Source organism: Flavobacterium sp. UGB4466 (assembly GCF_903469665.1).
Taxonomy (GTDB): Bacteria; Bacteroidota; Bacteroidia; order Flavobacteriales; family Flavobacteriaceae; genus Flavobacterium; species Flavobacterium lipolyticum.
In genome coordinates this window covers 1-57,671 of record NZ_CAGKLC010000006.1, presented here as the reverse complement: position 1 = coordinate 57,671, position 57,671 = coordinate 1, and the positions used below count along the sequence as shown (strand labels likewise).

Sequence of the window (57,671 nt, the reverse complement as noted above, 5' to 3'; positions counted from 1 at the left end):
TTATAAGTATGAGACATTATTAATTCCTTTGTCGGAGCCAATGTATTATAAAAATAATGATTATTTGACCGTTGGAGTTGCTGTTCAAAAATCTAATCCCATTTATAATTTAAACTATTATGTCATCGTAATGAAAAAAGTAAATAATAGATGGACCGTTATTGAAAAAGGACAACCCTATCAGTATTATTAACCTAAGACATTAGATTATTGTCATGTGTAATTTGTTTACTTATGTTTCGGAAATATGAGGATTATTTAAAATATAAATTGTTAGTGCTTCTCTGTAACTAATACTAAACAAGACAGATTTTATTCTGTCCTTTACCATTGGTCAAAAGAGAACTGCCATTAGTCAAATGATTTTTCGTGATTGGTTTAGAACGCGGTAATTCGCAGAAAATTAATCCAATCATGAACAAAACAATCTTTTATCTATCGCAGCTTTTCCTTTTTTTATTGACTAGTATTGCTGCACAATCACAATCAAAAATAGCAGGAGAACTTAAAGTTGATTATGTTCCGTTCTCCAACTATGTCCGTCCAATGGACAGTACTAAAACTAGTGCTGAAAGTAATTTCAGAAGGGCACAAATTGCTTTTGAAATACCTCTTTCTCTGGAAATGGACCAATACCACCGTCCAAAACTCTGGTCTCTTTTTGCAAACGGAAGTTATGCCAAAATGGAAAACAAGAATTACGAAATTCAGTCGCTTCCGGTAGAATTTCAGGGTGGCTTTCCTAATGAAATGCTGAATGCGCAAATCGGAGTCAAACATTTACGTTCTATCTCACCAACCTGGTCGTTAATGATAATGGCTTCTGTGGGGGTTTACACGGATATGGTCGAGATCAATAAAGATGATGTATTGTTTCAGGGTGGTGTGTTTTTCATCAAGCATTTCAATCCCAATATGGCATTCGGTATGGGACCTGTACTCACCAACAGTTTTGGTGTTCCGATGGTACTTCCGGGAATTTATTTCAACTGGGAGTCCAGAGGTGCGTGGCATTTTAAAATCACGTTTCCTGAAGGTCTTCAATTCGGGTATCGAATCTCAGAAAACTTTGACTTAAAAGCGGTGGTCGAGTTAAGCGGAATGACGGCAGAAACAAAAGTGAACAACAAAACATCACTATTAGGTTATCAGCAAATTATTGCCGGTATACAGCCTGAAATTAAGCTTGGCAAACACTGGACACTGCAACCGACAGCAGGATCGACACTTTTACGCAGTTTCTCCAGTACTAATAGAAAAATTAAGGATATTTTCAAGGAGAAAGACATGGCCAATCCAAGATTTACGACTACATTTTACGGAGCGGTAGCCCTAAAATGGCAATTCTAGGGTCATCGGCTTAATAAGTTTTTATAGACTACCTCTTTCAGTAATGCTTCGCGGCGTGTTCTTGAAATGGGTAGTTCTTGTCCTTTTATGAACAATCGTCCACCGGAAACGGAATCAATATGGGTAATATTGACAAGGAAAGATTTATGAATTCTAAAGAAAATTTCAGTAGGAAGTGTTTCTTCCAAAGAAATCATCGTTTGATGAATCACCAGAACCTTATCTTTAAAATGGAGCTTTGCATAGTTCTGCATTCCCTCGATATAGAGAATATCAAGCCAGGAAATCTTCTGAAATCCTTCTTCCTGACGCACATACAAATAGGGATCTAATTGATGCTGCTTTGGAGCATCCAGCATCTGATGCCATTGTTTTGCTTTTAAAGCAGCCTGATAAAAACGCTGAAACGTAATGGGTTTTAATAAATAATCCACCACCTGCAAACGATACCCTTCAAGCGCATATTCAGAATATGCTGTCGTAAAAATAACCAAAGGTGGATTGTCCAGCGATTCCAAAAATTCCAGCCCCGTGAGATACGGCATATTAATATCCAGAAACAACAAATCGACCTCTTTTTCCTGAATGTACGAAGTGGCTTCTAATGCTGACGCACAGGTACCTGCGACTTCAAGAAAATCGATTTTAGAAACAAAATCTACGATTCCGTTTCTTGCAATAGGTTCGTCGTCGATAACAAGGCATTTCATTTTCATATTTTGTTTTTTTTACTTTTTTATTTTTTCCCGCAGATCTTACAGATTTTTTCTTCTTTATTTTTTACTGTTCTTCATTATATCCCAATAGCTAAAATGATTGCTGATCTTTGATTTCCGGGAGGTAAAATTCAGGAAAACAGATCCCATTCCACCCTTGCCAATACCCAATCAAAAATCTGCAATCATTAATCTTCAATTTAAAATCTTCAATTTAAAATCTTTCATGACATTGGCTATCGGAAACGGCAAAATCTTTTACTTCAAATCTAAAACCACAATTACCGTAAAATCAGAATCGGTTTTAATGATGTTTAACTGGTGTTTTTCAGGATATTGAATTGTCAGTCTTTTTTTGACATTTTCAAGTCCGAGCCCTTGATTCTTTGAAGGGGTTTTGTATTGTTCCGTATAGGAATTCTCGATCTTAAAATGCAGCTGTTTCACCGTTTGTTTACATCCCAAATGCACATATCCTTTTTGCCCCGGAAGCCTTGAAACGTGCTTGAATGCATTTTCTATTAAAGGGACTAAAAGCAATGGTGCAATCTGAAGCTGGGCATCCTCAATACTCCATTTACATTTTACTTTTAATTCATTGCCCCATCTCGTTTCTTCGACTCCAATTAAATCTTTCAGGTATTTTACTTCGAGATGCAGCGGCACATATTCTTTGTTGCATTCGTACAATTGATACCTCAAAATATCCGAAAACCGAATCAGTAAATCCGAAGCCAGTTTTACGTCACTCTGCATCAAAATGTGAATGTGATTGAGCACATTAAACATAAGATGCGGATTAATCTGCTCCTGAAGAATCTTGATTTGTGCCTCAAGATGAACCTGTTGCAGCTGAGCATGATTTCTTTCGATTATATTATGTTCCTGATAAAACCGAAGTCCGCAGGCAGTACCGCAAATCAAAATAGCTGCAGGGGTACTGCCAAAGAATCGTGCAAATAAAAACTGAATCATCGTCATGTTTGCTTCGTCGGGATACAATCGTGCGCGGGTATGCGAATTTGAAAAGATGGCATCGATAACGGCCAGGCAAAATGAAAGTATCAAAACTACCATGACACTTTGCACTGCAAATAGTGCCATTCTTCTTTTGCGTAATGCAACAGGCAATACAATATCGCTAAGAAAATGTGCCAAAAGACTTGAACACAGTAAAACAAAAAAAGCCTGAGAAGCTGCCGCTCGAACGCCGTAAGCCTCTATCAGCTGTGACCAGATCGTTATTCCGAGTAAGCACCAGAAAAAAACTAAAAATATTCGGTGTCTGTTTTTATTTATTACAACCATTCTAAAAGAATAAAAAATTGATGAGAAACTTCGCGTTCAAAAATAACCCTATATTTTTCAAACAAACAGCAAAGAACCCAAAAAGATTCTTTGCTGCTGACAAGGCCAAACCAAAAAAGCCTGTTTAAAATATAAAATAACCAACCCCAATGTTAAACGAATTTGGCTTCGAACTAAACTCCTTACTTAGGTTATTTAACCCTCCCTGATACGTAACATCCAGAGTAAATTTCGAAATTTCGATTCCTGCTCCAACCTGATAGCCTATATTGGATTTGTTAAATTTCCCATAGGCAGTTTTCAATTGACTCACCGAGGAAATATTTTCATCCAGCACATAAGAGTAAACTCCTCCCCCAAAAACTCTTACGTTGAGCATCGATTGATCAATTATTTTGTAACCAATTACCAACGGCATTTCGAGGCTTCTCCATTTTAGATTTTTAGAAGGCAAAGAAGCTGTTTTTTCAATTTTAGAAGACTTCTCACTGTAGAGAATTTCATTTTGAATGAAGAAACGTTTGAAATCAAATCGGGCCATAGCACCGCCAAAAAAGCCCGCTGCATACTTTGAATCCGAACCTTTAGAAACGGGAAGTTCGGAATAATTTGATCCTGCTTTTATTCCAACATGAATAGGAAGCGGAGATTGTGCATTTGATTGAAAAGAGATTAATGTAAAAATAACTCCCAACCCTAATAATTTGTACGTGTTCATGATAATAATGTTTATTAATTTGATGCAAAGGAGCACAAACCTGAAACGCTATTAAAATTAGTTTGATGAACGGCAGCTGGGTTTTGACTAACGGAGTTATTAATCGACTTTTCCTAAAAACAACAAACCCGACAGGTTTCAAAAACCAGTCGGGTTTAGATGATATACCCCACTATTTACTTCAGGTACTTTTTATCTGTCAAAGTTCTCATGAAGGCAATGAGCTGTTTTTTCTCCAACTCTGATAAGTTTAACTTGTCTTCGGGTAAAGTTTGATTCGGAACATCGAATCCTAAACCTAATCCGCCTCCTTCATTATAAAAGTCAATCACTTCTTCAAGAGTATTGTAAACTCCATTGTGCATGTAGGGAGCGGTAAGTGTAATGTTTCGGATCGTTGGCGTTTTAAACGAATGTTTATGAATGGCCGCCTGCGTGATAACAAACTTTCCTAAATCTCCGTCCAGCTTTTTGCTTTTATTGGGAACGCCTAATATTTCACTCTCCGATCGGTCGAAATTAGGAGGAACAGTTCCGTTGGTTAATGGAATAAAATGGCAGGTCGCACATTTGGCTTTCCCTGCAAACAAATTAAAACCTGCTTTTTCATCCGGCGTGAAATTCTCTTTGTTTTGCATATACCCATCAAACTTTGAATCGTACTGACTCAATGACCGAATATAAGAAGCCAAAGCATTCTTGATCTCAAATTCATTGATGGTCCCTTTCGGAAATGCTTTTTTGAAATCTCTTACATAATTTGGATTCTTCTGAAGTACTAAAGCTGATTTCTCCAGAGAACCGTGCATTTCATTTTCATTTTTAATCACAGCAATGGCCTGATCTTCGAGATAACTTACTCTGGAATCATCAAAAAATACGCGCTGAAAAGCAATATGATTCAATGTTGGCGTGTTGCGCTGCAGCATCGATTTTCCATCTAATGTAACGGCTCTTTCCAAACCATCGGTAAAAGCTTTATCGGCATGATGACACGAAGCACAGGAGCGGGAGTTGTTACCCGACAGAACCGGATCATTGAATAGCTTTTTTCCTAACGCAATTTTCTCCGGCGTTGTTTGATAATCAGGGAAACCTGAAAACGCCTCGGGATCAAATGCTCCGGAATCGAATAACGTTTGTGCCGTTGTTTTTAATCCTCTTTGCTCTTTCATGAGCGGAATACCCAATTCTGATCTGGTTTTAAACAGCCCTTTGTTTAACGGATTGGCAATTTCTTTGATAAAATATGCCCGGTCAAAAGCATTAAAATTGGTATTTGTTTTTAAATAGTGCTGTCCTTTCTTCAATATTGCAAGCACCTGATTCGAATTTGAAACGGGCTTATCTTCGACATACACTTTGTAATATTTCTCGATGGTTTCTAAAGCTGCCACAGCTTCAGGAAGTGAATTCAATACCACAGGCGAATCGAATCCGGTTATTCCTAAAGTAACAATTCGATATACTTCCAATCGCATGGCGTCAAAAACATGCGCGTCCGTCAATTGATTGGATTTGGAAACTTTTTCTAGACGAGCCAAATTAGCCGACAAGATACCCAGCTCCTGAAGCAATTCTTTTTTATGCTGTTTGTCATATTTAGGAAAAACCAACTCTTCAATAACCTGAAATCCTTCGGGTGGAACGGTCACTTTGTCATTTTCTTCAAACTCAGGTATTGCAGGACCGTTTATTGCTTTGGAAACTGCAGGCGAATAATACTCGCTTATCATTTCGACCTTTTTGTAGCTCTGATGTGCTTCCAGAAATTGTCTCTGAATTTGTACTTCGGTAGAATCTGACTGCACGGAATATTTAAGTTTAGCAACCTTCTCAATCAGTAAAGTAATATCAGACTGAAACAATTCATTTACTTCCTGATGTTTGTCTTTTTTCTGACAGGCTACCAATACCAGCAGGAAAAACAAACCGTATATTTTTTTCATGTGTATTAAAAATTAAAAGGGAAATATTCAGAAAAACAGAAACCACTACCTCAAATTGAGATAGTGGATGACTGTTTTATAATGCTTTAAAAATTTATCTCGCTAAACCTTTAATCACTACGATTTGACTTGCTTGTTGCTCGTTCGGACGATTTGTTCCTCCGTCAACTCCTTTATATTTTTCACCAGTCCAGGTATGAGGCTGGATGCTTAACATGAAAGTATCCGGAATGCCCAACTGATCTGATACATCGATCATAGCACCGTATTCCCAATCTCCGAATTTTGATAGTTTACCTACGTTGTATTTGGCAGCATCAGCCTGAGTACGACGGTGATCTAATTCCAATACCACTTTCAATTCTTTTGTAGCGATATTATATTGATAGATGTAAGCATCGTGCGTTTCATCACCGTATCCGTTTGCATCTTCCTGAACGTAAACATAGTTACTGGTTACACAGATATTATCCGGGTTTTGGAATTTCCCAGCTTTTCCACTGCGGTTGTCACCGTCCAAAACCACTTCTAAAGTTCCTTTTAACGGATCGGCAGCATCAAGATTTAATCTGTAAACTCTACCGTATTTTGTTCTTGAAGCATCGGCATTTGTTCCTGTGATATCTTGTCCGGTAACGTTAAAGTACAATTCACGATCGGCATTGTTACCTCCTTTGCGGTAATCTAAATCTTCAACACGACCAAATTTGATTGCTTTTAAAGTATTTACAGATGCATTGATCTGAGCTCCAGTTAAAGTCGTATGGTTGTCAATTTTCACGAAAGAAACAGGATACGTTTGATCCACAGTCATGTCTTTTTCTCTTTGATTGCTGTCATTTCTTTTTAACATGTACAAAGATCCTCCGCTTAAATCACCAACTGTGTTGGATACATACATAAAAACCTGGCCTCCGTAAGTTCCTGAGTCATCATCACCAATTACTACAACTGTTTTTCCTTTGTAAGCAGTAGAGCGCAATGGTAAAGCATTTTCGGCACTTAAACGTCCAAATCCTGCCAATTCTTTAGAAACCGAAGCTCCTCCGGCACTAGCGTACGGATCTAAAGCATGTGTACGGGATTCTTCTCCGGACTCTCCACAAGTTAAATAAAGCGGTCCAAAACCGTGTTCGGCCTGCGTAGCCATAGTAGCTCCGCACAATCTCCAGGTTCCTCCACTAGAGTTTAATAAATATTCTCCCTTTGTTGGTTTGAATGTTTTATCTAAAGTAATTCTTGAAACCGCAAAATTGTCTTCGTTGTTTACTAAGAAAGTAAAAGTTCCGTCCGTATTTTTCAATAGACCAGAACCATCAGCAGAACCTCCAAAAACAAATTTAGGACTGTCTGCAAAAACATCATCTGAACTAAAAAGAGAGTAAATTTTCAAACTTTCAAATCCTGTCTGAGCTTTTATTAAACTTGGTGTTACAGATTGATCCTTCAGTACAACACTTGTTGTTTCTGCTTCGTCTTTAGAATCGTTATTACAAGATGTAAGCAACGAACCTAACATAATTAGGGGTAAAATAATTCTTTTCATGTAGTTAAAAATTGGTTTCTATTTTTTTACAAAGAAACCCACTGCTCTTTAACTTAAAATGATTTAGATATTATCAAAAAAACAATAGTTCATTGAAAAAATGCTAAAATCCCAAAAAAACGTTAACATTAAATTAGTACTACAAAACACTCATAAAGTTGCAGTAACATTAGCGCCAAAAAAAGAGCCTTATTTTAAGACTCGTTTTCTAATTGCTCTTTATATATTTTAATATTAGCCTTTATACTCTCCGGTAACTCAGGCTCTTTAATGTCAGTATGCTTTTGCATTTCTTCCCAAATGGTTTTAGCCACAATGTAACGGGCCATTTCCTTATCATCGGCCGGAATTACATACCACGGAGCATTTTTTGTCGAAGTTTCATTTATAGCCTCTTCATAATAATCCTGATACTCTTCCCAATGTGCACGTTCTTTCAAATCCGCAACCGAGAATTTCCAGTTGTGCTTTTCTTCTTCCAATCTTCTTAACAAACGTTTGCGCTGTTCCTCTTTACTCAAATGCAGGAAGAACTTCAGTACAATTGTTCCATTTTGCGTAATATGCTTTTCAAAATTATTGATTTGCTCCATTCTGTCTTTCCAAAAATCCTTCGGAATATCTTCTACCTTTTCAATTCCGGGTAAATTTTCATTCAATACATACTCAGGGTGCACGCGGGTAACCAAAATATTTTCATAATGGGTACGATTAAAAATCGCATATTTCCCTTTTTCGGGTAAAACCACATAATGTCTCCACAAATAATCGTGTTCCAACTCTGCCGAGGTAGGCGTTTTAAAACTATGTACCACTACTCCACGCGGATTAAACTCTTTAAATACTTCCCGAATCAGACTGTCTTTTCCGGAAGTATCCATTCCCTGCAGACAAATCAAAACGCCATATCTGTTGTGAGCATACATGGCATCTTGCTGTTTACTCAATTTAGCCTGAACTTTATCGAGTTTAGCTTCTTTTTCCTCACTGTCTGCATCAAGGTCGAGCAAAGTAGGAATCTTTGATAATTTTATTTTATCTGTGATTTTAAAATCATTCGGATCTATTGATTTCATGTTGATGAGTTTTTTCGTAATAGTAAATATACTATTTTTACAAAGCATATCCCTGCTGTACCTTGTAATACTTTTTTATTGTTATCAGGGCTAGCTATTGGTTTTTGAAATAAAATTTATTGTACAAACTAAAAGTTGAATCTTTAATGAAAAACATTTTTTTATTTCTTTTTCTTTTTACTTTAAATCAAGTTTTTTCTCAGGATGACAACTATACAAACTCCGAAAAAATCATAGTTGATGTGTTTGGAAAATGCTTTAAAGATTTAAACCAAATTAAAGGAACCAGAGATGTTATTCCTGTAAACAAAAATGTAAAATTTTGCTCTATGTACCAATGTGTTTCGAGAATTGGATACACAGAAAAAGCAAAAGATATTGAGAAAGCAATTATAAAAAGAGCCATTAAAATTGCTACTCGACTTTACAATGAAGGAACTCCAGTATATTTAACATGTGGAGCAAACAGCTCTAATCAAGCAGATTGGTACAATCAAAATTTAACTGATGACAATAATCTAGTTTATATAAGTATTGCAGAATGTGTTGTTTCGCATTCTTTAATAACAATTCAAAAAGCTGTAAATCAAGAAACAATGAAGTTAATTAAGAATTATAAATCAAGAAAATAAACGGAAGTTTTCAAAACAACATTCATGGAAAAATTCACCTTAGAAATATTATTTCAAATCATCGGAATCGGATCAGCATCTGGATTATTTTTTACTGACAATTCACTTTACCTTGTTGGAGATAACAGCGGTTTTCTATACGAATACAACATGCAGAATCAGCAATTGAACGAACACCCTTTAATTGACAATCCGACGAAAAATATCGCCAAAAATCTTAAACCTGATTTTGAGTCTTTAACCAACCATAACGATACGCTTTATGTTTTTGGTTCCGGTTCTACCGAAAACCGAAACAAAATGATTGCATTCGATCTTAAAAAGAAAACTATACTGCAAAAAAATAATCTGGTTGATTTATACGCATTAATGCAAAGTTTTGGCGAAATAAAACCGGAAGATTTTAATCTGGAAGGTTCTATTTTTGATGGCGAGAACTGGTACCTGTTCAATCGCGGTAACGGAATCTCAAACAAAAACACCATTTTTACCATTCATGCTAAAAGTCTGGGAGAAGAATTTGCTCTGGTTGCAACCAATTATAAGCTTCCAAAAATAAAAGGGATTCGCTCCAGTTTTACCGATGCTGTTTTGGTAGAAGATAAAATCTATTTCCTTTCTACAGTAGAAAACACTAAATCAACTTATGATGATGGTGAAATTTTGGGAAGCTTCATAGGAAGAATAGACCTTAAAACCATGAAAATCGATTTTACTCAAAAAATAACGGCAACCAATAAATTCGAAGGTCTGACTTTCTATAAAAAATCAAATGATAAAATCGAGTTTTTGCTTTGCGAGGATAATGATACAGAGGTTCTCGAAACGAAAATTTATAAATTGAGTTTGCCTGTTAAGTAGAAATTTACGGAACTTACTGAATATCTGTGTTATAATAATTGCGAATAAATTCATACAGAAATAATCCTTATTTTTGTCATTTCGACCGAAGGGAGAAATCACACCAGGAACCCGACACAGAATGTCACCAATCTTTATCGATCAGCGCGTGTGATTCCTCGTTCCTCGGAATGACAAGTTTGTGAATAGTTGTGGTACTTTATAAGTTCTGCAATGTCCTTCAACAGGATGCAAATTAAAAAAATAAATGCCTTTTTTGAACTTTTTTTCATTGCTCTCCCAACCTTTTTATCTTCTAAGCCCTCTTTAGTATAAAGACAACAATTGTGATAAACGAAACTCTCATATCCAACTGCAAAAAAATGAACCGTGATGCTCAGCGTCAGGTTTATGAGCATATGGCTCCAAAACTGTATCGCGTTTGCAAGCGATACCTTAAGAAGGAAGAAGAAATTGAAGAAGCTATGGCTGACGCTTTCTATACCATATTTACTAAGCTGGATCAACTTAAGGAACTTTTAGCTTTTGAAGCATGGGCAAGAAAAATTACCGTCAACCATTGTTTGGCAACCATCAAGAAAAACACCAATTTCAATATGTATCTTGATGATGTCAAATTGCTTTCACAGCCTTTTACGGAAGAGGTCAACGCATTGGAAGAAGAAGATTTGCTGAATTTACTAAATCATATTCCGGACGGTTGTAAAACGGTTTTTAATCTTTTTGTTATCGAAGGTTTCGGGCATAAAGAAATAGCCGCTATGCTAAACATTTCTGAGGGCACATCGAAATCACAATTGAATGCCGCTAAAACCAAACTAAAGGAATTAGTAAATAAATTGTATTACCAAAAAGCAAAATAGTCATGGACAATCAAGATAAAATATTCGATAAATTTAAAGAGGCCGCACACCACTCGGAATCTAAAGATTTTCCAGGAATGGAAAAAGTCTGGTCACGCCTTGAAGATAAACTGGACAAAAAGGAAGACAAAAAAACCATTTCGTTATGGAAAAAAATTGCGGTCGCAGCTTCTCTTTTATTACTCCTTTCTTTGGGAGCACAATTTCTAAAGTCTGACAAAACAGTTCCTGCTCTGACTCCTAAAGTTGTAGTGAACGAAGAAGAAAAAGCAACACAGCCCATTTTAGAGAAAAAAGAGGCAATTGTTTCTTCAGATTCACCAATAATACCTAAAGCAGAAGCTGTAAAAATCCTGGATCAGCAAATCAAACAACAGCAAAAAGTAGCAGTACAGGAAATACAGTATGCAGCCAACAATGCTATTGTTACACAAGCCAGTCCTGCTCCCGTTGCAGATCAAATAATTCCTCCGGTAGCTGCGTCATCTGGATATTTTAAAGAAGAAGAGGCAGAAAACAACGCTGCCAAAGATAAAGCCATTCAAAACTATGGTTATGCCGGAGCAGCGCGAAGAGAATCAGCCAAAATGGCTTATGCCGAAAAACCTGTACAAATGGCTAAAAAAAGTGCTCCGCTAATTGTTTTAAACGGAAATGCCATGTCGCACAATGACGATACAAAAAGAGACAAAATGATGCAGGCAGAGCTTCCAAATTTACAGCCCGAAAATGTAGATTCTCTTGTGGTATTGGATGCGCCATTGTACATCATTGACGGCATATACTATTCCGAAAGCGAATTATTTGGCAATAATCCAACCAGTCCGTATGCCCCTTTAAACAAACAGGAAATCAAGACCATCACTGTTCTTCAGGACCTCGAAGCCACTTCTAAATATGGCGATAAAGGGAAAAAAGGTGTCGTAATCATTACTACCCGAAAAGGAAAACCCGCAGCAAAAAACTAACGGTAAAAGCTCAAATTTAATTTCAAAAAATCATTCCTAAGCCTAAGGCCTAGACTACGATCAACCCGATTATTCATCTAAAAATTACTACCATGAAAAACGTAAAACTTCTTTCATTAGCCCTATCTATGCTTATATGTTTCGTAGCATCAGCACAGGAGAAAATCATTACAGGAACCGTTACCGACAACGCCAGTATACCGCTTCCGGGAGTAACTATAGTGATTAAAAATACCAAAAACACAACACAAACCGATTTTGATGGTCGTTATTCCATCAAAGCTCAAAAAGGCGACATTTTGATATTCAGCTATATCGGATTCAACTCTCAAACTCAAACTGTGGATGACAAAAATGTGATTAATGTTAAACTGAGTATTGATCAGGAATCGCTTAAAGAAGTAGTAGTCGTAGGCTATGGATCTTCAAACGCCGACTACGAAAGCTCTAATTACAGTCGTCGTGACAAGAAAATGGCTGCTAAGACTATTACCTCAACGCTTCAGGGAAGAGTTGCCGGATTATCAATCGCATCTAATTATGTTCAGCCTGCACCCAATCAAAACATAATTATAAGAGGGACTGCAGCTATTTCTTCTAAAAATGAACCTTTGTATATAATCGATGGTGTTCCTGTGAAATCTGATCAATTCTCAAAAATCAATCCAAATGATGTGGAAGAAGTAAAAGTTATAAAAGATGCAGCTGCTACTTCACTTTATGGAAGCAAAGCCTCAAACGGAGTTGTTATTGTTGCTACAAAGAACGGCATTTACAAAAACCTTACGGAGAAAGAATTAAATGCCAAACTGAAAAAAATAACTGTTCCGCAACCGGTAGAACCTAATGAGGAAGATTACAATACTTTTGTCGAAAATGCCTTCGAGAGTCCAAAAACAGCACCTCTTTCCACATTTTCTATCGATGTTGACAATGCTTCGTATACCAATGTGAGACGTTTTATCAATAACGGACAAGCGGTTCCAAAAGATGCCGTTCGTGTAGAAGAAATGGTTAACTTCTTTAAATACAATTATCCACAGCCAAAAGATCAAAATCCGTTTTCAATTAACACTGAACTAAGTGATTCTCCATGGAATGCCAAAAACAAAGTGCTTAAAATTGGTTTACAGGGAAAAAACATTCCAACCGAAAATTTGCCTACGTCTAATTTAGTTTTCTTAATTGATGTTTCAGGATCGATGGGCGACATGAATAAATTGCCTTTGCTAAAACAATCATTAAAAATACTGGTAAATGAGTTACGCCCGAAAGACAAAGTTGCTATCGTCGTTTATGCCGGTGCAGCAGGACTGGTCTTACCTCCTACCTCAGGTGACGAAAAGAAAACCATTATTGATGCTCTTGAAAAATTAAATGCAGGAGGAAGTACTGCGGGAGGAGCCGGAATTGAACTGGCGTATAAAATTGCTGCAGAAAACTTTATCAAAAACGGAAACAACAGAGTGATTCTGGCTACTGATGGTGATTTTAATGTCGGAAATACTTCTAATGCCGACATGGAAAAGCTAATTGAAAACAAAAGAAAAACGGGCGTTTTCCTGACCTGCCTGGGGTACGGAATGGGGAATTACAAAGACAGTAAGATGGAAACTTTAGCCGATAAAGGAAATGGAAATTATGCTTATATCGACAACATTCAGGAGGCTAATCGCTTTTTAGGAAAAGAATTTAAAGGTTCCATGTTTGCAATTGCTAAAGATGTAAAAATTCAGATAGAATTTAATCCGAAACAAGTTCAGGCTTATCGTTTAATCGGTTATGAAAACAGAAAACTGCGTCCGGAAGATTTTAAAAATGATGCTATTGATGCGGGAGAACTTGGAAGCAACCATACCGTTACGGCTCTTTATGAAATTGTTCCCGCTGGAGTAAAAAGCGATTATTTGGCACAGCAGCCTGATGCTTTGAAATATACCAAAGTAGAAGAAGCCGGAACAAATTACAGCAATGAACTTGCTACCATAAAATTCCGTTATAAAAAACCGGACGGTGATAAAAGTATTGAACTTGTACAGGTAATCGAAAACAAATCGGTTGCATTGGAAAAAGCCTCAGATGATTTTAAATTCAGCAGTTCAGTGGCCTGGTTCGGTCTGAAACTAAGAGATTCTAAACTAATATCGGATAAATCTCCGGATGCTATTCTGAAATTAGCCAAACAGGGACTTTCAAGTGATACCGAAGGATATAAAGCAGAATTTATCCGTTTAATTGAGGCTGCAAAATTCGATTAAATTTTATGATGAAAAATGTAAAACTTGCTTCATCAGCTTTTTCTATATTTCTCTGTCTCGTAACACATGCACAGGAGAAAGATGTATCTCATACAAAACCTGTAAATGCCGATAGTCAGATCATACTATGTGCCCCATCAAAAAATTCTCTTATCAATCCACCTTTGGTAATTCTTGATGGAGTTATAATCAATTTTAAAGATTTTCCTAAAGTGAGCCCGAATACTATCAAAGAGATGAAAGTTTTAAAGGAAACTGAAGCAACTTCAGTCTACGGAAATAAAGGAATAAATGGTGCTATAATTATCACAACAAAGAAAAATAACTGAAATTTGATAACACAGATTTCATTTTTAACAGCGGTTTATTAACAAAATTATTTTTACATTTGATCTCCTTTTGAAACCCTTTCAGAAGGAGATCAATCATATTATTACTAATCATTTTCACACATTATTTAATGAACCCTATTTTAAATCAGAATTTATTTCTAGTAAAAGAGCATGTTGGCATGTTTAAAGCATCAAACAACTATGACATTTATAATCCGGAAAGCAATCAGATCATCTTAAACTGTAGAGAAAATAATCTGGGATTCTTCACTAAAATGTTGCGTTTCACCGATTACAAAAGAATGACACCTTTTAATGTTGAAATCGCAGCTGCTTCTGGTGAAAAACTAATTTCGGTAAAAAGAGGTATTGCCGTTTTCAGATCGAATGTTGAAGTTTTTGACGATAAAGAGAGACTGATCGGAACCTTTAAACAAAAGTTCTTTTCTTTTGGCGGCAGATTTGAAATTTTAGATAAAAACGAAAAACCGGTTGCTACACTTCAGGGAAAATGGACAGGATGGGATTTCAAATTTACCCACGAAAACAAGCAGTTGGCTCAGGTAAGTAAAAAATGGGCAGGAATGGGGAAAGAACTCTTCACCAGTGCCGATAATTATGTTCTTCAAATTGAAGAAACTGTAGCACAGGACAGTCCGCAAAGGCAGTTAATTCTGGCAGCTGTAATGTGTATCGACATGGTTTTGAAAGAATAGAAAAAGTTGTTAAACTTAGATTAAGAAAACATCTAAAGCATCATTTTAGGAAGCAAAAGCCTTATTTTTGTGGTACTCAAATGATGCTTTCGCATTTCTAATATGACAATCATGACAGACTTAAAAAATAAAAATGCCCTAATTACAGGAGCCGGAAAAGGAATAGGAAAAGCAATCGCACTTGCACTTGCCAACGAGGGAGTTAATGTAATTTTAGTTTCGAGAACGCAAGCAGATGTTGACCAGCTGGCAATCGAAATTAATAACTTAGGTGTAAAATCATTGGCTTTAGCTGCTGATGTTTCTGATATTAATTCTATAAATAATGCTGTAGAAAAAGCATTAGCCGAATTTAAAAGTATCGATATTTTAATCAACAACGCCGGAATTGGTGCTTTTGGGAAATTCCTGGAATTAGAACCAAACGCCTGGGAAAGAATCATTCAGGTCAACCTTATGGGAACCTATTATACCACCCGCGCCGTTATTCCAAATATGATCGAAAGACAAACGGGTGACATCATTAATATTTCATCTACAGCAGGTTTAAACGGAAACGCCCTTACGAGCGCTTACAGTGCTTCAAAATTTGCTGTTCTGGGTCTAACGGATTCTTTGATGCAGGAAATGAGAAAACACAATATTCGGGTTACTGCTTTAACACCAAGTACAGTAGCTACCGATATGGCTAAAGATTTAAATCTGACAGACGGAAACCCTGAAAAAGTAATGCAGCCCGAAGATATTGCCGAACTGATTGTTGCACAACTGAAACTGAGTCGTCGCGTTTTCATTAAAAACAGCAGTATCTGGTCTACTAATCCCTAAAAATAAATTCCAATCTTTTGAAAAATTCCAACTTCCAAATGCTGCAAGCTGGAATTTGGAATTTAAATGTTGTAATTTCTAAAAACTAAACGATGGAAAACTATTTAAGACAATTAATTGCCATAGAATTTACCGATAAGAAAGAACTTTATACCGGATTTCTTATTGACTATTCGGATGACTGGATTTTATTGCGAAACAATCCGGTAGATTTTATACTGGATGGTTTTGTACTATTGAAAAATAAAAACATTGAAGCCATACACAGAGATCAGGATCTGGAATTTACCGAAAAAGTAATCCGTTTAAAAGGTCTGAAAACAAATGCCGAAGATATCATTCCGATACGAGATTTGAATTCGATCATCCATTTTATCACAAACAAATACGGTATTTTCCAGATTGCTAAAAAATCAGCAAAATCAGCTTACTTGGGAAAACTAATCGAATTGACGGATGAGGAACTTACTATCGATTTCCTGGACATAAAAGGTCAGTTTGGCGGTGAATTAAGCTTTAATCCACAAAAGATAAGGGTAATTGAATTTGATACCGATTACATTAATTCGTTGAAATTACTAATTCCGGAGAATGCTAAGTAATTATTTTAAAAACAGAAAAGCCCTTTGTATAAAAGGACTTTTCTGTTTATTGTCATTTCGACGTGAGGAGAAATCACACCAATAATTCCGTTCCTAAATTCGCCAATCTTTGTCGAGTTTCTAGTGTGATTTCTCCTCACGTCGAAATGACATACTAAATGTATGTTTTATTTCTTTTTACTTAAGCCTCAGTAAGCTTATTCAAAAACTCCAGGCGAACACTTCCGTCTTCGTCAATCTTAGTCAGGTTTATTTCCTGTAGGGTATTGACCAATTCAGGATTCCATGGTGTTTTTACTTTTACGTAATTCTCTGTAAAACCATGAATATATCCTTCTTTATTTTCTCCTTCGAACAAAACAGTTCTGTTAGATCCTAACTGACTTTCATAAAAAGCACGACGTTTTTTAACGGATAATCCACGTAGCATTTTACTGCGTTTCGCTCTTACATTTGCCGGAACAATTCCCGGCATATTTGCCGCTTCTGTATTGTCTCTTTCGGAGTACGTGAAGACATGCAGATAAGAGATATCCATTTCGTTAAGGAAATGATAGGTTTCTAAAAAATGCTCGTCGGTTTCACCAGGGAAACCAACAATCACGTCTACACCAATACAGGCATGTGGCATTACTTCACGAATTTTATGAACTCGTTCAGTATACACTTCACGCAAATAACGGCGCTTCATCAATTTCAAAATATCATTGCTTCCGGATTGTAACGGAATATGAAAATGCGGTACAAAAGTTCGGCTTTTAGAGACAAACTCAATGGTTTCATTCTTCAGTAAATTAGGTTCGATAGAGGAGATTCGCAAACGCTCGATCCCGTCAACCTCATCCAGAGCCTGAACTAAGTCCAAAAAAGTATGTTCGTGTTTTTTATTCCCGAACTCTCCTTTTCCGTAGTCTCCAATATTAACTCCCGTTAAAACAATTTCTTTGATGTTCTGAGCAGAGATTTCTTTGGCATTTTGCAATACATTTTCCAGAGCATCACTTCTCGAAATTCCTCTTGCTAACGGAATGGTACAATAGGTACATTTATAATCACAGCCGTCCTGAACTTTCAAAAAAGCACGGGTACGGTCTCCAATAGAATAACTTCCCACATAAAAATCAGCCTCAGCAATTTCACAAGAGTGTACTTCGCCCATGTCATTCTTGCTCAGGTCATGAATATAATCCGTAATTTTAAATTTTTCTGTAGCTCCCAAAACCAAATCAACTCCATCAACAGCTGCTAATTCCTCCGGTTTCAACTGGGCATAACAACCTACAGCTGCTACGAAAGCTTTCTCATTCAGTTTCATTGCTTTTTTCACCACCTGCTTAAACTGCTTATCAGCATTCTCTGTAACCGAACAGGTATTGATAACATAGATATCGGCTATTTCCTCAAAATCAACACGATCAAAACCTTCATCGTTAAAATTTCGGGCAATAGTTGAAGTCTCTGAAAAATTCAGTTTGCAACCAAGCGTATAAAAGGCAACTTTTTTTCTATTTTCCATAGGAATAAACTACGTTTTAAGTAGTAAGATATTATATTTACATCTCTTTTGAAGAGTTTGCAAATTTACATACAATATTCTTTAAAATAAAATCAATAATATACTATATATCAATATTTTGCAAGAACCTACTATTTTAATTCGTTTCAAAAAACTGTAAATCAAACCAAATCGTCAGGAAAAAAAATTGAACTAAAAAAAAATGCAACCCAATTCAATAAGAATAAAACGACAAACGGATCGATTAAACGCAAATAACATCGATTAAATGCGTTTTTTAAGATATTAAATTAAAATTTTCTTACATTTAACTTTGCTGGAAATATTTTTAGAAGTAATTTCACTTCGTCAAAAAATAGGAACCAAAAACTAAAGCATCAAAATCATAAATAGCGCATAACAATTTTGATTTCCCATCGTTATGTTGTTGTTTTGTTATCATAAAAATGGGCAGGCCGAAAACCATAAAGAGTAGGCAAAAATTAAAAATTAAAACTCCATATGAAAGCATTTTTACCCACAATCTGCTTGATGTTCTTAACCCTTTTTAGCGCTCAGGCACAAACTGCTCCGGCTGCTAATCCATTTCCATCTATCAGCACATTGACAAACTGGGCGAGCTTAAACTCTCAATCTCAATTTGATATTGCCATTCGTGCGGTTGGATTTAAATTTGAAGTAAAAGAACCGGGTGAAGGCTCAACGGCTTACACTTATATTCGTAAAGTAACCGTAAACGAAGTAAATTACACGGATAGAATCGTTTACAGAATTACAAACAACAATTCAGCAAGTATCATTTCGTTAGTAACTGCTTCTACTGATTTAGTAAGCTTGTACACTCCACAATTGTCAACTTTTAAAAACAACAATTGTAAAACTGAAATGTCTAAAGACAAAAATACAACTTGTACTTGCTACGAAAGCGCCAACTTCGCTATCGATCTTTGCGACGAACGTGTAAAATTGACAATGGGTGACGGAAACAAATATTTTGTTTCAGTAGCTAAAAAATAATATTTAATACCTCTTTCTTAAGTATTAAAAAACTAAGAACTGTTTTCCAAATCTTTGCAAATCTTAAGCAATTTGAGTTTACAAAGATTTGGAACACATTTCATTTTATCTCTTTACAGGTCTGAATGCTTCAATTCATACCAAACTTCCAGCTCTCCTTCATATTCAAAAGAATTCACGTAGCGAAAACCTAATTTTTCCAACGCTTTTCTTGAGACCTCGTTTCCTTCATCGGCATAAGCGTAAAGAGCTTTGACTTTCATCTTGTTAAATGCATAATCAACAAATGCTTTTCCCGCCTCAGTAGCATAGCCTTTCCCCCAGTGTTTCTCGATGAAACGATATCCTATTTCGTAAAAATCTTGGCGACCATTAATTTCATAGGTGATAAATTTTATACCTGACCAGCCTAAAAACTCATTCGTTTCTTTTAACACAACTGCCCAGCGGCCCGTTCCGAAATCCTTGTATTGCTGCTGAATATTTTCGATTTGAGCAACACTTTCCGCAATAGTTGTTACAGGCTTTTTTCCAACGAAAAGATGCACATTTGGATTCGAATCCAATTCAAACATTCCGTCGGCATCCGAAAGAAGTAATTCTCTTAAAATTAGTCGTTCTGTTTCAATTGGTTCTTTCATACAAATTAATTTAAAATATAGCGCTGCACCACCTCAGCAACTCCATCATTATTATTTGAAGCTACGATTAAATCTGCTCTGTCTCTTAATTCCGGGGTTACGTTATCGACCCAGACCCCTAAACCTGCATATTCGATCATGGTCAGGTCATTTCCGGCATTTCCTACCGCAATGATTTCGCTTTGATGAATGTTTAGTTTTTCTGCCAAAAGTTTCAAACTGGCCGCTTTATCGATTCCGTTCTGTGCTGCTTCCAGAAAGAAAGGTTTTGACATGGCAACACTCAGATGAGGCATTGCTGCTTTTAAGTCAGCTTCTACTTCTTTTAGATAAGAAGGTTCCGCCAGTAAAATACATTTTACCGCAGGTTCTGTAACCGCTTCTTTAAAACCAACTACTTTATTATGTGGTAATCCGGTAATTTCTTTTTCAACATCAATATATTCCGAATCGGTTTCGCTTATAATTTCTCCATCCAGATACGTAATGATATGGGTATTCTTTTTTACACTGTAGTCATACAGCTCATGGATTTGCTCAACGGTTAATTTTTGTTCGAACAAGATAACATCATCTTTAACCGTACTAATAATCGCTCCATTAAACGAAATTATGTACGAGTCATTCAAATCCAGCTCTAACTCCTTAGCATAAGCAGTCATCGCCGATGTCGGTCTGCCCGAAGCCAAAACGACGTAAACGCCTTTTGACTGTGCTTCCAGTAGTACTTTTTTATTAAGGTCCGAAATTTTATGATCGTCTGTCAACAAGGTATCATCCATGTCGAGCACTAACATTTTATATTGCATATTTTTTTTCAGTTTGCAGTCTCAGCGCACAGTCTCTGTACACTAAAACTTTTCACATCTCACATTTTACATCTTACAAAAAGATACCGCTATTGAATATTCATTCTAAACTCTTCAATAACCGGATTTGCTTTGGCGAAATCAGTTTCCTGAATAAACACTTCTACTGCTAAATCAGATCCGCCATATCCTCCCATACGAGCTGACTGGATGTTATCTTTTTTTACCGTTTCTACTCCCGCTTCTTCTAATCTTTCTTTCAAAGCAATTGCTAACACTTCACTCCCTGAAAACACTTTCATTAATCCCATGACATTTATTTTTTATCGTTTAATTATTCTTCCTCTTCGATATCATCTTCGTCTTCATCAAGCTCCTCTTCTCCTTCTTCGTCCATATCAAACAAATAAGGCTCCACTAACATTTTGTCGGCCAGGATTTCGATACGCTCTGTCAGTTCTTCAGCAAAAATGATTCGCTGTACTTTCGCAATACTGTTTGAAATACGCATGATTTTAGTTTCATGACGTAATTTCAGAATCGGATCGGCATCATCCAGAATAAACATTTTCAGTCGGTTTACATTGTAGCCCGCTGTCGTAAACATATCACTTAATTTATTTGGTGTCCCGATTAAAACATCAACTCCCGTAGAAACATAATTTTTATCATAATCCATATCGCCTTTGTCGTGTACGCCATAAACTTCAAGATTAGTATACTTCCCGTATTTTTCAAAAAGCGCTTCCATTTCCAACACTTTAACTTTGTCTTCAACAATAATCAAAGCACGTGGCGATTCTTCCGTTTTCCCTGCCAATTGTTGAATGACATTTAATACAATTGTTGTCGATTTTCCGCTCTTTTCCGGAGAAAGGATGATACAATCAGCCCCACTTTTAATCGTCGAAAAAGTCTCCTGCTGCAACGCATTTGCTTCCGTTAGACCATTCTCAATTAAAGCGTCTTGTAACTTCTCGTTTATTTTTTTCAGTTTCATTTTTTTTATGCTTTAAGCTTTAAGCTTTACGCTGTAAGCAAAAATTTATTTCGTTTTTATAAAAGCTTAAAGCCTGAAGCTTAAAGCGTATTGCGTGAAGCATTTACTTGCTTGCAAACATTTTTACATCGGTTTCCGAGATTTCACTGCCTCCTAAAATGATTAATCTTTCCACTACATTTCGAAGTTCACGGATATTTCCTGTCCAATCGTATTCCTGCAATAGTTTTATGGCTTTTGGCGAAAACACTTTTACCGAATTGCCTTGTTCTGATGCAATTTTCTCGGTAAAATGAGTAATCAATGCCGGAATATCATCACGTCTCTCATTCAATGGCGGCACTTTAATTAAGATTACTGCCAGACGATGGTACAAATCCTCACGGAAACGACCTTCTGCAATTTCAGTTTTCAGGTCTTTATTGGTCGCTGCTACCACACGCACATCAACTTTGATGTCTTTTTCAGCCCCTACTCTTGTGATCATATTTTCTTGTAGCGCACGTAATACTTTGGCTTGTGCCGAAAGACTCATGTCTCCAATTTCATCCAGAAAAATAGTTCCCTTATCGGCCGCTTCAAACTTTCCGGCACGATCTTTCACTGCCGATGTAAAGGCTCCTTTTACGTGCCCAAACAATTCGCTTTCGATCAGTTCACTTGGAATAGCCGCGCAGTTTACTTCTATCAAAGGAAAATTGGAGCGCTCGCTTTTTTCATGTAACTGATGTGCTACCAACTCTTTTCCAGTTCCATTTGGGCCTGTAATCAAAACTCTGGCTTCGGTTTGGGCTACTTTATCAATCATTACTTTAATATGACTGATCGCTTCGCTTTCCCCTACCATCTCATAGTTTTTACTGACCTTTTTCTTCAGAATCTTATTCTCTACTACGAGTTGTTTTTTATCTAAAGCATTACGAACAGTGTTCAGCAATCGATTCAAATCTGGTGGCTTCGAAATATAATCAAAAGCTCCTAAACGCATCGTGTGAATCGCGGTTTCCATATCGCCATGACCAGAGATCATAACCATCGGGATTTCCGGCTTAATCTTTTTTACTTCCTCCAGAACTTCAACTCCGTCTAATTTTGGCATTTTGATATCGCACAATACCAAATCGTAATCGTTGCTTTTTATTTTCTCAAGACCTGCCGCGCCATCTTCAGCTTCATCTACCTGATACGTATCATTCTCTTCTGATAAAATTTTTACCAAAACTCTTCTGATGGATGCTTCGTCTTCTATAATTAGTATTTTACTCATTCTTTTGAGGTTCTAAGGTTCTGAGTTACTAAGATTCTAAGGTTTTTCTATTAAGAAGCTAAAAAAACTTAGCACCTCAGAACCTTAGTATCTTAGAACCTTTAAACATGAAAATTTAAGCCATTTATACAATTCTTTCCAGGTTGGTTTTTTGCCATACATTAAAATCCCTATTCGGTAAATTTTGGCGGCGAACCATACTACAAGGAAAAAGGTAGCAAACAATAATGATACCGAAATCGCAATTTGCCACCACGGCACTCCAAACGGAAGTCGCATTAACATGACAATTGGTGACGTTAACGGAATCATCGAAAATACCACAGCAATGGTTCCGTGAGGATCATTTACAACCGTAAAAAAACCAACATAGACACTCAAAATCAATGGCATAATAATCGGCAAAAGAAATTGCTGTGAGTCCGTTTGGTTGTCCACTGCAGCACCGATAGCTGCGTAAAACGAACTGTATAAAAAATACCCTCCAATGAAATAAATTACAAAGCCAATTAGGATACTGGCAATTGGTAAATTCCATAATTCGCGAATATACATTTGAGCTGTTCCCGACATTTCATGCTGGGCAGACTGCATTAATTCCGGTGAGATTCTGGCTGTTGGACCAACATTTACTCCAAAAAAAGCCGATGCCGCAAACATTAATCCCAAACCTATAATTGCCCAAATCATAAATTGAAGCAATCCTGCAAGTGAAGTTCCCACAATTTTACCAATCATCAGCTGAAATGGTTTTACCGACGAAATAATAATTTCGATGATTCGGTTGGTTTTTTCTTCGATCACACTTCGCATGACCATATTACCGTAAATGATAATAAACATCATAATCAGATAACCAAAAGCACCTCCTATTCCGATTTTTATCTCATTCAATCCTTTTAAACTCTCTTCTCCGGATGCTTTTACCAAATGAATATTCACATCTGACTGTGCTTTTTGAATGGCCAAAGTGTCCAGTTTTGCCGTTTCAAGATTTATTTTGGTAATTTTTGATGCGATTACATCCTGTGTTTTTTCGATAAAAGAAATACTGGGGCTGTTATTCGAGATAAACTCAATTTTACTTTCTAAATCTGATAAATTACCGGTTTTTGGAATAACAATTAAACCGTCAAAGCTTTCGTTAGTAATACTGTCTTTTAGGGCTTTTGTATCAATTTCAGACAAATTAAGATATTTAAACTCGGCTTCATCCTTATTCTGTTTTAGAAAATCCTGCGCAAACAAACCTGTTTCGTCATGAATGGCAATTCTTTTCGTCTCTGCTTTCATCGAACTCAGATACCCAATGAATCCTGCGATTGCCACAAACAATAACGGACTCAAAAAGGTCATGACAACAAAAGACTTATTGCGCACTTTTGCAATAAACTCTCTTTTTATAATTAATGAAATTATACTCATTTATTTAGATTATTAGATTGTTAGACTTCTTAGATTATTAGATTTTTTTTTTTAGATCTCCTGATTCATTCTACGAATCCTGAAATCTAAAAATCCAACAATCTATCCCGTTACTGTTTGAATAAAAATATCGTTTATGCTTGGTATTTTTTCTACAAAATGGGTAACCTGTCCGCGTTGCGTTAGCAAATGCAATAGCTCATTTGGCGCTGCGTTTCCAATTTGAATATCCAGTTTCAGATCGTCATTTAAGGATTTAAAACTTGCTGGCGACACGGTGAATTTTTGTGTAACGTCATACATCAGGCCTTCTACATTGTCCGTTAAAATTCCCACTTCAAAACTATTGGTTCGGAATTGACGCTTTACATCACTTACTTTTCCTTCAATAAGCTTATTTGATTTATGAATTAAGGCAATATGATCACAGAGTTCTTCTACACTTTCCATACGGTGTGTCGAGAAAATAATGGTAGCTCCCTGTTCTTTAAGTGCTAAGATTTCATCTTTAATTATATTTGCATTCACAGGATCAAATCCTGAGAAAGGCTCGTCAAAAATCAGCAATTTAGGCTTGTGCAGCACGCAAACTACAAACTGAATTTTTTGCGCCATTCCTTTAGAAAGTTCCTGAATTTTCTTGTTCCACCAGCCCTGAATCCCAAGACGATCGAACCAATATTCCAATTGTAATTTTGCCTCAGCTTTAGAAAGTCCTTTCATTTGCGCCAGATACAAACATTGTTCTCCAACTTTCATTGAAGTATACAATCCTCTTTCTTCGGGAAGATAACCAATATGTTGTATGTGTTTGGGCTGTAATTTTTCTCCATCCAAAATCACTTCACCACCGTCAGGTAAAGTAATTTGATTTATAATTCGGATCAGGGAAGTTTTTCCGGCTCCATTGGGACCTAGTAGTCCATAAATACTACCTTTTGGTACATTTAATGAAACTTCGTTAAGCGCTACATAATCACCGTATTGTTTTACGACTTTATGTACTTCGAGTAAGTTGCTCATGCTATAATTAAGATTTTCTGCGTCAGTTTGACCATTGCGGCATTATGGATGTAAAAGTAAATAAATAGTATCGAAATCTTGTACTATTCACACAAAAAACCCATTCTACGGTTTGCTATAGAATGGGTTTCTTAAATTTATTGTTGATTCCTTTTAGAAAAAGTCCGATTTACGAAAACATATCTTTTACCTTTTCAAAAAATGATTTTTCTGATTTTTCAGGACTAGGAATAAAGTGATCGTCGTTAAGTGCATTTTCAAAAAATTGTTTTTGCTCTTTGTTCAACGTTTTTGGCGTCCATACATTTACGTGAACTAACAAGTCTCCATTTCCGTAACCATTGATACTTGGAATACCTTTTCCTTTTAATCTTAAGATTTTTCCGGATTGAATTCCTTCTTCTAATTTGATACGAACTTTTCCATTAATCGCTTCGATGTCTTTAGAAACTCCTAAAACGGCTTCCGGAAAACTAATGTATAAATCGTAATGAATGTTTTCACCTTCACGTTTCAGAAACTCGTGTTCTAATTCTTCAATAGCAACAATTAAATCACCAGGAATACTATTTCCCGGGGCATCATTCCCTTTATTGGAAACTTTTAACTGCATACCATCTACCACTCCCGCAGGAATTTTGATTGAAACGGTTTCGTCTTCTAAAATCATTCCCTGAGCATCTGCTTCAGATGGTCGTTTATCTAAAATCTGACCAGACCCGCCACAAGCAGGACAAGTTGACGCAGATTGCATTCTTCCTAAAATGGTGTTGGTTACACGCATTACCTGTCCCTGTCCGTTACAAGTCGAACATGTTTTATAGGTAACTCCTTTAGCCTGAACTTTACGTTTTACTTTTACTTTTTTCTCAACACCATTTGCAATCTCTTCTAAAGTCAATTTAACTTTAATTCGAAGATTGCTTCCTTTAGCACGACGAGGGCCACCGCCTCCGCCTCCGCCGAAACCACCAAATCCACCTCCAAAAATATCACCAAACTGGCTGAAAATGTCATCCATATTCATACCACCATGACCACCGCCAAATCCACCAGAACCATCAAATGCCTGATGTCCGTACTGATCGTATTTTGCTTTTTTGTTAGGATCGCTTAGTACTTCATAAGCTTCTGCCGCTAATTTAAAGTTTTCTTCTGCCTCTTTGTCGCCCGGGTTTTTATCCGGATGATATTTTAATGCACTTTTTCTATAAGCTTTTTTAATTTCAGCAGCGTCAGCATTTTTTGAAATGCCTAGTATTTCGTAAAAATCTTTTTTCATAATTTAGGTTAAATTGCTTCGCCAGTTCGCTAGCGCTTGTGTCCAAATTTAAAATTCCGAATTCCAATACTTTAAAAATTGACTTTCAGAATATGTCATTTGCTTTTCTTAGTTCCCGATAACAACTTTAGGGAAACGAATAATTTTGTCTCCTAATTTGTACCCTTTTTCGATAACATCAACAATTTTCCCTTTTAATTTCTCAGACGGAGCCGGAATTTGGGTAATTGCCTCAGCAAAATCAGCATCAAAAGCATCACCTGCTTTTAATTCAACTTGCTCTAAACCTTTAGAAACTAAAGTATTTTTTAATTTTTCATGAATCAATTCAACTCCTTTTGTCAAAGTTTCATCTTCCGATTTATTGATCTCTACTATAGCTCTGTCAAAATCATCTAAAACTGGCAACATGGCCAATAAAACATCTTGATTTGCAGTTTTAAACAAATCGATACGCTCTTTTGAAGTTCTTTTTTTGTAATTTTCGAATTCAGCAAATAGTCTCAAAAACTTATCTTTTTCTTTTGCCAAGTCTTGAGCCAATTGCTCTTCAACACTTAATTCTTCAACAATTAACTGCTCACCGTTGGCGTTGTTCTCTAACGTTACATCATCTAATTCCTGATCGAATTCTGTATTTTCCGTAGTCATATTACTTTTATTTTTAAAGATATTCTTAAACTTCATTTTTTATTCTTTCTTTTGGATTGCAAAAGTACTGCCAAATCTTTCAAAATGTCAAATTGTCACTTTCTTAAGACTGAGTCATTTAAAAAGCAAAAACAACCTTTTAAAATTTAGTATAATTTTAAGACTATCACGATATAGATTATAGTATATTTGAAATCCAATTGAAAACTAAATTATTACCTATCAAAATTGAATTTAAGGGTTAGCCTCGGCTTTATAAATAATTATTAATTCAAGTTTACCTTATATTAAAAAAAGCTTCGCCTTATGAGACGAAGCTTTTTTTTTTATGATTTATAGGTAGTACACGGTTTGTTTGCCACGAATTATTTCTAATGCAGCTTTTCAACCAAAATAAATTTACAGAATTTACGAGAGACAAAAAGCACTCCAACTTATCCAACTGACATAAAAGTACTAAGTCAGTAAAGCAATAATCTTTAACAAAGGAAACAAGATTATTATTGCACGGGCGGAGGGATTCGAACCCCCATCAACGGTTTTGGAGACCGCTATTCTACCCTTGAACTACGCCCGTATTTTGAAGTCGCAAATTAAACGCTTTTTTTCTCTTCCGGCAACTATTTCACTGCTTTTAATTCAATAAAAAATCAGCAACGCTACAGCCCTTTACCTAACTTTTTCTTCTGCAACGAATTACAAAAAACATTCTTTGAACAGACTATTTACTATCGGATTTAAAAATAAAGCTGAACGAAACAAAATCATTTCAAACTTATCTTCTTTCTGCCACAAATTCTCGAATTAGCTCTTAACAAGCTTACGTAAAAACAAAAAAACCTACCGAATCTGCGTAAAAAAAACCACACCAGACTTATCTTCTTTCTGCCACGAATTCATGAATTATTTCTTAACACGCTTACGTAAAAACAAAAAATCTGCCGAATCTGCGTAAAAAAAAACCACACCAGACTTATCTTCTTTCTGCCACGAATTCATGAATTAGTTCTTAACAAGCTTACGTAAAAACAAAAAATCTGCTTAATCTGCCGAATCTGTGTGAAAAAAAATCACACCAGACTTATCTTCTTTCTGCCACGAATTCATGAATTAGTCCTTAACAAGCTTACGTAAAAACAAAAAATCTGCTTAATCTGCGTGAAAAAAAATCACTAAAGACTTGCCTCCCTTCTGCCACGAATTCTCGAATTATTATTTTTTTTAGATTTCGTTTAAGCAAAAAAAATGCGCAAATTCGATTGAATCTGCGCAAAAAATATTGTATTTCAGCATAAAAACCTAAGCCAGCAAAGCATTTTTCAATCCTTCAAAATCTACCGTAATCTGCTCGCCTGTTACCAGATTTTTAAGTGAATACGAATTTGAAGCGATTTCCTGATCTCCTGCAATTACGGCAAAAGGAATCAGTCTTTTATCAGCATACTGAAACTGCTTTCCTACTTTTACGTTATCCGGATAAAGCTCTACTTTGATATTTTCCTGACGTAATTTCTGAATGGCCTGTGATGCATACAAAGCCTCTGTATCTCCGTAATTAATAAACAATGCTTTTGAAGTCGCCGAAACAGTTTCAGGAAACAACTGCAGTTCTTCTAAAACCAAATAAATACGATCTAGTCCGAAAGAAATCCCAACACCACTCATATTTTTCAAACCAAAAATACCCGTCAAATCGTCGTATCTTCCACCACCTCCGATAGAACCCATCGAAACTGATTTTGGGGCCGCTACTTCGAAAATGGCTCCGGTATAATAGTTTAATCCACGAGCAAGAGTCACATCTAAATCTAAAGTAGCTGTCGACAATCCTAAAGTTGCCACATTGTCACAAATAAATTTAAGCTCCTCCACACCTTTCATTCCTTCTTCTGACGCTGTTAATAAATCGGAAAGCTGATTGATTTTATCTGCAAAAGTTCCGGTAAAACTAAAAAGAGGCTGCACTTTTACCAATGCTTCTTCAGAAATACCATTCTCGATCATTTCTTTTTTCACACCATCTTCACCGATTTTATCCAGTTTATCAAGAGCGACCGTAAAATCAATTAATTTATCATAAGCACCAATCACCTCAGCAATTCCGGATAAAATTTTTCTGTTATTGATTTTAATGGTTACCCCTTCTAAACCTAATGCAGTAAAAACGGTATCGTATAATTGCACCAGTTCTACTTCCTGCCACAACGATTTTGAACCAACCACATCGGCATCACACTGGAAAAACTCTCTAAAACGCCCTTTTTGCGGACGATCAGCTCTCCAAACTGGTTGAATCTGATACCTTTTAAACGGAAACTCAATTTCATTCTGGTGCTGCACCACATATCTTGCAAATGGAACTGTTAAATCATAACGCAATGCTTTTTCAGAAATTTGTTTTGTAAACGAATTTAATTCAACTCTTTCTGCAATAGTAATTTTATCAGCAGAAACAGCCTGAAGCTGCTCGATAGATTTTGGCAGTTCAATTTTGCTTTTATTGTAGAAAAAATTTCCTGAATTTAATATTTTAAAAATCAAACGATCTCCTTCTTCCCCATACTTCCCCATCAAAGTATCTGAATTTTCAAATGAAGGGGTTTCAATCGGCTGAAAGCCAAATTTCTCAAAATTATGTTTGATAACCTGAATAATATATTGACGTTTTGACACCTCCGCTGGTGAAAAATCTCTTGTTCCTTGTGGTATGCTTGGTTTTGAAGCCATTTCTTTGATTTTAGATTTTAGATTTTAGATTTTAGATTGCTTTTGAAACTTAAAATCACAAACCTGTAAAATTAATTTATTTCTAGATTTTGAGATTGTTGGATCTTTAGACTTCCGACTTTAAGACTTTCCAACTTTCGACTTAATTAAGTCTGCAAATATCTTATTTTTTAAAATAAATTTTCAGTAAAAATCCATCAAAGATTAAAAATAGCTAATGTAGTATTGAAATATATGTTTCGACCTCAGCATTATTTCCATCATAATACTTTTCCCCATGAATAGTAAAGTCTGACTTGTAAGCCCTATTCAAACTTTTATCCTGCCATATTTCAAGCCACGTATTAAAAACAGCTTCGGGCATTTTGCCTTTTGAAAGGTATTTTTGGTAAACATCGGTTTCAATTGTTATGCCCACAAAACCCTTGGGAACATTTTCTAATGTACTTACGCGGGAGCCTATAATTAGCGTATACGCCCCGTTAAAATCTGTTTCGTAATCCCTGTAAACAGCATAAATATCATTACTGATTTTATTTGGTATTTGTTCTTGAATTTCCTCACCCCAAAATCTTGTCCATAACGCTTCTATGTCTACGGCAGACTTTCCTTTTTCATTTATAGTTCTAGTTGCTATGCCAATTACGTAAAATTTCTGAATAGTCGGATTGTCCATCGTTTTTGATTGTTTTTGTGATTGAGCTGTGAAGGATAAAAGTGTAACTGCAAGTAACATTACACTACGAATTTTAATTGTTATCATTTTTTTTTATTTTGATTCACAGCAAAATTAAAAGACACCTGCGACAACGTTATGGCAAGGGTGGAAGACATTTTTTCCTGGTGCGATCAAAATATTCTTCAAAAGTAATTTTATGCGGCTCAAATACTTCATCCTCCACCGTCAAACCTGCAATACGGTCTAAACGAAAAGCTCTGTAATCCTTCCTTAATCTGCAAAATGCAATTAACAACCAATTCTCCTCAAAAGTATACATAGCGAAAGGCTCTATTGTACGATTGGTTGTTTGATTATTATCCGGTGAAAAATAGTTGATACGAACAAGATTAAAGTTTGTCAATGCCAATTGAAGAGCAGACAAATTATTACTTGTCCGGTCATTGTTATTATTCTGCCCAGAAACAATACGATTTGAAAGCAGATTGGCTTTGTCTTTTGTATTGTTTCGAAGTACCGATTTTATCTTGCTAATGGCTGCTGTGTATTCTTTTACAAACGAAGCATCTTTATTTTTCAGAACTAACTGCTCAGCAGTAATCAAAGCGTTGGCTTCGCTTTCGGAGAACATTACGGGCGGAATCCTATAACCATCCATTAACGTATAGCCTTTTCCCTCTTCTGTCAAAATAGGAACTCCTGCTTGTTCCAAAGCTTTGATATCTCTATAAATTGTTCTTTTACTAATTAAAAATTTTTCAGCCAATTCACTGGCCGTCAAAAGTCTTTTAGTCTGTAATATTATCAGGATTGCTGTAAGACGTGAAAGCCTCTTCAGATCACTATCATTCATATGGATTAAGCTTTTGATTTTTTATTACTTGTTTTTTTATTTTAAAAAGTTAAAACATCCCGGTATCTGAAAATTTCAATAATAACGAAAAAAGGATTCTTTAATCTAGTGTATCTAAATAACCCCGAAGCAAGAAATACTATCTTCATCATAAAGAAAGGTCACAAACCTTCAGAATTCCATTTTAACAAATAAAGATAAGACATTGCGATCAAACCAAAACTATTAACTAAAGACAATGACTTTTAATGTATTGGAGTAATACTACTTTCCCTTAAAAACTTTAAAATAAATAATACCACTTCGAAAACAAACTTGTAACAAAAAACGTATTTTCGTGACAAATAGATCATGATGCTAAAATTATTTAAAGAAAATATCCGAATTGCTTTTGGTTCTATCAAAACTCAATTGCTACGTACGATTCTTACTGTTTTAATTATTGCTATCGGAATTACCGCTTTGGTGGGAATCCTGACGGTCGTTACGGCACTTGAAAATACGGTTTCGACCAATTTTGCATCAATGGGTGCCAACACCTTTAACATCAATCAATACGAAAACAACCTTAAAAACAGAGGAGGAAACGAACGCGAAATCGTCAATCCGATTATTTCGTACCCAGAGGCGGTAGCCTTCAAAAACAAGTACAAATATCCTTTTACCGAAACCTCTCTATCATTTACCGCTACCTCAAAAGCGGAAGTAAAATATTTAGACCAAAAAACCGATCCGGAAATTACGATTGTTGGTGTCGACGAACATTTTATCTCTAATTCAGGTCTGGAAACTACTTTAGGCCGTTCTTTCAACCAATTCGACATTGAAAACAATACTTACTCTTGTGTTGTCGGTTCTGATTTTGAAAAAGGCCTACTAAAAGACGTTAACCCAATTGATAAAATTATCTCTATTCGTGGAGCCCGATTTAAAGTAATCGGTGTTTTAAAAGAAAAAGGCTCAACCTTCGGAAACAGTCAGGATTTACGTGTTTTAGTTCCAATTCAGGTCGCACGATCTTTGTTTACTACCCCAAAAATCAATTACACCATTAGTGTGATGGTTTCAAAAAAAGAACTTTTGGACGAAGCTGTAGACAATGCTACAAGTACGATGCGCAGGGTTCGTAAATTAAGCCCTGTTCGCGACAACAATTTCGGAATTGGAAGAAGTGACGATTTAATTAACCGAATTCTGGGAATCACCAAATATCTGGGATGGGCCTCCTGGATTATTAGTATCATTACGATCCTGGGGTCATCCATTGCTTTAATGAACATTATGATTGTTTCGGTTACAGAACGAACCCGTGAAATTGGCGTACGAAAAGCCCTGGGAGCTACCAAAGTAACGATTTCAGTACAGTTTTTTATCGAAACCTTATTAATTGGTCAAATAGGTGGTTTGGTTGGAATTGTATTGGGAATTCTTGTCGGTTTTGCCTTTGCAGCCGCAATGAATTTTGCTTTTGTAATTCCGTGGGTGGCTATCTTTGCTGCTTTTGCTACCAGTTTTATGGTTGCTATAGTTTCAGGCTTATATCCGGCTATAAAAGCATCACAACTGGATCCGATTGAGGCATTACGATATGAATAATTTCTAGTTTACAGTCTCAGTTTACAGTCTCAGTTTATAGTTACAGTTTGCAATTAGTTATGACTGAAAACTGAGACTGTAAACCGAGACTGCGACAGCAAACTCAAACAGTTCCCTTAATCATACGATCATTATCGTAAATATCTTTTTTCAGTTCAATATTTTTGAAATTCATCTTTTCTAATAAATCAATCATCTCTTTCCCCAGATACTGATTGATTTCGAAATACAATTGTCCGTTTTGTAAAAGATTTTCCCTGGCCAGTTCGGCAATTTTTTTGTAAAAAATCAAAGCATCGTTATCGTCTACAAAAAGAGCAAGATGCGGCTCATAGTCCAATACATTCTTTTTAATCTCTTCTTTTTCTAAATTCCGCACATAAGGCGGATTTGAAACAATGACATCAAAATTGTACTTCAATTCTTCTGTCTCTAAAATATCCTGAAGCATAAAAGTAACTTCAACTTTATTCCGGACTGCATTTCTTTTAGCTGTTGCTATTGCTTTTTTAGAAACGTCAATGGCATACACTTCTGCATCAGGAAGGTTTTTTGCCAAAGAAATTGCAATGCAGCCACTGCCGGTTCCAATATCAAGAATCTTGATTTTTTTTGATTTAGTCCCTCCTGAATTATCATTTATAATCCATTCTACCAGTTCTTCTGTTTCGGGGCGGGGAATCAGAACATTTTCATTGACTTCGAAATCTAAACCGTAAAAATGAGTTTTACCTAATAAATACTGAATTGGAATTTCTTTTTTTAATTGCAGCACTAAAAAATCCCAAATCAGAAAATCACCTTCTGAAAAAGCCAATTCATGATTCAATGCCAAATCAATTTGTCGCAATTGATGCTTATCTTCAAGAATTAAATAAAAAAAACTCTCCGCTTCATACGCGTCGTAAAAAGGCGATAAATCTTTAATGAACTGAGTCCGATATTGTTTGATTTTCATTTTGGGTATTTGAGCATTATTTTTCAGTCAAGGGCAACTGTATTACAAGATAAGTATTGTAACGCAAATTTACTACACTATTTTCTTATAATTTTTTCAACATCCAAACGGGGCAGGAACCGTGACCTGTATTACCCATAGGAGCTTCTAAATATTCAAAACCTGATTTTACATATAATTTTTGCGCGGCATGCATGAAAGGCATTGTCTCTATATAACATTTTTCAAAACCAAAAATTTTCGCCTGCTCCAGACACTTCTCCATCATCTCACTTCCAATTCCCAAGCCCCTGCTTTTTGGCAAGAAGTACATTTTCTGCAACTCACAAATCTCCGGAGAACCATTTTCTAAAGGGGCAACGCCACAGCAGCCTATAATTTCACCTTCCTTTTCAACCACATAATAAACTGATTTCGGCTTATTGTATTCTTCAAACATTAAATCTAAATACGGATCTTCATAAGCAGTCCCTACTTTAGGGATTTCCATTTCATCAAAAACGGATCGTATTAAATATGCAACTGCCTGATTGTCTTCTTTCTTAATAGTTCTAATAGTCCAATTTTCCATATTTTATCACTCCTTGTAATGTCATTACAAAAGTAAAAATACTTTTTCGATAGTTGCTTAACTACCCCAAAACTATCGGGACTAATCTCAAAATTAACTACTTTTGTATGGTGAATATACATGAAAAATACATACAACGCTGCATAGAACTGGCTCAAAACGGTTTTGGGACTACTTATCCGAACCCAATGGTTGGAAGCGTAATTGTTTACGACAATCAGATCATCGGAGAAGGTTGGCATAAAAAAGCGGGAGAACCACACGCAGAGGTGAATGCCGTACGTTCTGTAAAAGTCAAATCGCTGTTAAGCAAAGCGACGATATACGTTAGTTTAGAACCTTGCAGCCATTTTGGGAAGACCCCCCCATGCTGTGACTTAATTATAGAGCATAAGATCCCACATGTGGTTGTTGGAACTGTTGACCCCAATGAAAAAGTAGCAGGAAACGGTATTAAAAAACTAATCGCAGCCGGAGCAAATGTTACGGTTGGAGTTTTAGAAAAAGAATGCTACGAACTTAACAAACGTTTTTTTACTTTTCACCAAAAGCAGAGACCGTATATACTATTAAAATGGGCAGAAAGTCAGGATGGCTTTCTATCTCCTGAAAAACAAAAAAATACAGAGAGAAAACCAATTTGGATTACCAATTCCTATTCCAGACAATTGGTTCACAAATGGAGAAGTGAAGAACAGGCAATTTTAGCGGGAACTCAAACCATTATAGATGACAACCCGAAATTAAATACGAGAGATTGGTCAGGAAACCATCCGGTGAGGGTTATTTTAGATCAAAATAACCGCATTTCGAAAGACAGTTTTGTTTTTGACGATAGCGTAAAAACCATCGTATTTACAAAATCCGAAACCAGCCTTTCAACAGAAAACACTACCTTTACAGTAATCGATTTTGATCATAGCATTGTACCTCAGATCGTAGCTACTTTGTATCAAAATCAGATTCAGTCTGTTCTTATCGAAGGAGGCGCTCAGACTTTACAATCCTTTATAGACCAGAATATTTGGGACGAAGCCCGCATTTTCATCGGAAAAACCTCTTTCAAAAACGGAACTAAAGCACCACTTATTCCAAAAGAAAATGGGACAAAAACCAATATTCTTGACGACGAATTATTAAACATTAGAAATCATGATTGATACTATAATTTTTGACTTTGGAGATATTTTCATCAATCTGGACAAACAGGCAACTATTTCAGGATTACAGAAATTAGGACTAAAAGAATGGAATGCAGAATTAGATCAATTGAATCTTTTGTTTGAAACCGGAGACATTTCACCTGAGGATTTTTTGGCAGGCTTTAAAAAACAACTTCCAAACGCCACTACCGAACAAATTCTGGAAGCATGGAACGCCATTTTAGCAGACTTCCCTCTATACCGACTGGAATTTTTACAACTGCTGTCTCAAAAATACCGCTTGTTTCTATTGAGTAATACCGACTCTATACACATTGAAACTTTCGAGAACAAAACCGGCATTTCATTTTACAGTGATTTTTATCAATGCTTTGAAAAAGTTTATTTTTCATTTGAAATTGGCATGCGAAAACCAAATGCTGAAGTTTTTCAATATCTCATCAACAAACACGAACTATCCCCAAAAAGAACTTTGTTTGTAGACGATAAAAAAGAAAATACAGATTCGGCAGCAGCACTAGGATTTCATGTCTGGAATTTACAAGTTGGACAGGAAGATGTTGTTGACTTATTTGATAAAAAAATATTATAACTATTAAGAATATTTTTCGTCACAGATTTTTTTTCAAGCAGATTTAAAAAAACTCGAGCAGATTCAATTTTAATTATAATCTGCGAGCATCAGCTTAAATCTTTTTAAATCTGCGTGAAAATTTTGTGCTAATTCGCGCAATTCGTGGCTAAAAAACATTAACTATAATTTAGAAATTTACTTTTGGAATTTAACGATACGTACCAGACCATTTCTTTTGAATCTGAAGAAGTGCTTTTAAAAGAAAAAAGCAGCAAGTTCTTCGGCTATGCCTATCCAATCGAAAGTGAAGACGAGGTAAAACCTATTATTGAGAACTTAAAAAAGCAGCATCCACATGCTGTACACTATTGTTATGCTTACCAATTAGGAACCGCTCCCAAAATCTCCTACCGCGCCAATGACGACGGAGAACCCAGTAATACTGCAGGCGCACCAATTTACGGACAGATACAATCTTTTGGAGTAACTAACGTTTTAGTAGTAGTGGTTCGGATTTACGGAGGAATTAAATTAGGCGTTGGCGGCCTGATCACTGCCTACAAAACAACGGCACAAATGGCACTGGAAGCCTGCGAGATTATAGAAAAGACAATAGACGTTCACTTTTTAATCTCCTTTGATTACAAAAATATGAATCGGGTAATGCGGGTTATAAAAGAAAAAAAACTGGAAATTACGGCTCAGGAAATGGAGATTAATGAAGACTCGGGACTCCCTATTGGCAAAATAACAACCAAAACACGCAAAAAAAATGCCGAAACAATATTCGACATTTTTGATTTAATGTTTGAAATCGATATTAAAATTATATAATTTGACATTAAAAGGGGACACATTATAACAATTATACCAGCGTTTTAAATAATTCTAAAATATAATCTGGAGGCGCTGTAGGACGACCCGTTTTTAACGAAATAAATACCAAAATAAACACAGCAGTTGTTAATAACTCATCTGCTTCATTATAGATTGCGCAATCAAATTCAATCTTAACAGATGATTGACTTTTGAAAGCTGTATGAATAGTAAGAAGCTCATCGTAACGTGCCGATTTTTTATAATTTATCTGCATCGAAACAATTGGCAATCCAATACCGCTTTCTTCCATGCTTTTATATGAAATCCCTTTATTTCTAAGCCATTCCACGCGTCCAATCTCAAAATAGGGCACATAATTTCCGTGATAAACAACGCCCATTTGATCGGTTTCAGAGTAACGGACACGCACTTGCGTTTGATGATTTTTCATTATTTTCAGATTAAAAAAAATTAAGTTTAAAAAGTTTACTTACAACTTTTTTTTATAAAATTAGAGTTCAAAATATTTTTTTTTACAGAAATTTGTTCACATATTTGTTATCCCGAAATACGGAATAAAACTGCTCCTTTTTTATTAGGAGAATCTTTATCAATAATAAGAAAATTTATTTGAATCTATGACTAAAACTGCTCAATCGGTATGGGAAAACTGTTTGTCTTTTATAAAGGACAATATTCAAGATCAAGCATACAAAACTTGGTTTGAGCCAATCAAGTCAGTTGAACTAACCGATAACGCGTTATACATTCAAGTACCAAGTAAATTTTTCTACGAATGGCTCGAAGAGCATTACGTAAAATTATTGAAAGTTGCACTTACCAAAGAACTGGGAAAAAACGCAAAGTTACTCTATAAAATTAAAATGGAGAACACTTATGGAAATAAACAGCCGTTTACCGAGCAGCTGCCAAGTTCCAACAGAGTTCCAATGAAACCTCAAGAGGTTGATGCTCCGTTTAAAAACCTAAATCCTGAACTTAAGAATCCGTTTGTAATTCCGGGAATCCGAAATTTAAAAATTGAATCTCAGTTAAATCCAAATTACAGTTTTGATAATTTCCTTGAAGGAGATTCAAACCGTTTAGCCCGTTCTGCAGGTATGGCAGTTGCCAACAAACCTGGAGGAACCTCCTTTAATCCGTTATTGATCTTTGGAGGAGTAGGATTAGGAAAAACACACTTGGCACATGCTATAGGTGTAGAAGTGAAAGACAAATACCCTGAAAAAACGGTTTTATACATTTCTGCCGAAATTTTCACGCAGCAATATATTGATTCTGTTAAAAAGAACAATCGTAATGATTTTATTCATTTTTATCAGTTAATCGATGTTTTAATTATTGACGACGTTCAGTTTTTATCCGGAAAATCAGGAACTCAGGATGTATTCTTCCATATTTTCAATTATTTACATCAAAACGGAAAACAGGTAATCCTTACTTCTGACAAGGCACCTGTTGACATGCAGGATATCGAGCAGCGTTTATTATCCCGTTTCAAATGGGGTCTTTCTGCCGAGCTGCACCAACCGGATTACGAGACTCGTATTTCTATCTTAAAAAACATACTATATCGTGATGGTGTTGAAATGCCGGAAGATATTATTGAATATGTGGCACGTAACATCAAGAGTAACGTTAGAGAATTAGAGGGAGCTATTATTTCCTTAATTGCTCAGTCTTCGTTCAATAAAAAAGAAGTTACTATTGAGTTAGCCAAAAGTGTTGTAGAGAAATTTGTTAAAAATGTAAAGAGAGAAATCTCTATCGATTATATTCAAAAAATTGTGTCTGATTATTTCCAGTTGGATGTTGAAACACTTCAATCTAAAACCCGAAAGAGGCACGTGGTACAGGCGAGACAATTGGCCATGTTTTTTGCAAAGAAATTTACAAAAGCTTCTTTGGCAAACATTGGCTCACAAATTGGAGATCGCGACCACGCTACCGTATTACACGCTTGCAAAACAGTTGACAATTTAGTTTCTACAGACAAACAATTCAAAAAATTTGTCGAAGACATCAACAAAAAACTAACGCTATAAACGCGCATCATGCCAGTAAAAATTTTAATGGTTTGTTTGGGAAACATTTGCAGATCCCCTTTAGCTGAAGGTATTTTAGCTTCAAAATTACCCAAAAATAATTTCATCGTTGACTCAGCCGGAACCGGATCCTGGCATGTAGGACACTCCCCTGATAAACGATCTATAGCAGTAGCCAAAAAAAACGGCCTGGACATTGGAAACCAAAAAGGAAGACAATTCAAACCTGCTGACTTCAATACTTTTGATTACATCTATGTGATGGATTCTTCTAATTATGACGATGTTATAAAACTGGCTCAGACTGAAGAACATAAAAACAAAGTCCGTCTGATTTTAGACGAATTATTTCCCGATGAAAACGTAGATGTTCCGGATCCTTACTTTGGTGTTACCAACGGATTTGAAAATGTATATCAAATGTTAGACGAAGTAACCGACATCATCTCGAAGAAACTTATCGAAAAACATTTATAAGTTCTTCTTTTCCTAACAAAATAAAAAGACATCTATGAAACTCCTGGGAAAACTATACTTAATTCCAACAACAATGGGCGAAAGCGACCCTATGGATGTTTTACCTCAAACTGTCAAAAGAAGTATCGATTTTATAGATCATTATATCGTTGAAAACGAAAAAACGGCCCGTAAATCCATAAAAGCAGTCTCGCCGGAAAAAAAACAATCCGAACTGATTCTTTTTACCCTTAATAAACGCACAGAAACAAGCGAACATTTAGACTTCATCAAACCTTTACTAGAAGGAAAAAACATTGGTTTAATGAGTGAAGCCGGTTGTCCCGGTGTTGCTGATCCCGGTGCCGTAATTGTAAAACTGGCACATGAAAAAGGAATTCAGGTGGTACCTTTAGTGGGACCATCTTCTATTTTATTGGCCATGATGGCATCCGGAATGAACGGACAAAGTTTCACTTTCAATGGCTATTTACCTATTGATAAAGACGAAAAAAAATCAGCAATTCGTCATTTCGAAAGATTATCACAAGACAAAAACCAATCACAGCTTTTTATTGAAACTCCGTATAGAAACAACAAATTAATCGAAGATCTTTTACAGATTTTAAATCCGTCAACGCATCTTTGTATTGCAACAGATATTACTTTACCAACAGAATTTATTAAAACAATGCGGGTTTCTGATTGGAAAAAGCTAAAAGTAGATATTGACAAACGCCCTACAATTTTTATTATTCATAAAATGTAAACCATTAAACCGTATTCATAATGAAAAAGTTTCTTCTTCTACTTCTGATCTGCTTTGTTCAAATTACATTTTCGCAAACCAATAAAGAATCTGAAAAAACAACAGCAAGTTCAATTTCGAATGACGATACTATTTATGATCTCAATGGAATAGAGGTAAAACCCGAATACCCTGGCGGTGTCACTGAATTCACTTCCTTCCTTAACAGAAATTTTATAAAACCCGTTGAAAAACCAACTCTAAAAGGAAAAGTCTACTTCACTTTTATCATCGAAAAAGACGGTTCTGTTAGCGATATAAAGATCATAAGAGATCTTGGCTTTAAAACTGGAGATGAAGCAATACGTGTTTTAAAGTCTGCTGCAAAATGGAAGCCCGGTAAACATAAAGAAAAAGAAGTAAGAACCTTGAATACAGGCGCGATAACCATAAGCTAGACAAGATTCCCCTATATCACTCACAAGTTTCCCCCTAATCAAACTTTATCATGAGTAAACTTCCCAATGTAACGACAAGTATTTTTACGGTCATGTCTAAAATGGCATCGGAATACAACGCCATAAATCTTTCGCAAGGATTCCCGAATTTCCCTGTTGATGAAAGATTGACCGATATCATTGCGAGATTAGCAAAAGAAAACGTGCATCAATATACTCCAATGGCAGGATTTCCCCCATTGATGGAACAAATAGCACAATTGGTTCAAAAATCCTATGGCCGAACCATTCGACCGGAAACCGAAATCCTGGTAACAGCGGGAGCCACTCAGGGAATTTTCACTACAATTTTGGCTTTGGTTAAAACCGGTGATGAAGTCATCATCCTGGATCCGAGCTATGATTCGTATGAATCTCCTGTTTTATTGTGCAACGCAAAACCTGTTCGTGTCGCTTTAAACGATGATTATACCCCAAACTGGGAAACAATAGAAAAAGCCTGTTCTTCAAAAACGAAGATGATTATCATCAACAATCCGCACAATCCAACAGGTAAAATTTTGACTCAGGATGATTTTTCTCACTTAGAGAGATTATTATCCAAACATCCTAATCTCCTTGTTCTGTCTGATGAAGTTTACGAATACATTACTTTTGAAGAAAAACACATTTCGGCACATACCAAAGATTTTCTTTTAAACCGTTGTATCATGGTTTCTTCTTTTGGAAAATCATTCCATATTACGGGATGGAAAATTGGCTACAGCGTTGCTCCGGAACATTTAATGAAGGAAATTAAAAAAGTACATCAGTTTCTGGTTTTTAGTGTGAACAGCATTTCACAAGCTGCCATCAGTCAATATCTGAAGATTGTTGATGTCAATTTACTTGGAAAGTTCTATCAGGAAAAAAGAGATTACTTCCAGAAACTGCTTCAAAATAGCCGGTTCGAATTAAAACCTTGCGAAGGAACTTATTTTCAGGTGGCTTCTTATGCTACTATTTCAACCGATGACGATGTTACTTTCTGTAAAAAATTAATCACAGAACATGGTGTCGCCGCAATTCCGATTTCTACTTTCTATTCCGACCACAAAGATCAAAAGCTCATCCGCTTTTGCTTTGCTAAAGACAATTTTACACTGGAAGCAGCCGCAAAAAAATTAGGTGATATTTAAAGTTTATTAAAATTTTATAACATTATTATGCGTGCATCCTATTTATTTAATTAATATTGTAATAAAAAGAAATACATATGAGCTATACAGATAAAATGTTAAGAGATGACGCTTTAAAAGGCAAAGTCATTGTTGTTACAGGTGGAGGAAGCGGTTTAGGAAAAGCCATGACCAAATACTTTTTAGAATTAGGGGCTCAGGTAGCCATTACTTCAAGAGATTTAGAAAAGCTTAAAAACACCGCCACTGAACTTGAAACGGAAACCGGAGGAAAATGTTTACCGCTTCAATGTGATGTTCGTCATTACGAAGAAGTGGAAAACATGCTTCAGGAAGTTTTAAAAACTTTTGGAAAAGTAGATGTTCTTTTGAACAATGCAGCCGGAAATTTCATCTCACCAACAGAACGTTTATCTGCGAATGCTTTTGATACCGTTATTGATATTGTATTAAAAGGTACAAAAAACTGTACACTTGCATTTGGAAAACACTGGATTGACACCAAACAAACCTCTGCTACGATTTTAAATATTGTTACAACTTATGCCTGGACAGGTTCGGCCTATGTAGTACCAAGTGCAACCGCAAAAGCGGGAGTACTGGCAATGACACGCAGTTTGGCCGTTGAATGGGCAAAATACGGAATTCGTTCTAACGCGATTGCTCCGGGACCATTCCCTACAAAAGGAGCCTGGGACCGATTATTACCGGGAGATCTTGCCGAAAAATTCGATATGGCTAAAAAAGTACCATTGAAACGTGTAGGCGATCATCAGGAATTGGCCAATCTGGCAGCTTATTTAGTTTCAGATTTTTCAGCTTATGTAAATGGAGACGTTATTACAATTGATGGCGGAGAGTGGTTAAAAGGTGCCGGACAATTTAATTTACTGGAAGCAATCCCGGAAGAACTTTGGGATCAGCTTGAAATGATGATTAAAGCAAAAAAGAATAAATAATTACAAGTGCTTACTAAATTCAGAATATTTTATTAAAACTATACTGATTGCACCAAATCCCGATGGCATTGCTATCGGGATTTTTTTTGCATAGTTCTCGTAATCCTTTCAAAACCTAAGTTAAACTTATCCGCATAAATTCAATTTTAAAGTTCGGATTCCATTAGGAATCCACTTAAATTATTATTTTTGCTGAACAAATATATAACACAAATTTTATGCTCATTATTGGACTTGCAGGAGGAACAGGAAGTGGAAAAACGACAGTAGTACACCAAATCATGAATGAATTACCAGACACAGAAGTGGGTGTAATCTCTCAGGATTCGTATTATAAAGAGACTAACAATTTGTCATTTGACGAAAGAGCATTAATCAATTTCGACCACCCGCGTGCGATCGATTTTGAATTACTGGTAAAACACCTTAAAGCATTAAAAGCAGGTGAAACGATAGACCAGCCTGTATATTCTTTCATACAGCACAACAGAACCGATGATACAGTTTCAACTCACCCAAGAAAAGTAATGATTGTTGAGGGAATTTTAATTCTGACCAATCCGGAGTTACGTGATCTTTTTGACATCAAAATTTTTGTTCATGCCGATTCAGACGAAAGATTAATCCGTCGTTTAAAAAGAGACATTTCAGAACGCGGACGTGATATTGACGAGGTTTTAACACGTTATCAAAACACCTTAAAGCCAATGCACGAACAGTTTATAGAACCTTCTAAGGCTTTCGCCGACATTATAATTCCAAACGACAAATACAATACCGTGGCCATAGATGTAGTCCGGGCTGTAATTAATCAGCGAATTTTATAATTTTTATTGTAAATTTAATGCATCAAACTTAGAAGATCCATTTCACCTTTTGTGCCTGACAATGGCACAAAAGGAGTATCACTTCTATCACAACCAAAACATCAATCGAAATTATAAAACGCAATCGGTTAAATGAAAATAAAAAACCCATATAGAGACAAAAAATGGTTTAAACTCCTGGGCAACAAATACGTTTGGGTGTTGCTCTTTTTTGTAATATGGATGTTATTCTTAGATAATTATTCTTATTTTGATCATCGTTTTCTGGACAACCAGATTCATGAATTACAAGACAATAAAAAATACTATCAGGACGAAATAAAAAAAGATCAGGAACAGATCAAACAGCTCAAAAATCCTGAACAAATTGAAAAATATGCCCGCGAAAAGTACTTTATGAAAAAAGACAGCGAAGATATTTACATCATACATTTTGAAGGAGATACCATTCAAGATAAAGAATAACCCGAAAAAATACACAATGGCCACTACCCTGTTCGACGATTTTAGTCCGATTTCATCCAAACAATGGAAACAAAAAATTCAGTTTGAATTAGATGGAGCCGATTACAACCAAACTGTAATTTGGAATTCTCCTGAAGACATTCAGGTAAAACCATTTTACCACACAGATGAATTTACAAAGGCCGCAACGGTAAAAACTCAGGTATCCAACTTTAAAATTTGCCAGAACATTTTTGTTTATGACATTGACAAATCAATTCAGAGAGCCATCAATACAATTGAAAGAGGCGCTGAAAGCCTGCGTTTCACAATTGAAGACAAAACCATTGATGTTCAAAAATTACTAGAGACACTTCCTTTAGAAAATAGAATTGTTTACTTTAATCTGAATTTCATTTCAATCGATTTCGTAAAGCTATTGGACGAGATTTCAATTCAGAAGAAGGCCACTTTTTACTGCAATATTGACCCTATTGGACAATTGGCAAGAGAAGGAAACTGGTTTTCTACAGCAGATAAAAATAATTTTGAAGGTCTGGAAAAAATTTCAAAAGCAACAACCAATATTTCATTTTTAAGTATCGACTCGGGTTTGTATCAAAATGCAGGCGCTACTATCACGCAGCAAATTGCTTATAGTTTGGCTCATGCCAATGAATATTTGAACCGCTTTCCGAATACTTTAAAACCAATTGTTTTTGAAGTTTCAGTAGGAACAAATTATTTCTTCGAAATTGCGAAACTTCGTGCCTTGCGCATGCTTTTCAAATTAATCGCTGCTGAATATAACCCTGACTTAGAATGTCATTTAGTAGTAACTCCTACCAAACGAAATAAAACGATTTACGATTACAATGTTAACATGTTGCGCACAACCACAGAATGCATGTCGGCTATTTTAGGCGGTGCAGATGCTGTAGCCAACCTGCCTTACGATTCTTTGTATCATAAAGACAATGAATTTGGCGATCGTATTGCCCGCAATCAATTACTGGTTTTAAAACACGAAAGTTACTTTGACAAGGTTGATAATCCGGCAGACGGAAGTTATTACATTGAAAGTCTGACGATGCAGCTGGCCGAAAAAAGTTTAACGTTGTTTAAAGACATTGAAGCAAACGGAGGATTCTTAAAACTTTTAAATGACGGAACGATCAAGAAGAAAATTCAGGAAAGTGCTGCAAAAGAACAGGAATTATTCGATTCAAAAAAGGAAATTCTGTTAGGTACCAACAAACATCCGAACAAAGAAGACAAAATGAAACATGATTTAGAATTGTTTCCTTTCGTAAAAATAAAACCGAGAAAAACATTAATTACTCCAATAATAGAAAAAAGATTAGCCGAAAAACTGGAGCAGGAGCGATTGGAGCTTGAATGAAATTAATTTCAAATAACTATATTTGAGTATAAATCAAAATAATTATGGAAGCGATCAGACAAATACTATCCGTTAAAAATCATTCTGTAACTGTAATTCTGCCGGAGGATTTTGTAGCAAATGAAGTTGAAGTAATTATTTTACCGGTACAGCATGATGACTATAAAATTCCACAATGGCAAATTGATCAGGTTAGAGAAAGAACCGAAAACTATTTAAAAAACCCTGATAATGTCTCTGACATTGATGATTTTTTAAAAGAAATCGAAAATGATCGATAAAATAGTCATTATTGAAGAGGCAAAGGCAGATTATAAAAACTTCTTGCCTTTATTATAAAAATATACATCCAAAATTAGGTAACAGATTTAATGATTCTTTTAAAAAAAGTATCTCAATCCTCAAAAGTAACACATTATCTTTTCAGATTAGATATGACAATATTCGAATCCTATTTTTAAAAACGTTTCCATACGCGATACATTATTCTATTTATAAAAACAGCATCGTAATTAAATCTATTTTTCACACATCGAGAGATAGTGAATTAAACTTATTCTAAATAACATTTTTACAATTGAGAAAAGACCTTACACATATTAAGTTAGATGTTAACCGTGAAAAGTTAGACGAACTGACACATAACTCAGAACCCGGAACTCACAACTTCACCACGGCCGAAGGAATTGAGCTCAAAAAGAGATATTCTGAAAAGGATCTTGAAGATTTAGAATTTCTTGATTTTGGAGCCGGGTTTGCACCCAACTTGCGCGGGCCTTACGCTACCATGTATGTAAGACGTCCGTGGACGATTCGTCAATATGCAGGATTTTCGACCGCTGAAGAGAGTAATGCTTTTTACAGAAGAAATTTGGCTGCCGGACAAAAAGGTCTTTCGATTGCCTTCGATTTACCTACCCATCGTGGTTACGATTCCGATCATGAAAGAGTAGTTGGTGATGTTGGAAAAGCCGGAGTAGCCATCGATTCTGTCGAAGACATGAAAATACTATTCGATCAGATTCCGCTTGATGAAATGTCTGTTTCAATGACTATGAACGGAGCCGTTTTACCTATTATGGCTTTTTATATCGTTGCGGCGGAAGAACAGGGCGTAGCTATTGGCAAATTATCCGGAACCATTCAAAACGATATTCTGAAAGAATTCATGGTGCGTAACACCTATATCTACCCTCCGACTCCTTCGATGAAAATCATTGCTGATATTTTCGAATTTACGAGTCAAAAAATGCCTAAATTCAACTCTATTTCAATTTCAGGATACCACATGCAGGAAGCAGGTGCCACTGCCGATATCGAATTGGCCTACACTTTAGCCGACGGTCTGGAATACATTAGAACCGGTCTTTCCACCGGAATGAGTATTGATGACTTTGCTCCCCGATTGTCTTTCTTTTGGGCTATCGGAATGAATCATTTTATGGAAATTGCCAAAATGAGAGCAGGTCGAATGATCTGGGCAAAACTGGTGCAGCAATTCAATCCTAAAAGCGACAAATCTTTAGCCCTGAGGACACACTGTCAGACTAGTGGATGGAGTTTAACCGAACAGGATCCGTTTAATAATGTCGCCAGAACCTGTATCGAAGCCACAGCAGCTGCTTTTGGAGGAACACAGTCCTTGCACACAAACGCATTAGATGAAGCTATTGCTTTACCTACTGACTTCTCGGCAAGAATTGCCCGTAATACTCAAATCTTTTTACAAGAAGAAACTAAAATTACCAAAACCGTTGATCCCTGGGGAGGAAGTTATTATGTGGAAAGCTTAACCGACGAAATTCTTAAAAGCACCTGGAAACTTATCGAAGAAGTGGAAGAATTAGGCGGGATGACAAAAGCTATTGAAGCGGGAATTCCGAAATTAAGAATTGAAGAAGCTGCAGCAAGAAAACAGGCCAGAATAGACAGCGGACAAGATATAATTGTTGGTGTAAATCAATTCCGATTAGAAAAAGAAGATCCACTACACATTCTGGATGTTGACAACCAAATGGTTCGCAAGCAACAAGTGGATCAACTTCAAAAAATTAAAGAAACCAGAGATACTGAAAAAGTAAATCAATCACTCGAAAAATTAATTCATTGTGCAAAGAGCGGAGAAGGCAACTTACTCGCAATCGCAATTGAAGCAGCCCGAAACAGAGCGACTTTAGGAGAGATTAGCGATGCCCTCGAAAGTGTATTCGGCAGATTCAAAGCACAAATTAAATCCTTTAGCGGTGTGTATAGTGCAGCAATAAAAAATGACGAGAATTTCGAAAAGGCAAAACAATTAGCAGATGCCTTTGCCAAACAAGAAGGAAGACGTCCCAGAATTATGATTGCTAAAATGGGACAAGACGGACACGACCGAGGTGCAAAAGTAGTTGCAACAGGCTATGCCGATGTAGGTTTCGACGTAGACATAGGTCCGCTATTCCAGACGCCGGCTGAAGCTGCCAAACAAGCGGTTGAAAATGACGTTCACATCTTAGGGGTTTCATCACTTGCTGCCGGACATAAAACTTTAGTCCCTCAGGTGATTGAAGAACTTAAAAAACACGGCCGCGAAGATATTATGGTCATTGTAGGAGGAGTAATTCCTGCTCAGGATTACCAATTCCTTTTTGATGCCGGAGCAGTAGCTGTCTTTGGTCCAGGAACAAAAATTAGTGAAGCGGCCATTAAAATCTTAGAAATTTTAATTGATTAGAAGATAAATTCATTACGAGAGAGGCAATTGCCTCTCTTTTTTTATTCTGTATTTTTCTCAACAAAAAAACTTTCAATCTTTGCCAGGCTCCTATTCTCACACCCCAATTGTCATTTCGACGAAGGAGAAATCACAACAGTAATTCTACAAAGAAGCTCGATAAAGAAACTCTGCAAAGAAACTGCCAATCTTTATCGAGCTATGTTTGTGATTTCTCCTTCGTCGAAATGACACACAAGCCATTCTATGAAGAAACTTTACAAAGAAAACCCACGAAGAAATCACCAATCTTTGTCGAGCTTCTTATGTGATTTCTCCTTCGTCGAAATGACACAGCGTAAAAAAACTTCTAAAATAAACAACAAAACAAAGTATATTCGTACAAAATAATATATTATGTTCAATCCTCAATCTGCCTTTCATACCTATTAAGTCTATATTATAACCAACCAACATCGTTCGACTTTTTACATTGGTGTTACTAACAATTTAAAACTAAGATTACATCAGCACAAACAAAATATAGAAAACGGTACAAAAACATTTGCATCAAAATATAATATTCAATTTTTAGTATACTACGAAAAATTCACTTGGATTCACGAGGCTATTACACGAGAAAAAGAGTTGAAAAAATGGAATAGAGATAAAAAACTAGCATTAATCAAAGAACAAAATCCAGTATTTGAGTTTCTTAATCATTATTTTTTATAGTAAACGTAAATTTTACAATAGGATCTCTAGCATGCTATAAAGAAAATCACCATCCATTTTAAGACTCATTGTGTCATTTCGACGAAGGACACTCGAGAGATAGCGAACAGGCGAAGCAAATCACACAAGCCATTCTACAAAGAAACTCCTCAAAGAAACTCCACAAAGAAATTCCACGAAGAAACTGCCAATCTTTATCGAGCTATGTTTGTGATTTCTCCTTCGTCGAAATGACACACAAGGGGCAATTCACATCTTAAAATCTCAATAACCTTTACTAATTAAAAACAGCCATAAAAAAAAACCTGCTTTTTACAGCAGGTTTTCTTTATAAAGTTTACACTTTATTAATGGTGTATTGTAGCATTACTATCTGCTTCAATAAAAGATAAATCATAACCTCCAAAGGCTTTAAGGTAACTTTTTAAAGAAGTTCCGTAGGCATCTCTAAAGTGTTGGCCTCCTTTGTTCTTAAAAAAGTTTTTAACTGAACCTGCACCACCAAGATGAGCGGCAGCTAAAATACCAGACTCTGTAATTTCAATTCCGTTAATAATTTTCCCTTCATACTTTTCGATCTCATTGCGTAAAATCCATTTGTTTTTAGACAATAACACCAGAAATGCTTTTTCCTGTAAGGCAGGGTCTTTTAAAAAGGCTTTGTTGTTTTGAACACCAATAGCTCTCAGTGCCTGAGTCCCAAATTGATATTTCCCCATATAACCTAACGAATTTACCAAACGATATTTCCCTTGAGATTCTTTAAAAGCTACAGCTTCTTTGAATCCAATAAGGCGTTTTCCGGTAAATGGGGTGTTTAATTTGTGTAAGATAGGATAATCATCCTCTTCCTGTGATGGAAATACGTATTCAGATCCATCTGTTTTTTCTATTAGAAACCAAGGTTTGGTTTCCAGATTAAAGGGTTTAAAACCCAAAGTCAAAAATGTAATAATAACGATCAAACTCGCATAAAAATACCACTTCTTTATCATAAATTGTTTTTCTTCAAAACGCTGTCACCTTTTTGAAATTTCTACGGTGCAAAGGTAATAAAAAACAAATTATACTGATAATCAACAAGTTAATGTTTTCTAAAAATAGAAGGCATGCGCTTTAAGCCCTTTATTGGCGGAGTATTCGAGAGTTGGCGCCGGAATTTTTATCGTGTTAAAAATCGAAAAAATAGTCTTTAAAAAATGTGATTTTGTTTCAATTTTCGTCAAATTTACGTCAAAACTAAGATAAATCTGACGAAATCTTTTTGGGTTTTGCGTGAAATCACGATTATCATTTTGTAAATTTCCGGTTAACATTCCGTCAGCTCCATATCCAAAAGCTACATTTAACCACTTTGGAATTTTACTCTCTTTCGCGAAAGAATGAAGATTTACAGAAAGCCAATAGGTTTGCCCATTATAATCTTTCAAAAGCTGTTCATTTAACGAACTTCCCAATACTTTAGGTCTTAAATTCGCATATTGCGTAGTATGAAAAGAGAATTTTGGAACAATACGCTGTTCTTTCCAAAGTAATTCCTGAGAAACGTATAAAGCAGTACCGGTAGCATTAGCAATAACATCTCCTGAAGAAGCCCCCCATTCTGATGAAAATCCATCCAATACTTCAACAGCCGTCAGAAAGGCAAAGCCAAAACCTGCACCGTAAATTAATTGTTTTTTTTGATCAGCACCACTCCATTTCATCATTTCAGCACCCAACCTTCCTAAATGATAGGCCGAATACATATGCCCCACCTTATCCATCTGAAGCCATTCGTTATTATCATTTATAAAGTGGAAATTAGAACGAGGATAATCAGCATACCAAAGCTGATTCAAACCCAGTAAAGTTACCGAAGCCAGAGTAGCTTCGGTAATTATGACTGTATTTTGTCTTTTTTTATTTAAAGTATCCGCAGGTGTTAAAAAACTTTCAACCCTGCTTTGAGCGTTTACAGAAAAAACACTCCAAAACCCTAAAACCGATAAAAAAAATATGCTTTTAAAATTCAAAACTATCTTGTTACGCCCTGACTAGCAATCCAGTCTGAATATTTTTTTGCATTTACATTGTGTTCTGCCAAAGTAGCAGCGAATTCATGGTATCCGAAACGTTCCACGCTCGCACAAAAATAAATATAATCGTTTTTCTCCGGGTTTAAAACAGCATCAAGGGCTGTAATATCAGGCATTGCAATTGGTCCTGGGGGAAGGCCGATATTCACGTAAGTATTGTAAGGCGATTTCATAATCAAGTCGTTGTAAAAAACTCTTTTAATTACCTGATCGAAATTATTGTCTCTAAGTTTTAAAGCGTAAATTACCGTTGGATCAGCCTGTAATGGCATTTCTAAACGTAGACGGTTCAAATAAACACCTGCAATACGAGGTCTTTCATCTTTCTTTACGGATTCTTTATGAACGATGGAAGCTAAAATAGTAACCTGAACCGGAGTTAATCCTTGCTTTTTTGCCTTTTCGATTCTCTCAGCAGTCCAAAAATTGTGATATTCTTTGATCATTTTATCACGAAACTTCTCTGCTGAAGTATTCCAATAGATTTCATAAGTATTCGGAATAAACATAGCGAAGACATTGTCTTCGTTGAAACCGTTTGCTGCCAAAAATTCCGGATCTTTAAAAGCTTTTATTAAAGATAAACTGTCGGCTTCGATCTCAGAGCCTACTCTTCCTGCAAAATTTTCCAATCTCTCCTGATTATTAAAAGCTAATTTTACCGGAACATTAGAACGCATAGCGCGAACCAAATCCATATTGTTCATGTCTTTTTTAAGCAAAAAACGACCTGATTTTACATTTTCAGGATAACTTCTTTTGTCAGCCACCATTTCAAAATCTTCAAAATTCTTGATATAGGGCTCCAATATTTTCTTCACATCGGTATAATTTGCTCCAGTTGGAACATACACGTACAATTCTTTATCCTCGAATTTGGTATTGGCACTGAAGATTTTACTAATTAAAATAAATCCGTAAACCATTAAAACTGAAATTACGGCAACAGCAGTTAACGTGATGATTTTTTTTATGCTCAAAGTCTTAAATTTAAATTTGTTTGTTAATTAACTGAAACATTGCTTCGTCCTGATAGTGGTTGTGGAGCAAAATCCAATCTTTCTTAATTCCTATTTTCTCAAAGCCAAATTTAGTAAAAAGAGCTACACTTGGTGCATTTCCCACAGCAATATTTGCATATAATTGATGCAAGTTTAAATGGTGAAATGCATACTTAATTAAAAGCCCTAATGCCTCAGATCCAACTTTTTGATTTCTGTTTTCGTCTTTTTGAATGACAATGCCAATGCCTGCTCTGTTATTTTTTGGATCAAATTCGAACAAATCAATCAATCCAATCGCCGGAAAGTCCTGATCCTGACAGATCGCTAAACGCAATTGCTTGGCCTCATAAATATCCTGCTGTGCATTTTCGAGATACTGGCGGATCAAAAACCTGCTATAGGGCGTTTGGGTGTTACTGACTTCCCAAATGCTCTCATCATTCTCCATGGCATACACAAACTCCAGATCATTGGGTTCTAATGCACGCAGATAAATCGAGTCCCCTTTGAGTGTTATCATTTGATTGTAGATTGTAGATTGCTGATTTTGGATCGTTTTAGACTAATTAAATTTCGATCGTTCCTTTGAAAACAAATTTGGCTGGTCCGGTTAAAAAAACATTGGTAAAATGTTCGTCTGACTTATCAAAAGAAACCACCAATTTTCCGCCTTCAACATTCAGATCAATTGACGTTTTATCTGTCAAACCAATAGCATTCATTGCAATTGCCACTGCCGTTGCTCCGGTTCCGCAAGCCAAAGTTTCATCTTCAACACCTCTTTCATAAGTACGCAATGAAAAAGTACTATCGTCTACTTTTTTTACAAAATTAACGTTACTCCCTTTTTCACCATATAATTCGCCATAACGAATTGCTGCACCATTTTCTTTCACATTATAATGTTCTAAATCCTCTACAAGCTGTACATGATGTGGTGAGCCTGTATTTAAAAAAGTATAAGAATCGTATTTTTTTACTTCATCCACATCAATCATCTGCAAGGAAATAATAGCATCCTCTCCGACCGAAGCATGATGTAATCCATCAGTTGCAATAAAGGTAGTTTTGTCGTCAATAACCCCCAACTGATTGGCAAAAGCTACCAGACAACGACCGCCATTTCCGCACATCGAACTTTGGTTTCCGTCTGAATTATAATAGACCATTCTGAAGTCCGTTTCAGTATCATTTTCGAGTAAGATAAGTCCGTCGGCGCCTATCCCGAAACGTCTGTCGCACAGTCGTTCAATCAATTTAATATTCTCTTTTGGAAAGAACTCAGAACGGTTGTCAATCATAACAAAATCGTTCCCGGTGCCCTGATATTTATAAAATTCTATTTGCATTTTTTTTACATTAACTGACACAAAAGTACGAACAAATAATTAATGAAATGTTAATCATTGTTAAAGAGCGTTAAACCATTTTCTCAGATAATTTTTTGAAGTATTTTTACGTTAAAATAACCAATAATATAAACTGTAATATGAAAAGATTTTCAACCTTATTTTTAGTTTCACTGCTTAGCGGTGCAACTACCCTTGGTGCTTACAAATTATTATTTGAAAGCAGCAATTCTTTTTTTGGAAGAGGAAATTCTGTTGTTACTCTTGCCCCGAACTCATTTGGAAAAAACGTCGCACTATCTGCTGAAACGGTTGATTTTACAGCAGCTGCAGACAAAACCATTCACACTGTTGTTCACGTAAAAAATGTCTCGCGAAGAACCGTCAGCAATCCTATGATGGAATTTTTCTACGGTTATGGAGGTCAACAACAGCAGGAACAGGTTGGAACCGGATCCGGAGTTATTATTTCGGAAGACGGCTACATTGTAACCAACAATCACGTAATTAAAGATGCTACGGAAATCGAAATTACTTTAAACAATAAAAAATCATACAAAGCTAAATTAATAGGTACCGATTCTAAAATGGACATCGCTTTACTGAAAATTAATGCTGATGAAAAATTGCCTTATACTGCTTTTGCCAATTCTGATTCTGTAAAAATCGGAGAGTGGGTTTTGGCAGTAGGAAATCCGTATAATTTAACGTCTACGGTTACTGCTGGAATTGTTTCGGCAAAAGCCCGAAATCTAGATACTAACGGAATTCAGTCATTCATTCAGACAGATGCGGCTGTAAACCCCGGAAATAGTGGTGGTGCATTAGTAAACACCAGAGGTGAGTTGATTGGTATCAATACTATGATCTCCTCTATGACCGGTTCCTATGTTGGATATTCGTTTGCCGTTCCTTCTAATATTGCCCGAAAAATAATCGAAGACATTATGGAATTCGGAAATGTACAAAGAGGTATTTTGGGTGTTGAAGGCGGTGAGTTAAACAGTACCGCTTCTAAAGAATTAGGAATTACAGAAACACAAGGCTTCTACATTAGCAAAGTTTCTAAAAATTCCGGAGCCGAAAAAGCAGGATTGGGTAAAGGTGATATCATCATCAAACTTGACGACCAGAACATTGCCACTTATGCAGATCTGTCCGGTTATATAAACACCAAACGTCCAAATGATGTTGTAAAAGTGACCTACATTAAAGATGGAAAAACAAAAACAGTTCCGGTAACTTTAAGTAAAAATGAATTTTTTAGTACTGAATTTAAAGGAATCGAGCTGGAAAACATCGATGCCTCAGATAAAAAGAAATTCAAAATTGATTATGGTGTAAAAATCAGAAGCATCACTAACGAAAACTTAATGCAGTATCAAAATGAACTTCAAGGCAATATTATCTTAAGTATTGATAATGTAAAAGCAACCAACATTGAAACTGTTTCTAAACTTTTAAACAATAAAAATGACGGACAAAGTGTTCGTCTTGAAATGATCAGTAAATCGGGAGAAATTCTCAGAATTATTATTTAGATCCCTCTTTACAGTCTCAGTTTTCAGTCTCAGTTCTCAGTTTTTTACAGTTGAAAACTGAGACCGAAAACTGAAAACTCCTAAAAAAAGTCATCTTAGAAATAAGATGACTTTTTTGTTTTTCTTCGCAAATAAACTCCCATTTTCATTATCATTAGCTCTATTTTTAACCCATTAGGAAAAATTATTTTTTATATAAATTTCAAAAATAAATCATAAAACAGTTTACGAAATCGATTGAAATGGGTACTTTTGCGCAAAATTTAAAAATAGTCGTCTATTTATTTTTTCAATTTAATCAATTATGAGCAAAAAATCTTTGTACCAAAAAGAGGTATCATTACAAGTCGACCGAAGAAGAGCTGGTGTCGAATTAATTAAAATCATAAGCGATTTATGGTATGACAAATCCATTGAAATGGTTCTTTTCAAAAACCAATTACTGGATCAAAATGTCAGCGATATTATCAATTTGCATCAATATGCAGGTGAATTTGTAGGCAAGCCGATCACCATTTTTGATTCAGTGGAAATCGCGAGAGTTATTTTATCTTTAGATCTTCCACCTGCAAAATTAGATCTGGGAAAACTAACTTACGAATATCGTTTAGAAGATGAAAAATATCCTGATGCGCGATATTTTGTAATCGATAAATTGAAAGAAGCAAAATCTTCAGAAGAAATTCAGCCAAAAGATGTTGTTTTATATGGTTTTGGAAGAATTGGCCGTTTATTAGCGAGAGAATTAATGTCTAAAACCGGTAAAGGAAATCAATTGCGACTGAGAGCGATTGTTACCAGAGACAAAAATGACGCTTCGACATTAGAGAAAAGAGCTTCTCTTTTAAGATACGATTCAATACATGGAGATTTTCAGGGGTCTGTTACTGCCGATCCAAAGAACAATGCATTAATCATCAACGGAACCACTGTTCATATCATTACAGCAAATTCACCGGAAGAAATTGATTATACTTTATACGGAATCAATGAGGCCTTAGTTATTGACAATACCGGAGCTTTTACAACAGAAGAAGCTTTAAAAAGACACTTAACTTCTAAAGGAGCCAGTAAAGTTTTATTGACTGCACCTGGAAAAGGAGTTCCAAATATCGTTCATGGAGTAAACCATAACGAGTACAATCCTGACGAAATTGATATTTTCTCAGCTGCATCCTGCACGACAAATGCTATCACACCAGTATTAAAAGCTGTTGAAGATACTTTAGGAGTAGTAAAAGGACACTTAGAAACCATCCATGCCTATACAAACGACCAGAATTTGGTTGATAATATGCATAAAAAATACCGTCGTGGAAGAGCAGCAGCTTTAAACATGGTCATTACCGAAACTGGTGCAGGAAGTGCCGTTGCAAAAGCATTGCCATCATTAGAAGGGAAATTAACCTCTAATGCCATCAGAGTTCCAGTTCCAAACGGTTCATTGGTCGTTTTAAACTTAGAAGTTAAAAAAGCAACTTCGATCCCGGCTATCAACAAGATCATGAAGAAATACGCTTTGGAAGGTGAATTGGTGGAGCAAATCAAATATTCACTGAACAACGAATTGGTTTCATCTGACATTGTAGGAACTTCAGCTCCTTCAATCTATGACAGTAACGCTACAATTGTTTCTAAAGATGGTAAAAACATTGTATTATACATTTGGTACGATAACGAATACGGCTATAGCCACCAGGTAATTCGTCTGGCGAAATACATTGCCAAAGTAAGACGTTTTACTTACTACTAGGATACACCAAAACCATTCATACAGCAAAAGCCATCAAGTTTTCTTGATGGCTTTTGTATTTTAGTTGTAGTCACTTCAATTCTACTCGATTAAAATGAATCCATAGCACTTTTGTAAACTATATGGGCAAAACTGTCGTACTCTTTACCTCTGAAATTACAAAAACAGTATTGATCAAAGAAACTTCAGGAAGAACTGCTAATTTTTTTTGATGAAAGTGATGAAAGCTTTCCATATCGGGAATGACAACTTTCAACATATAATCAAAATTTCCGGAAACATAATTACACTCCACCACTTCCGGCAAATTCAGAATCGACTGATTGAATCCTTCCGAAGTATCATAAGTCTGCTTCGTGAGGGTCACCTGACAATACACCGTTAAATTATTACCGAGTTTTTTCTTATTTAAAATAGAAACATACTTCTCTATAACACCCTCTTTTTCAAGACGTTTCACCCTATCATGAACCGGTGTCAGAGACAGGTTTATCTTGTTCGCAATGTCTTTTAAAGTATAATGCGCATTTTCCTGTAAAAGTCGTAAGATTTTCTTGTCAATTTCATCTAAAGCCATAACGAAAACGTTTTCATTGATTCATAAAATTTAGTCATTTTTTCTTTTTAGAGGCAATTTACTTTCCAGAAACAGTATATTTTTCTGTAAAAGTATAAAATAAAATA

At 35.9% G+C, this 57,671-nt stretch carries 58 protein-coding genes and 1 tRNA gene (1 of these 59 running past the window's edge); 30 read left to right on the top strand and 29 right to left on the bottom strand.

Annotated features, from left to right (window positions below; all coding sequences use genetic code 11):
* Together JO950_RS03120 and JO950_RS03115 are read left to right on the top strand one after the other, a co-directional pair.
* Positions 1 to 193, top strand: the 3' portion of a protein-coding gene (locus tag JO950_RS03120) for a hypothetical protein (protein WP_202701096.1). It extends 467 nt beyond the left edge of the window; the window shows 193 of its 660 coding nt (coding positions 468-660); its start codon lies beyond the left edge, outside the window; its stop codon occupies positions 191 to 193.
* A gap of 221 nt (positions 194 to 414) precedes the next feature.
* On the top strand, positions 415 to 1,350 hold the full coding sequence (locus JO950_RS03115) for a DUF6268 family outer membrane beta-barrel protein (protein WP_202701094.1): 936 nt from the start codon (positions 415 to 417) through the stop codon (positions 1,348 to 1,350).
* Between the two features lie 2 nt (positions 1,351 to 1,352).
* Here JO950_RS03115 and JO950_RS03110 read toward each other — a convergent pair whose 3' ends face one another.
* From JO950_RS03110 to JO950_RS03085, 6 genes are all read right to left on the bottom strand, one after another.
* Positions 1,353 to 2,066 carry a LytTR family DNA-binding domain-containing protein gene (locus tag JO950_RS03110; RefSeq protein WP_202701092.1) on the bottom strand — a complete coding sequence of 238 codons (714 nt, stop codon included), beginning with the start codon at positions 2,064 to 2,066 and terminating at the stop codon, positions 1,353 to 1,355.
* Positions 2,067 to 2,324: 258 nt separating this feature from the next.
* Positions 2,325 to 3,374, bottom strand: coding sequence for a sensor histidine kinase (locus JO950_RS03105; RefSeq protein WP_202701091.1), 1,050 nt, complete (start codon positions 3,372 to 3,374; stop codon positions 2,325 to 2,327).
* A gap of 124 nt (positions 3,375 to 3,498) precedes the next feature.
* Positions 3,499 to 4,092, bottom strand: a complete 594-nt coding sequence (locus JO950_RS03100) for a porin family protein (protein ID WP_202701090.1) — start codon at positions 4,090 to 4,092, stop codon at positions 3,499 to 3,501.
* 176 nt (positions 4,093 to 4,268) lie between these two features.
* Positions 4,269 to 6,041, bottom strand: coding sequence for a cytochrome-c peroxidase (locus JO950_RS03095; RefSeq protein ID WP_202701089.1), 1,773 nt, complete (start codon positions 6,039 to 6,041; stop codon positions 4,269 to 4,271).
* A 94-nt stretch (positions 6,042 to 6,135) separates the two neighbouring features.
* Entirely contained in the window at positions 6,136 to 7,587 is a 1,452-nt protein-coding gene (locus tag JO950_RS03090) for a hypothetical protein (protein ID WP_202701088.1), read from the bottom strand.
* Between the two features lie 194 nt (positions 7,588 to 7,781).
* On the bottom strand, positions 7,782 to 8,663 hold the full coding sequence (locus JO950_RS03085; RefSeq protein WP_202701087.1) for a PPK2 family polyphosphate kinase: 882 nt from the start codon (positions 8,661 to 8,663) through the stop codon (positions 7,782 to 7,784).
* Between the two features lie 146 nt (positions 8,664 to 8,809).
* Between JO950_RS03085 and JO950_RS03080 the strand changes: the two genes are divergently transcribed.
* From JO950_RS03080 to JO950_RS03040, 9 genes are all read left to right on the top strand, one after another.
* On the top strand, positions 8,810 to 9,295 hold the full coding sequence (locus JO950_RS03080; RefSeq protein WP_202701086.1) for a hypothetical protein: 486 nt from the start codon (positions 8,810 to 8,812) through the stop codon (positions 9,293 to 9,295).
* 24 nt (positions 9,296 to 9,319) lie between these two features.
* Positions 9,320 to 10,156, top strand: coding sequence for a hypothetical protein (locus JO950_RS03075; RefSeq protein WP_202701085.1), 837 nt, complete (start codon positions 9,320 to 9,322; stop codon positions 10,154 to 10,156).
* 362 nt (positions 10,157 to 10,518) lie between these two features.
* Positions 10,519 to 11,019, top strand: coding sequence for an RNA polymerase sigma factor (locus JO950_RS03070; protein WP_202701084.1), 501 nt, complete (start codon positions 10,519 to 10,521; stop codon positions 11,017 to 11,019).
* Between the two features lie 2 nt (positions 11,020 to 11,021).
* Positions 11,022 to 11,987 carry a hypothetical protein gene (locus tag JO950_RS03065; RefSeq protein WP_202701083.1) on the top strand — a complete coding sequence of 322 codons (966 nt, stop codon included), beginning with the start codon at positions 11,022 to 11,024 and terminating at the stop codon, positions 11,985 to 11,987.
* Positions 11,988 to 12,079: 92 nt separating this feature from the next.
* Positions 12,080 to 14,245 carry a VWA domain-containing protein gene (locus tag JO950_RS03060; protein WP_202701082.1) on the top strand — a complete coding sequence of 722 codons (2,166 nt, stop codon included), beginning with the start codon at positions 12,080 to 12,082 and terminating at the stop codon, positions 14,243 to 14,245.
* Between the two features lie 5 nt (positions 14,246 to 14,250).
* Entirely contained in the window at positions 14,251 to 14,574 is a 324-nt protein-coding gene (locus tag JO950_RS03055; protein WP_202701081.1) for a hypothetical protein, read from the top strand.
* A gap of 131 nt (positions 14,575 to 14,705) precedes the next feature.
* Positions 14,706 to 15,293, top strand: coding sequence for a phospholipid scramblase-related protein (locus JO950_RS03050; RefSeq protein WP_202701080.1), 588 nt, complete (start codon positions 14,706 to 14,708; stop codon positions 15,291 to 15,293).
* Between the two features lie 111 nt (positions 15,294 to 15,404).
* On the top strand, positions 15,405 to 16,121 hold the full coding sequence (locus tag JO950_RS03045; RefSeq protein ID WP_202701079.1) for a 3-ketoacyl-ACP reductase: 717 nt from the start codon (positions 15,405 to 15,407) through the stop codon (positions 16,119 to 16,121).
* A 92-nt stretch (positions 16,122 to 16,213) separates the two neighbouring features.
* A complete protein-coding gene (locus JO950_RS03040) occupies positions 16,214 to 16,723 on the top strand; it encodes a hypothetical protein (RefSeq protein WP_202701078.1) in 510 nt (169 codons plus the stop codon).
* A gap of 181 nt (positions 16,724 to 16,904) precedes the next feature.
* On the opposite strand, the gene mtaB is transcribed toward JO950_RS03040, so the two are convergent.
* Positions 16,905 to 18,239, bottom strand: a complete 1,335-nt coding sequence (gene mtaB / locus JO950_RS03035; RefSeq protein WP_202701077.1) for a tRNA (N(6)-L-threonylcarbamoyladenosine(37)-C(2))-methylthiotransferase MtaB — start codon at positions 18,237 to 18,239, stop codon at positions 16,905 to 16,907.
* 501 nt (positions 18,240 to 18,740) lie between these two features.
* Between mtaB and JO950_RS03030 the strand changes: the two genes are divergently transcribed.
* The gene (locus tag JO950_RS03030; RefSeq protein ID WP_026109828.1) at positions 18,741 to 19,256 is read left to right on the top strand and encodes a hypothetical protein; all 516 of its coding nucleotides are present in this window, start codon (positions 18,741 to 18,743) and stop codon (positions 19,254 to 19,256) included.
* Positions 19,257 to 19,369: 113 nt separating this feature from the next.
* Here the strand turns inward: JO950_RS03030 and JO950_RS03025 are convergent, their stop codons facing one another.
* The 13 genes from JO950_RS03025 to JO950_RS02965 form a co-directional block, all read right to left on the bottom strand.
* On the bottom strand, positions 19,370 to 19,897 hold the full coding sequence (locus JO950_RS03025) for a GNAT family N-acetyltransferase (RefSeq protein WP_202701076.1): 528 nt from the start codon (positions 19,895 to 19,897) through the stop codon (positions 19,370 to 19,372).
* A 5-nt stretch (positions 19,898 to 19,902) separates the two neighbouring features.
* A complete protein-coding gene (locus JO950_RS03020) occupies positions 19,903 to 20,706 on the bottom strand; it encodes a Cof-type HAD-IIB family hydrolase (RefSeq protein ID WP_202701075.1) in 804 nt (267 codons plus the stop codon).
* Positions 20,707 to 20,795: 89 nt separating this feature from the next.
* Positions 20,796 to 21,017, bottom strand: a complete 222-nt coding sequence (locus JO950_RS03015) for a putative signal transducing protein (RefSeq protein WP_017495103.1) — start codon at positions 21,015 to 21,017, stop codon at positions 20,796 to 20,798.
* 23 nt (positions 21,018 to 21,040) lie between these two features.
* On the bottom strand, positions 21,041 to 21,706 hold the full coding sequence (locus JO950_RS03010; RefSeq protein ID WP_202701074.1) for a DEAD/DEAH box helicase: 666 nt from the start codon (positions 21,704 to 21,706) through the stop codon (positions 21,041 to 21,043).
* A gap of 103 nt (positions 21,707 to 21,809) precedes the next feature.
* The gene (locus JO950_RS03005; RefSeq protein ID WP_202701071.1) at positions 21,810 to 22,973 is read right to left on the bottom strand and encodes a sigma-54 dependent transcriptional regulator; all 1,164 of its coding nucleotides are present in this window, start codon (positions 22,971 to 22,973) and stop codon (positions 21,810 to 21,812) included.
* Between the two features lie 84 nt (positions 22,974 to 23,057).
* A complete protein-coding gene (locus JO950_RS03000) occupies positions 23,058 to 24,398 on the bottom strand; it encodes an ABC transporter permease (RefSeq protein ID WP_202701069.1) in 1,341 nt (446 codons plus the stop codon).
* A gap of 102 nt (positions 24,399 to 24,500) precedes the next feature.
* Positions 24,501 to 25,421, bottom strand: coding sequence for an ABC transporter ATP-binding protein (locus JO950_RS02995; protein WP_202701068.1), 921 nt, complete (start codon positions 25,419 to 25,421; stop codon positions 24,501 to 24,503).
* 169 nt (positions 25,422 to 25,590) lie between these two features.
* Complete coding sequence (gene dnaJ / locus JO950_RS02990; protein ID WP_202701064.1) at positions 25,591 to 26,703, bottom strand: molecular chaperone DnaJ; 1,113 nt, start codon at positions 26,701 to 26,703, stop codon at positions 25,591 to 25,593.
* 108 nt (positions 26,704 to 26,811) lie between these two features.
* Positions 26,812 to 27,390, bottom strand: coding sequence for a nucleotide exchange factor GrpE (locus tag JO950_RS02985; RefSeq protein WP_017495096.1), 579 nt, complete (start codon positions 27,388 to 27,390; stop codon positions 26,812 to 26,814).
* A 470-nt stretch (positions 27,391 to 27,860) separates the two neighbouring features.
* Positions 27,861 to 27,931, bottom strand: a tRNA-Trp gene (locus JO950_RS02980).
* 722 nt (positions 27,932 to 28,653) lie between these two features.
* Positions 28,654 to 30,081 carry a histidine--tRNA ligase gene (gene hisS, locus JO950_RS02975; protein WP_202701062.1) on the bottom strand — a complete coding sequence of 476 codons (1,428 nt, stop codon included), beginning with the start codon at positions 30,079 to 30,081 and terminating at the stop codon, positions 28,654 to 28,656.
* Between the two features lie 214 nt (positions 30,082 to 30,295).
* Positions 30,296 to 30,844 (bottom strand): GyrI-like domain-containing protein, encoded by a 549-nt coding sequence (locus JO950_RS02970; RefSeq protein ID WP_237732264.1) that lies wholly within the window; start codon positions 30,842 to 30,844, stop codon positions 30,296 to 30,298.
* A gap of 49 nt (positions 30,845 to 30,893) precedes the next feature.
* Positions 30,894 to 31,613 carry a YafY family protein gene (locus JO950_RS02965; protein WP_202701060.1) on the bottom strand — a complete coding sequence of 240 codons (720 nt, stop codon included), beginning with the start codon at positions 31,611 to 31,613 and terminating at the stop codon, positions 30,894 to 30,896.
* A gap of 351 nt (positions 31,614 to 31,964) precedes the next feature.
* On the opposite strand from JO950_RS02965, the gene JO950_RS02960 reads away from it, so the two are divergent.
* Positions 31,965 to 33,209: an ABC transporter permease gene (locus JO950_RS02960; RefSeq protein WP_202701058.1), complete on the top strand. Its 1,245-nt coding sequence runs from the start codon at positions 31,965 to 31,967 to the stop codon at positions 33,207 to 33,209.
* A 103-nt stretch (positions 33,210 to 33,312) separates the two neighbouring features.
* On the opposite strand, the gene prmC is transcribed toward JO950_RS02960, so the two are convergent.
* Positions 33,313 to 34,167 (bottom strand): peptide chain release factor N(5)-glutamine methyltransferase, encoded by an 855-nt coding sequence (gene prmC / locus JO950_RS02955; protein WP_202701056.1) that lies wholly within the window; start codon positions 34,165 to 34,167, stop codon positions 33,313 to 33,315.
* 85 nt (positions 34,168 to 34,252) lie between these two features.
* Positions 34,253 to 34,738, bottom strand: coding sequence for a GNAT family N-acetyltransferase (locus JO950_RS02950; RefSeq protein ID WP_202701053.1), 486 nt, complete (start codon positions 34,736 to 34,738; stop codon positions 34,253 to 34,255).
* 110 nt (positions 34,739 to 34,848) lie between these two features.
* Between JO950_RS02950 and ribD the strand changes: the two genes are divergently transcribed.
* The 3 genes from ribD to JO950_RS02935 all read left to right on the top strand — a co-directional run bounded on the left by ribD (position 34,849) and on the right by JO950_RS02935 (position 37,309).
* Positions 34,849 to 35,898, top strand: a complete 1,050-nt coding sequence (ribD, locus tag JO950_RS02945) for a bifunctional diaminohydroxyphosphoribosylaminopyrimidine deaminase/5-amino-6-(5-phosphoribosylamino)uracil reductase RibD (RefSeq protein ID WP_202701158.1) — start codon at positions 34,849 to 34,851, stop codon at positions 35,896 to 35,898.
* Positions 35,891 to 36,493, top strand: coding sequence for an HAD family phosphatase (locus JO950_RS02940; protein ID WP_202701052.1), 603 nt, complete (start codon positions 35,891 to 35,893; stop codon positions 36,491 to 36,493). Before ribD ends, JO950_RS02940 begins: the two co-directional genes overlap by 8 nt.
* Before the next feature lie 183 nt (positions 36,494 to 36,676).
* Entirely contained in the window at positions 36,677 to 37,309 is a 633-nt protein-coding gene (locus JO950_RS02935; protein ID WP_202701051.1) for a YigZ family protein, read from the top strand.
* Between the two features lie 31 nt (positions 37,310 to 37,340).
* Here JO950_RS02935 and JO950_RS02930 read toward each other — a convergent pair whose 3' ends face one another.
* Positions 37,341 to 37,745 carry a thioesterase family protein gene (locus tag JO950_RS02930; RefSeq protein ID WP_070907522.1) on the bottom strand — a complete coding sequence of 135 codons (405 nt, stop codon included), beginning with the start codon at positions 37,743 to 37,745 and terminating at the stop codon, positions 37,341 to 37,343.
* A gap of 187 nt (positions 37,746 to 37,932) precedes the next feature.
* Here JO950_RS02930 and dnaA point away from each other — a divergent pair, with 187 nt between their 5' ends.
* From dnaA to JO950_RS02870, 12 genes are all read left to right on the top strand, one after another.
* Positions 37,933 to 39,360, top strand: coding sequence for a chromosomal replication initiator protein DnaA (gene dnaA / locus JO950_RS02925; RefSeq protein WP_017498620.1), 1,428 nt, complete (start codon positions 37,933 to 37,935; stop codon positions 39,358 to 39,360).
* 9 nt (positions 39,361 to 39,369) lie between these two features.
* Positions 39,370 to 39,837, top strand: coding sequence for a low molecular weight protein-tyrosine-phosphatase (locus JO950_RS02920; protein WP_202701050.1), 468 nt, complete (start codon positions 39,370 to 39,372; stop codon positions 39,835 to 39,837).
* Between the two features lie 34 nt (positions 39,838 to 39,871).
* Positions 39,872 to 40,585 (top strand): SAM-dependent methyltransferase, encoded by a 714-nt coding sequence (locus JO950_RS02915; protein ID WP_202701048.1) that lies wholly within the window; start codon positions 39,872 to 39,874, stop codon positions 40,583 to 40,585.
* 20 nt (positions 40,586 to 40,605) lie between these two features.
* Positions 40,606 to 41,022 carry an energy transducer TonB gene (locus JO950_RS02910; RefSeq protein WP_202701046.1) on the top strand — a complete coding sequence of 139 codons (417 nt, stop codon included), beginning with the start codon at positions 40,606 to 40,608 and terminating at the stop codon, positions 41,020 to 41,022.
* Between the two features lie 50 nt (positions 41,023 to 41,072).
* The gene (locus tag JO950_RS02905; RefSeq protein ID WP_202701044.1) at positions 41,073 to 42,200 is read left to right on the top strand and encodes a methionine aminotransferase; all 1,128 of its coding nucleotides are present in this window, start codon (positions 41,073 to 41,075) and stop codon (positions 42,198 to 42,200) included.
* A gap of 77 nt (positions 42,201 to 42,277) precedes the next feature.
* Entirely contained in the window at positions 42,278 to 43,159 is an 882-nt protein-coding gene (locus JO950_RS02900; protein WP_202701043.1) for an SDR family oxidoreductase, read from the top strand.
* A 218-nt stretch (positions 43,160 to 43,377) separates the two neighbouring features.
* A complete protein-coding gene (gene udk, locus JO950_RS02895; protein WP_017498626.1) occupies positions 43,378 to 43,986 on the top strand; it encodes a uridine kinase in 609 nt (202 codons plus the stop codon).
* Positions 43,987 to 44,118: 132 nt separating this feature from the next.
* Positions 44,119 to 44,451: a septum formation initiator family protein gene (locus tag JO950_RS02890; protein ID WP_202701042.1), complete on the top strand. Its 333-nt coding sequence runs from the start codon at positions 44,119 to 44,121 to the stop codon at positions 44,449 to 44,451.
* 16 nt (positions 44,452 to 44,467) lie between these two features.
* Positions 44,468 to 45,832 carry a methylmalonyl-CoA mutase subunit beta gene (locus JO950_RS02885; RefSeq protein ID WP_202701040.1) on the top strand — a complete coding sequence of 455 codons (1,365 nt, stop codon included), beginning with the start codon at positions 44,468 to 44,470 and terminating at the stop codon, positions 45,830 to 45,832.
* A 44-nt stretch (positions 45,833 to 45,876) separates the two neighbouring features.
* On the top strand, positions 45,877 to 46,113 hold the full coding sequence (locus JO950_RS02880) for a hypothetical protein (protein WP_202701038.1): 237 nt from the start codon (positions 45,877 to 45,879) through the stop codon (positions 46,111 to 46,113).
* Positions 46,114 to 46,409: 296 nt separating this feature from the next.
* Complete coding sequence (gene scpA, locus JO950_RS02875) at positions 46,410 to 48,548, top strand: methylmalonyl-CoA mutase (protein ID WP_202701036.1); 2,139 nt, start codon at positions 46,410 to 46,412, stop codon at positions 48,546 to 48,548.
* A gap of 438 nt (positions 48,549 to 48,986) precedes the next feature.
* The gene (locus JO950_RS02870) at positions 48,987 to 49,262 is read left to right on the top strand and encodes a GIY-YIG nuclease family protein (RefSeq protein WP_237732266.1); all 276 of its coding nucleotides are present in this window, start codon (positions 48,987 to 48,989) and stop codon (positions 49,260 to 49,262) included.
* 347 nt (positions 49,263 to 49,609) lie between these two features.
* Here JO950_RS02870 and JO950_RS02865 read toward each other — a convergent pair whose 3' ends face one another.
* From JO950_RS02865 to dapF, 5 genes are all read right to left on the bottom strand, one after another.
* A complete protein-coding gene (locus tag JO950_RS02865; RefSeq protein WP_202701034.1) occupies positions 49,610 to 50,257 on the bottom strand; it encodes a peptidoglycan-binding protein LysM in 648 nt (215 codons plus the stop codon).
* A gap of 99 nt (positions 50,258 to 50,356) precedes the next feature.
* Positions 50,357 to 51,277, bottom strand: coding sequence for a DUF2279 domain-containing protein (locus JO950_RS02860; protein WP_202701033.1), 921 nt, complete (start codon positions 51,275 to 51,277; stop codon positions 50,357 to 50,359).
* 2 nt (positions 51,278 to 51,279) lie between these two features.
* On the bottom strand, positions 51,280 to 52,320 hold the full coding sequence (gene mltG, locus JO950_RS02855; protein ID WP_202701031.1) for an endolytic transglycosylase MltG: 1,041 nt from the start codon (positions 52,318 to 52,320) through the stop codon (positions 51,280 to 51,282).
* A 10-nt stretch (positions 52,321 to 52,330) separates the two neighbouring features.
* Positions 52,331 to 52,864 (bottom strand): GNAT family N-acetyltransferase, encoded by a 534-nt coding sequence (locus tag JO950_RS02850; RefSeq protein ID WP_202701029.1) that lies wholly within the window; start codon positions 52,862 to 52,864, stop codon positions 52,331 to 52,333.
* Positions 52,865 to 52,910: 46 nt separating this feature from the next.
* Positions 52,911 to 53,693: a diaminopimelate epimerase gene (gene dapF, locus JO950_RS02845; RefSeq protein ID WP_202701027.1), complete on the bottom strand. Its 783-nt coding sequence runs from the start codon at positions 53,691 to 53,693 to the stop codon at positions 52,911 to 52,913.
* A 140-nt stretch (positions 53,694 to 53,833) separates the two neighbouring features.
* Here dapF and JO950_RS02840 point away from each other — a divergent pair, with 140 nt between their 5' ends.
* The gene (locus tag JO950_RS02840; RefSeq protein WP_070907534.1) at positions 53,834 to 55,234 is read left to right on the top strand and encodes a trypsin-like peptidase domain-containing protein; all 1,401 of its coding nucleotides are present in this window, start codon (positions 53,834 to 53,836) and stop codon (positions 55,232 to 55,234) included.
* A 304-nt stretch (positions 55,235 to 55,538) separates the two neighbouring features.
* Complete coding sequence (locus JO950_RS02835; protein WP_202701024.1) at positions 55,539 to 56,987, top strand: glyceraldehyde-3-phosphate dehydrogenase; 1,449 nt, start codon at positions 55,539 to 55,541, stop codon at positions 56,985 to 56,987.
* A 118-nt stretch (positions 56,988 to 57,105) separates the two neighbouring features.
* On the opposite strand, the gene JO950_RS02830 is transcribed toward JO950_RS02835, so the two are convergent.
* Entirely contained in the window at positions 57,106 to 57,564 is a 459-nt protein-coding gene (locus JO950_RS02830) for an Lrp/AsnC family transcriptional regulator (protein WP_017498637.1), read from the bottom strand.
* Between the last annotated feature and the right edge of the window lie 107 nt (positions 57,565 to 57,671).

Coding starts and splice junctions, on each gene's coding strand:
- JO950_RS02950 (WP_202701053.1), bottom strand. CDS start 34,738: ATGGAAAATTGGACTATTAGAACTATTAAGAAAGAAGACAATCAGGCA.
- JO950_RS02930 (WP_070907522.1), bottom strand. CDS start 37,745: ATGAAAAATCATCAAACGCAAGTGCGTGTCCGTTACTCTGAAACCGAT.
- JO950_RS03100 (WP_202701090.1), bottom strand. CDS start 4,092: ATGAACACGTACAAATTATTAGGGTTGGGAGTTATTTTTACATTAATC.
- JO950_RS02885 (WP_202701040.1), top strand. CDS start 44,468: ATGGCCACTACCCTGTTCGACGATTTTAGTCCGATTTCATCCAAACAA.
- JO950_RS02835 (WP_202701024.1), top strand. CDS start 55,539: ATGAGCAAAAAATCTTTGTACCAAAAAGAGGTATCATTACAAGTCGAC.
- JO950_RS03080 (WP_202701086.1), top strand. CDS start 8,810: ATGAAAAACATTTTTTTATTTCTTTTTCTTTTTACTTTAAATCAAGTT.
- dnaJ (WP_202701064.1), bottom strand. CDS start 26,703: ATGAAAAAAGATTTTTACGAAATACTAGGCATTTCAAAAAATGCTGAC.
- dapF (WP_202701027.1), bottom strand. CDS start 53,693: ATGCAAATAGAATTTTATAAATATCAGGGCACCGGGAACGATTTTGTT.
- JO950_RS02920 (WP_202701050.1), top strand. CDS start 39,370: ATGCCAGTAAAAATTTTAATGGTTTGTTTGGGAAACATTTGCAGATCC.
- JO950_RS03075 (WP_202701085.1), top strand. CDS start 9,320: ATGGAAAAATTCACCTTAGAAATATTATTTCAAATCATCGGAATCGGA.
- JO950_RS02995 (WP_202701068.1), bottom strand. CDS start 25,421: ATGAGCAACTTACTCGAAGTACATAAAGTCGTAAAACAATACGGTGAT.
- JO950_RS03070 (WP_202701084.1), top strand. CDS start 10,519: ATGAACCGTGATGCTCAGCGTCAGGTTTATGAGCATATGGCTCCAAAA.
- JO950_RS03005 (WP_202701071.1), bottom strand. CDS start 22,973: ATGAGTAAAATACTAATTATAGAAGACGAAGCATCCATCAGAAGAGTT.
- JO950_RS02900 (WP_202701043.1), top strand. CDS start 42,278: ATGAGCTATACAGATAAAATGTTAAGAGATGACGCTTTAAAAGGCAAA.
- JO950_RS02890 (WP_202701042.1), top strand. CDS start 44,119: ATGAAAATAAAAAACCCATATAGAGACAAAAAATGGTTTAAACTCCTG.
- JO950_RS02840 (WP_070907534.1), top strand. CDS start 53,834: ATGAAAAGATTTTCAACCTTATTTTTAGTTTCACTGCTTAGCGGTGCA.
- mtaB (WP_202701077.1), bottom strand. CDS start 18,239: ATGGAAAATAGAAAAAAAGTTGCCTTTTATACGCTTGGTTGCAAACTG.
- JO950_RS03050 (WP_202701080.1), top strand. CDS start 14,706: ATGAACCCTATTTTAAATCAGAATTTATTTCTAGTAAAAGAGCATGTT.
- JO950_RS03110 (WP_202701092.1), bottom strand. CDS start 2,066: ATGAAAATGAAATGCCTTGTTATCGACGACGAACCTATTGCAAGAAAC.
- JO950_RS03095 (WP_202701089.1), bottom strand. CDS start 6,041: ATGAAAAAAATATACGGTTTGTTTTTCCTGCTGGTATTGGTAGCCTGT.
- JO950_RS02880 (WP_202701038.1), top strand. CDS start 45,877: ATGGAAGCGATCAGACAAATACTATCCGTTAAAAATCATTCTGTAACT.
- JO950_RS02850 (WP_202701029.1), bottom strand. CDS start 52,864: ATGATAACACTCAAAGGGGACTCGATTTATCTGCGTGCATTAGAACCC.
- JO950_RS03030 (WP_026109828.1), top strand. CDS start 18,741: ATGAAAGCATTTTTACCCACAATCTGCTTGATGTTCTTAACCCTTTTT.
- JO950_RS03090 (WP_202701088.1), bottom strand. CDS start 7,587: ATGAAAAGAATTATTTTACCCCTAATTATGTTAGGTTCGTTGCTTACA.
- JO950_RS03040 (WP_202701078.1), top strand. CDS start 16,214: ATGGAAAACTATTTAAGACAATTAATTGCCATAGAATTTACCGATAAG.
- JO950_RS02940 (WP_202701052.1), top strand. CDS start 35,891: ATGATTGATACTATAATTTTTGACTTTGGAGATATTTTCATCAATCTG.
- JO950_RS03105 (WP_202701091.1), bottom strand. CDS start 3,374: ATGGTTGTAATAAATAAAAACAGACACCGAATATTTTTAGTTTTTTTC.
- JO950_RS03015 (WP_017495103.1), bottom strand. CDS start 21,017: ATGGGATTAATGAAAGTGTTTTCAGGGAGTGAAGTGTTAGCAATTGCT.
- JO950_RS02960 (WP_202701058.1), top strand. CDS start 31,965: ATGATGCTAAAATTATTTAAAGAAAATATCCGAATTGCTTTTGGTTCT.
- udk (WP_017498626.1), top strand. CDS start 43,378: ATGCTCATTATTGGACTTGCAGGAGGAACAGGAAGTGGAAAAACGACA.
- JO950_RS03010 (WP_202701074.1), bottom strand. CDS start 21,706: ATGAAACTGAAAAAAATAAACGAGAAGTTACAAGACGCTTTAATTGAG.
- JO950_RS02905 (WP_202701044.1), top strand. CDS start 41,073: ATGAGTAAACTTCCCAATGTAACGACAAGTATTTTTACGGTCATGTCT.
- JO950_RS03020 (WP_202701075.1), bottom strand. CDS start 20,706: ATGCAATATAAAATGTTAGTGCTCGACATGGATGATACCTTGTTGACA.
- JO950_RS03055 (WP_202701081.1), top strand. CDS start 14,251: ATGATGAAAAATGTAAAACTTGCTTCATCAGCTTTTTCTATATTTCTC.
- JO950_RS03045 (WP_202701079.1), top strand. CDS start 15,405: ATGACAGACTTAAAAAATAAAAATGCCCTAATTACAGGAGCCGGAAAA.
- JO950_RS02865 (WP_202701034.1), bottom strand. CDS start 50,257: ATGATAAAGAAGTGGTATTTTTATGCGAGTTTGATCGTTATTATTACA.
- dnaA (WP_017498620.1), top strand. CDS start 37,933: ATGACTAAAACTGCTCAATCGGTATGGGAAAACTGTTTGTCTTTTATA.
- JO950_RS03000 (WP_202701069.1), bottom strand. CDS start 24,398: ATGAGTATAATTTCATTAATTATAAAAAGAGAGTTTATTGCAAAAGTG.
- JO950_RS03085 (WP_202701087.1), bottom strand. CDS start 8,663: ATGAAATCAATAGATCCGAATGATTTTAAAATCACAGATAAAATAAAA.
- JO950_RS02830 (WP_017498637.1), bottom strand. CDS start 57,564: ATGGCTTTAGATGAAATTGACAAGAAAATCTTACGACTTTTACAGGAA.
- JO950_RS02915 (WP_202701048.1), top strand. CDS start 39,872: ATGAAACTCCTGGGAAAACTATACTTAATTCCAACAACAATGGGCGAA.
- JO950_RS02910 (WP_202701046.1), top strand. CDS start 40,606: ATGAAAAAGTTTCTTCTTCTACTTCTGATCTGCTTTGTTCAAATTACA.
- JO950_RS02985 (WP_017495096.1), bottom strand. CDS start 27,390: ATGAAGTTTAAGAATATCTTTAAAAATAAAAGTAATATGACTACGGAA.
- JO950_RS03115 (WP_202701094.1), top strand. CDS start 415: ATGAACAAAACAATCTTTTATCTATCGCAGCTTTTCCTTTTTTTATTG.
- JO950_RS02965 (WP_202701060.1), bottom strand. CDS start 31,613: ATGAATGATAGTGATCTGAAGAGGCTTTCACGTCTTACAGCAATCCTG.
- hisS (WP_202701062.1), bottom strand. CDS start 30,081: ATGGCTTCAAAACCAAGCATACCACAAGGAACAAGAGATTTTTCACCA.
- JO950_RS02970 (WP_237732264.1), bottom strand. CDS start 30,844: ATGATAACAATTAAAATTCGTAGTGTAATGTTACTTGCAGTTACACTT.
- JO950_RS03065 (WP_202701083.1), top strand. CDS start 11,022: ATGGACAATCAAGATAAAATATTCGATAAATTTAAAGAGGCCGCACAC.
- prmC (WP_202701056.1), bottom strand. CDS start 34,167: ATGAAAATCAAACAATATCGGACTCAGTTCATTAAAGATTTATCGCCT.
- JO950_RS03060 (WP_202701082.1), top strand. CDS start 12,080: ATGAAAAACGTAAAACTTCTTTCATTAGCCCTATCTATGCTTATATGT.
- JO950_RS03025 (WP_202701076.1), bottom strand. CDS start 19,897: ATGAAAGAACCAATTGAAACAGAACGACTAATTTTAAGAGAATTACTT.